At 49.2% G+C, this 57,671-nt stretch carries 48 protein-coding genes, 11 tRNA genes and 2 rRNA genes (2 of these 61 only partly in view); 13 read left to right on the top strand and 48 right to left on the bottom strand.

Annotated features, from left to right (window positions below):
* Together M1D61_RS03940 and def are read right to left on the bottom strand one after the other, a co-directional pair.
* A protein-coding gene (locus M1D61_RS03940; RefSeq protein ID WP_458121253.1) for a cache domain-containing sensor histidine kinase crosses the window boundary here: on the bottom strand, positions 1-1,034 show its 5' portion. It extends 757 nt beyond the left edge of the window; the window shows 1,034 of its 1,791 coding nt (coding positions 1-1,034); it begins with the start codon at positions 1,032-1,034; its stop codon lies off the left edge, out of view.
* A 400-nt stretch (positions 1,035-1,434) separates the two neighbouring features.
* Positions 1,435-1,980, bottom strand: a complete 546-nt coding sequence (def, locus tag M1D61_RS03935; RefSeq protein WP_046216196.1) for a peptide deformylase — start codon at positions 1,978-1,980, stop codon at positions 1,435-1,437.
* Between the two features lie 411 nt (positions 1,981-2,391).
* Here def and M1D61_RS03930 point away from each other — a divergent pair, with 411 nt between their 5' ends.
* Positions 2,392-2,847, top strand: coding sequence for a MarR family winged helix-turn-helix transcriptional regulator (locus tag M1D61_RS03930; protein ID WP_458121252.1), 456 nt, complete (start codon positions 2,392-2,394; stop codon positions 2,845-2,847).
* Positions 2,848-2,975: 128 nt separating this feature from the next.
* On the opposite strand, the gene M1D61_RS03925 is transcribed toward M1D61_RS03930, so the two are convergent.
* The 21 genes from M1D61_RS03925 to M1D61_RS03825 all read right to left on the bottom strand — a co-directional run bounded on the left by M1D61_RS03925 (position 2,976) and on the right by M1D61_RS03825 (position 25,690).
* Complete coding sequence (locus tag M1D61_RS03925; RefSeq protein WP_458121251.1) at positions 2,976-3,293, bottom strand: thioredoxin family protein; 318 nt, start codon at positions 3,291-3,293, stop codon at positions 2,976-2,978.
* A 135-nt stretch (positions 3,294-3,428) separates the two neighbouring features.
* Positions 3,429-4,202 (bottom strand): alpha/beta hydrolase, encoded by a 774-nt coding sequence (locus M1D61_RS03920; RefSeq protein ID WP_458121250.1) that lies wholly within the window; start codon positions 4,200-4,202, stop codon positions 3,429-3,431.
* Between the two features lie 540 nt (positions 4,203-4,742).
* Entirely contained in the window at positions 4,743-5,531 is a 789-nt protein-coding gene (locus M1D61_RS03915; protein WP_458121249.1) for a ZIP family metal transporter, read from the bottom strand.
* A gap of 166 nt (positions 5,532-5,697) precedes the next feature.
* Entirely contained in the window at positions 5,698-6,606 is a 909-nt protein-coding gene (locus tag M1D61_RS03910; RefSeq protein ID WP_458122403.1) for an aldo/keto reductase, read from the bottom strand.
* A gap of 42 nt (positions 6,607-6,648) precedes the next feature.
* Positions 6,649-6,852, bottom strand: a complete 204-nt coding sequence (locus M1D61_RS03905) for a YwbE family protein (protein ID WP_046216149.1) — start codon at positions 6,850-6,852, stop codon at positions 6,649-6,651.
* A gap of 838 nt (positions 6,853-7,690) precedes the next feature.
* Entirely contained in the window at positions 7,691-9,079 is a 1,389-nt protein-coding gene (locus M1D61_RS03900) for an ABC transporter substrate-binding protein (RefSeq protein ID WP_458121248.1), read from the bottom strand.
* 26 nt (positions 9,080-9,105) lie between these two features.
* Positions 9,106-9,990 carry a carbohydrate ABC transporter permease gene (locus M1D61_RS03895; RefSeq protein ID WP_458121247.1) on the bottom strand — a complete coding sequence of 295 codons (885 nt, stop codon included), beginning with the start codon at positions 9,988-9,990 and terminating at the stop codon, positions 9,106-9,108.
* A 12-nt stretch (positions 9,991-10,002) separates the two neighbouring features.
* Positions 10,003-10,944, bottom strand: coding sequence for a carbohydrate ABC transporter permease (locus M1D61_RS03890; protein WP_458121246.1), 942 nt, complete (start codon positions 10,942-10,944; stop codon positions 10,003-10,005).
* 359 nt (positions 10,945-11,303) lie between these two features.
* On the bottom strand, positions 11,304-12,260 hold the full coding sequence (locus tag M1D61_RS03885; protein ID WP_458121245.1) for a siderophore ABC transporter substrate-binding protein: 957 nt from the start codon (positions 12,258-12,260) through the stop codon (positions 11,304-11,306).
* Between the two features lie 139 nt (positions 12,261-12,399).
* Entirely contained in the window at positions 12,400-13,158 is a 759-nt protein-coding gene (locus tag M1D61_RS03880) for an iron ABC transporter ATP-binding protein (RefSeq protein WP_458121244.1), read from the bottom strand.
* Positions 13,159-13,246: 88 nt separating this feature from the next.
* Positions 13,247-14,200 carry an iron chelate uptake ABC transporter family permease subunit gene (locus M1D61_RS03875; protein ID WP_458121243.1) on the bottom strand — a complete coding sequence of 318 codons (954 nt, stop codon included), beginning with the start codon at positions 14,198-14,200 and terminating at the stop codon, positions 13,247-13,249.
* A complete protein-coding gene (locus M1D61_RS03870; RefSeq protein WP_046216154.1) occupies positions 14,184-15,143 on the bottom strand; it encodes an ABC transporter permease in 960 nt (319 codons plus the stop codon). Before M1D61_RS03870 ends, M1D61_RS03875 begins: the two co-directional genes overlap by 17 nt.
* 282 nt (positions 15,144-15,425) lie before the next feature.
* Positions 15,426-15,683, bottom strand: coding sequence for a YqkE family protein (locus M1D61_RS03865; protein ID WP_458121242.1), 258 nt, complete (start codon positions 15,681-15,683; stop codon positions 15,426-15,428).
* Between the two features lie 193 nt (positions 15,684-15,876).
* A complete protein-coding gene (locus tag M1D61_RS03860; RefSeq protein WP_458121241.1) occupies positions 15,877-17,208 on the bottom strand; it encodes a hemolysin family protein in 1,332 nt (443 codons plus the stop codon).
* A gap of 366 nt (positions 17,209-17,574) precedes the next feature.
* Positions 17,575-18,078 carry a hypothetical protein gene (locus tag M1D61_RS03855; protein WP_458121240.1) on the bottom strand — a complete coding sequence of 168 codons (504 nt, stop codon included), beginning with the start codon at positions 18,076-18,078 and terminating at the stop codon, positions 17,575-17,577.
* Positions 18,079-18,362: 284 nt separating this feature from the next.
* On the bottom strand, positions 18,363-20,042 hold the full coding sequence (locus tag M1D61_RS03850) for a glycerol-3-phosphate dehydrogenase/oxidase (protein ID WP_458122402.1): 1,680 nt from the start codon (positions 20,040-20,042) through the stop codon (positions 18,363-18,365).
* 389 nt (positions 20,043-20,431) lie between these two features.
* Complete coding sequence (locus M1D61_RS03845; RefSeq protein WP_458122401.1) at positions 20,432-21,412, bottom strand: ABC transporter substrate-binding protein; 981 nt, start codon at positions 21,410-21,412, stop codon at positions 20,432-20,434.
* Between the two features lie 367 nt (positions 21,413-21,779).
* Positions 21,780-23,273 carry a glycerol kinase GlpK gene (glpK, locus tag M1D61_RS03840; RefSeq protein WP_458121239.1) on the bottom strand — a complete coding sequence of 498 codons (1,494 nt, stop codon included), beginning with the start codon at positions 23,271-23,273 and terminating at the stop codon, positions 21,780-21,782.
* A 92-nt stretch (positions 23,274-23,365) separates the two neighbouring features.
* Positions 23,366-24,187: an MIP/aquaporin family protein gene (locus tag M1D61_RS03835; protein WP_046216159.1), complete on the bottom strand. Its 822-nt coding sequence runs from the start codon at positions 24,185-24,187 to the stop codon at positions 23,366-23,368.
* 250 nt (positions 24,188-24,437) lie between these two features.
* Positions 24,438-25,007 (bottom strand): glycerol-3-phosphate responsive antiterminator, encoded by a 570-nt coding sequence (locus tag M1D61_RS03830; protein ID WP_324292944.1) that lies wholly within the window; start codon positions 25,005-25,007, stop codon positions 24,438-24,440.
* A 77-nt stretch (positions 25,008-25,084) separates the two neighbouring features.
* The gene (locus tag M1D61_RS03825) at positions 25,085-25,690 is read right to left on the bottom strand and encodes a DJ-1/PfpI family protein (RefSeq protein ID WP_458121238.1); all 606 of its coding nucleotides are present in this window, start codon (positions 25,688-25,690) and stop codon (positions 25,085-25,087) included.
* Between the two features lie 177 nt (positions 25,691-25,867).
* Between M1D61_RS03825 and M1D61_RS03820 the strand changes: the two genes are divergently transcribed.
* Entirely contained in the window at positions 25,868-26,839 is a 972-nt protein-coding gene (locus M1D61_RS03820; RefSeq protein ID WP_458121237.1) for a bile acid:sodium symporter family protein, read from the top strand.
* A gap of 125 nt (positions 26,840-26,964) precedes the next feature.
* Here M1D61_RS03820 and M1D61_RS03815 read toward each other — a convergent pair whose 3' ends face one another.
* Positions 26,965-27,429: an RrF2 family transcriptional regulator gene (locus M1D61_RS03815; protein ID WP_458121236.1), complete on the bottom strand. Its 465-nt coding sequence runs from the start codon at positions 27,427-27,429 to the stop codon at positions 26,965-26,967.
* A gap of 247 nt (positions 27,430-27,676) precedes the next feature.
* Between M1D61_RS03815 and M1D61_RS03810 the strand changes: the two genes are divergently transcribed.
* The 3 genes from M1D61_RS03810 to M1D61_RS03800 all read left to right on the top strand — a co-directional run bounded on the left by M1D61_RS03810 (position 27,677) and on the right by M1D61_RS03800 (position 28,989).
* Complete coding sequence (locus tag M1D61_RS03810) at positions 27,677-28,333, top strand: MarR family winged helix-turn-helix transcriptional regulator (RefSeq protein ID WP_458121235.1); 657 nt, start codon at positions 27,677-27,679, stop codon at positions 28,331-28,333.
* 217 nt (positions 28,334-28,550) lie between these two features.
* Positions 28,551-28,745: a hypothetical protein gene (locus M1D61_RS03805; protein ID WP_458121234.1), complete on the top strand. Its 195-nt coding sequence runs from the start codon at positions 28,551-28,553 to the stop codon at positions 28,743-28,745.
* Between the two features lie 70 nt (positions 28,746-28,815).
* A complete protein-coding gene (locus M1D61_RS03800; protein ID WP_458121233.1) occupies positions 28,816-28,989 on the top strand; it encodes a hypothetical protein in 174 nt (57 codons plus the stop codon).
* A gap of 158 nt (positions 28,990-29,147) precedes the next feature.
* Here the strand turns inward: M1D61_RS03800 and M1D61_RS03795 are convergent, their stop codons facing one another.
* Positions 29,148-30,074 (bottom strand): manganese-dependent inorganic pyrophosphatase, encoded by a 927-nt coding sequence (locus M1D61_RS03795; RefSeq protein WP_458121232.1) that lies wholly within the window; start codon positions 30,072-30,074, stop codon positions 29,148-29,150.
* 132 nt (positions 30,075-30,206) lie between these two features.
* Positions 30,207-31,136: a LysR family transcriptional regulator gene (locus M1D61_RS03790; RefSeq protein WP_458121231.1), complete on the bottom strand. Its 930-nt coding sequence runs from the start codon at positions 31,134-31,136 to the stop codon at positions 30,207-30,209.
* Positions 31,137-31,438: 302 nt separating this feature from the next.
* On the opposite strand from M1D61_RS03790, the gene M1D61_RS03785 reads away from it, so the two are divergent.
* On the top strand, positions 31,439-31,894 hold the full coding sequence (locus M1D61_RS03785) for a rhodanese-like domain-containing protein (RefSeq protein ID WP_458121230.1): 456 nt from the start codon (positions 31,439-31,441) through the stop codon (positions 31,892-31,894).
* A gap of 283 nt (positions 31,895-32,177) precedes the next feature.
* On the opposite strand, the gene M1D61_RS03780 is transcribed toward M1D61_RS03785, so the two are convergent.
* Positions 32,178-33,527 carry an MFS transporter gene (locus M1D61_RS03780; protein ID WP_458121229.1) on the bottom strand — a complete coding sequence of 450 codons (1,350 nt, stop codon included), beginning with the start codon at positions 33,525-33,527 and terminating at the stop codon, positions 32,178-32,180.
* A gap of 402 nt (positions 33,528-33,929) precedes the next feature.
* Here M1D61_RS03780 and M1D61_RS03775 point away from each other — a divergent pair, with 402 nt between their 5' ends.
* The 7 genes from M1D61_RS03775 (at position 33,930) to M1D61_RS03745 (ending at position 42,961) form a co-directional block, all read left to right on the top strand.
* Positions 33,930-34,433, top strand: a complete 504-nt coding sequence (locus tag M1D61_RS03775) for a DUF4334 domain-containing protein (protein ID WP_458121228.1) — start codon at positions 33,930-33,932, stop codon at positions 34,431-34,433.
* A 346-nt stretch (positions 34,434-34,779) separates the two neighbouring features.
* Positions 34,780-37,545: a hypothetical protein gene (locus M1D61_RS03770; protein WP_458121227.1), complete on the top strand. Its 2,766-nt coding sequence runs from the start codon at positions 34,780-34,782 to the stop codon at positions 37,543-37,545.
* On the top strand, positions 37,542-38,840 hold the full coding sequence (locus tag M1D61_RS03765; protein WP_458121226.1) for an efflux RND transporter periplasmic adaptor subunit: 1,299 nt from the start codon (positions 37,542-37,544) through the stop codon (positions 38,838-38,840). Before M1D61_RS03770 ends, M1D61_RS03765 begins: the two co-directional genes overlap by 4 nt.
* Positions 38,837-39,532, top strand: coding sequence for an ABC transporter ATP-binding protein (locus tag M1D61_RS03760; protein WP_458121225.1), 696 nt, complete (start codon positions 38,837-38,839; stop codon positions 39,530-39,532). The genes M1D61_RS03765 and M1D61_RS03760 overlap by 4 nt, the downstream gene beginning before the upstream one ends.
* Positions 39,529-40,701 carry an ABC transporter permease gene (locus M1D61_RS03755; RefSeq protein ID WP_458121224.1) on the top strand — a complete coding sequence of 391 codons (1,173 nt, stop codon included), beginning with the start codon at positions 39,529-39,531 and terminating at the stop codon, positions 40,699-40,701. The genes M1D61_RS03760 and M1D61_RS03755 overlap by 4 nt, the downstream gene beginning before the upstream one ends.
* A gap of 105 nt (positions 40,702-40,806) precedes the next feature.
* Positions 40,807-42,252 (top strand): sensor histidine kinase, encoded by a 1,446-nt coding sequence (locus M1D61_RS03750; protein WP_458121223.1) that lies wholly within the window; start codon positions 40,807-40,809, stop codon positions 42,250-42,252.
* A gap of 13 nt (positions 42,253-42,265) precedes the next feature.
* A complete protein-coding gene (locus M1D61_RS03745) occupies positions 42,266-42,961 on the top strand; it encodes a response regulator transcription factor (RefSeq protein WP_046216172.1) in 696 nt (231 codons plus the stop codon).
* A gap of 330 nt (positions 42,962-43,291) precedes the next feature.
* Here M1D61_RS03745 and glmS read toward each other — a convergent pair whose 3' ends face one another.
* The 21 genes from glmS to M1D61_RS03640 form a co-directional block, all read right to left on the bottom strand.
* Complete coding sequence (gene glmS / locus M1D61_RS03740; protein ID WP_046216173.1) at positions 43,292-45,124, bottom strand: glutamine--fructose-6-phosphate transaminase (isomerizing); 1,833 nt, start codon at positions 45,122-45,124, stop codon at positions 43,292-43,294.
* A 787-nt stretch (positions 45,125-45,911) separates the two neighbouring features.
* Positions 45,912-47,252: a phosphoglucosamine mutase gene (gene glmM, locus M1D61_RS03735; RefSeq protein ID WP_458121222.1), complete on the bottom strand. Its 1,341-nt coding sequence runs from the start codon at positions 47,250-47,252 to the stop codon at positions 45,912-45,914.
* Positions 47,253-47,430: 178 nt separating this feature from the next.
* The gene (locus tag M1D61_RS03730; protein ID WP_458121221.1) at positions 47,431-49,020 is read right to left on the bottom strand and encodes a CdaR family protein; all 1,590 of its coding nucleotides are present in this window, start codon (positions 49,018-49,020) and stop codon (positions 47,431-47,433) included.
* A complete protein-coding gene (cdaA, locus tag M1D61_RS03725) occupies positions 48,998-49,843 on the bottom strand; it encodes a diadenylate cyclase CdaA (protein ID WP_458121220.1) in 846 nt (281 codons plus the stop codon). The genes M1D61_RS03730 and cdaA overlap by 23 nt, the downstream gene beginning before the upstream one ends.
* 381 nt (positions 49,844-50,224) lie before the next feature.
* A complete protein-coding gene (locus M1D61_RS03720; RefSeq protein WP_458121219.1) occupies positions 50,225-50,839 on the bottom strand; it encodes a zf-HC2 domain-containing protein in 615 nt (204 codons plus the stop codon).
* 342 nt (positions 50,840-51,181) lie between these two features.
* Positions 51,182-51,751: an RNA polymerase sigma factor SigW gene (gene sigW / locus M1D61_RS03715; RefSeq protein WP_458121218.1), complete on the bottom strand. Its 570-nt coding sequence runs from the start codon at positions 51,749-51,751 to the stop codon at positions 51,182-51,184.
* A gap of 183 nt (positions 51,752-51,934) precedes the next feature.
* A complete protein-coding gene (locus tag M1D61_RS03710) occupies positions 51,935-52,096 on the bottom strand; it encodes a hypothetical protein (protein WP_458121217.1) in 162 nt (53 codons plus the stop codon).
* A 369-nt stretch (positions 52,097-52,465) separates the two neighbouring features.
* Positions 52,466-55,261: a phosphoenolpyruvate carboxylase gene (ppc, locus tag M1D61_RS03705; RefSeq protein WP_458121216.1), complete on the bottom strand. Its 2,796-nt coding sequence runs from the start codon at positions 55,259-55,261 to the stop codon at positions 52,466-52,468.
* 463 nt (positions 55,262-55,724) lie between these two features.
* Positions 55,725-55,798: transfer RNA gene (locus tag M1D61_RS03700), tRNA-Gly, on the bottom strand.
* Between the two features lie 5 nt (positions 55,799-55,803).
* Positions 55,804-55,877, bottom strand: a tRNA-Pro gene (locus M1D61_RS03695).
* 18 nt (positions 55,878-55,895) lie between these two features.
* Positions 55,896-55,972: transfer RNA gene (locus M1D61_RS03690), tRNA-Arg, on the bottom strand.
* Positions 55,973-55,976: 4 nt separating this feature from the next.
* A tRNA-Gly gene (locus tag M1D61_RS03685) sits at positions 55,977-56,051 on the bottom strand.
* 10 nt (positions 56,052-56,061) lie between these two features.
* Positions 56,062-56,143: transfer RNA gene (locus tag M1D61_RS03680), tRNA-Leu, on the bottom strand.
* A 16-nt stretch (positions 56,144-56,159) separates the two neighbouring features.
* A tRNA-Lys gene (locus tag M1D61_RS03675) sits at positions 56,160-56,235 on the bottom strand.
* A gap of 5 nt (positions 56,236-56,240) precedes the next feature.
* Positions 56,241-56,315, bottom strand: a tRNA-Gln gene (locus M1D61_RS03670).
* Positions 56,316-56,330: 15 nt separating this feature from the next.
* Positions 56,331-56,406, bottom strand: a tRNA-Val gene (locus M1D61_RS03665).
* A gap of 8 nt (positions 56,407-56,414) precedes the next feature.
* Positions 56,415-56,486, bottom strand: a tRNA-Glu gene (locus M1D61_RS03660).
* Positions 56,487-56,496: 10 nt separating this feature from the next.
* Positions 56,497-56,569, bottom strand: a tRNA-Thr gene (locus tag M1D61_RS03655).
* Positions 56,570-56,572: 3 nt separating this feature from the next.
* A tRNA-Asn gene (locus M1D61_RS03650) sits at positions 56,573-56,648 on the bottom strand.
* 41 nt (positions 56,649-56,689) lie between these two features.
* Positions 56,690-56,806, bottom strand: a 5S ribosomal RNA gene (rrf, locus tag M1D61_RS03645).
* Positions 56,807-56,877: 71 nt separating this feature from the next.
* Positions 56,878-57,671 (bottom strand): 23S ribosomal RNA (locus tag M1D61_RS03640) (it continues 2,130 nt past the right edge of the window).

Here is a 57,671-nt window from a genome sequence, read left to right as displayed (position 1 = left end):
AGATCCCCGGTTCCCACCTTGTTCATCTGACGGCTGAGTCCCGACAGACGCTGGGTAATCAGCAGTGAGATCAGCCGCAGGAACAGCAGCCCGCTCAGCAGGATCAGCACGAGCACACCGGTTCCGATCAGAATGATCATATTGGAATCCCGGACGATCGTATTATTGGAGAAGACCGAGACAATTTTAAGTCCATTGGCGCTGCTCTCGGGTACCAGTTCATCGACGACAATATTGGACTGCTGGCCGTTCACTTCACGTTCATAGGTGCCTTTGCCGGCAGGGTCGATATCGATATCAATAATGGGATCATCCAACCGCTTGCCGATCAGCGATATATCCTTGGCTGCCACAATATTGCCGTCCGCATCCAGAATCATCGTCTCAAACGGCTCGGCACTGATCAGTGAATTCAGATAGGACTGACTCAGCTCAATGACGAGCACCCCACTTGTCGTGTAATCGGTAAATTTGATATCACGCACGAGACTGAGTTTTTTGATGGGACTGATCTGGTCGTCACTGCGGTAGAACCAGTTGATTTTGCGGCTGTTGATCGCTTTTTGATACCATTCGCTGCTGCGGGTATCCGAATTGATTTTCATAAATTCCAGGTTGTTCTGAATGGTCTCGTTGCTTGTATAGAAGCGTATGGCTGATATTTCGGAGTACAAGCGCAGGTATTCATCGAATTCTTGATAGTTCTGATAGGCTGCTACCAGATCATACACCTTTTCATAGCGTGTATTGACGACCTGACTGAGCCGGGTGTCAAACAACAGTTCATTGGAGATGTTAATGGGGATGCGCAGCATGGTGGTCATCTGGTTTTTGATACGCTCCACATTGTTAGTCGTCTGTTCAATCGCATTGTTGAGCGCTTCCTGCCGCAAATAATCGACGACAAATCCGCCAATGCAGAGTACCGGCAGCACCACGACAAAAATATACGCAAAAATGAGTTTGTTTTTAATTTTGATATCATTGATACGCTCAATGAGCAGCTGCAGCATGGATCCTCTCGCTTTCTTCATATCTCCTCATCGCTCCGCTTGATCATGATTGGTAGTAACCCGCTGACTTCCGGCTCCCAAATCCGAACTGCTCATTTCCGCATTCGTGATCTGGATTATTATGCAGTATCTATATTAAAACGCTTACAATTTTCCGGAAATATAATGTATCATATCACAACCAGACGAAAAAGACCGTCTTTCATCGACGGTCTTCCCGGGTCGCTCTGTTCGGATGGGCAGCAGCAGGTTTTGATTTCATGCTCATGGACTATAGTGAAATGGATGTTATGGGTCAATTGCTGCAGCCCCGTTACTGCTGTATGCTGCCCTGTCCTATTTCCAAAGTTTTAAAAAAGTGTGAAATTGATCATGAGAAAAATTTATAAAAAATGAATAATTGTCCGATATACTATTTAGATTACAGCGGACGTATATATTCGACATCAGGCAGACGGAACGGATCCTTCTTATTGATATGATCATAAAACATTACACCGTTCAGATGATCATACTCATGCTGGAAGACGATAGCTGCAAAGCCTTTCAGCTTGAGTTTGAAAAGCTGTCCCTCCGGCGTATATGCGTGCACTGTCACTTTCTCATACCTTGGTACATAACCGTCCACCGGACGATCTACAGACAGACACCCTTCACCGCTCTCCAGATAGATCATCGCAGCCGAATGACTGACCAGCTTCGGATTACAGAATACATACTCCAGCTGACGGTCCTGATCATCGGTAAAATAGACCACAAAGACGCGTTTGTTCCAGCCAATCTGATTGGCAGAAAGACCTATGCCCGCCCGCAGTCCATATTGCTCAGCCGCTTTTTCGTCCTGGGATTTTTTCAGGAATTCCATCATGCGACTGACTGTCGTGCGGTCCTCCTCGGATAAGGGGAGTGTCACCGGTTCAGTCACCTCACGGAGAATCGGCTCACCTTCACGTACAATTTCGTCCATGGTAACAAAGGGAAGTGATGAATGGTTCAATGGAATTGGGCCACCTTTTAATTGATATAATTCGCCTGCCGGACAATACGGCAAACGCTGCATAGTTTAATATTTTAAAAAATGATAGCTAAATTGGCGATATTTATATTTAATTATAAAAAAAGTTTAAATTTACGTCAATGACAGCGGTTTTTTGTCTCAATCTGTCGAATTTGCATTGACGTAATACTGGTAACAAATTACTATATTGTTAAGGAAGTTTTAAGAATCTTGCATTTCTTATCTGCATTTTTGCAATTTCTGTTGTAGACAACCTGATGTTACATAATGGAATTCTGATAGTTAATCATTTTTCACACTTTTCATTATACTGATAATTAACTAACAGTTTTACCTATATTATTGAGGAGGATTTAACAATTGGAAACGTCTGGTGAACTTCTTAAAAGTTATTTACTGCTTGTAGACCGCATGCCGCGGATCATGGAACTGCCCACATTAATGCGTCAACTCAAATCTAACACAACCGAGATCTTTATTCTTCACTTCCTGCTGAATAATGGCAGTCAGTATGGTACGGATATCGTCAAAGCAACAGGCCTGACGACAAGTGCCGTAACGCAGATTTGTGACAAGCTGGAACAGGAAGAGCTGATCGAACGCACTCGTTCCGATCAGGATCGTCGTTATGTGAGCATCTCCATCACCCGCAAAGGCGGAAGAGCACTTGATAAAATCTTTAGCACTATGGCCGGCAAACTTGTCGAGAATATCCGTGAGCTGAGTGAGGAAGATGCAGACGAACTGCTGCTGCATCTGCGCAGTGTGGAACATCTTATTCTTAAACGCAAAGAGCTGGTCGCGAAGCAAAGATAATAATGTAATAGTGTAATAATGTTACTCTACATTTTTATATCCCTCAAACGGTTAACATATACATTACTACAAAAAAAGCCCGGCAGGATTATCATCCTGTACCGGGCTTCTGGCTGTTGTACAGCTGCTTATTTGACTTCTGCGAGATATTCGGACACCTGTGCAGGCGTTTTGGCAAATTTGCTGTGCAGGTGGGCGATTTTCTCACCGTTGCGGAATACGAGCAGGCTTGGAATTCCTCTTACTTCATTTTGCTCCGCCAGATCCTGGAACTTCTCTGCATCCATGGCATAAAAACGCTTATCTGCGTTCTGTTCGATAATGCCGCCCATAAAGCGGTCCAGCGTACGGCAGTCCGGGCACCAATTGGTATCAAACTTGATCACCGTATATTCCTGTTCACCAATCAGCTGCTGGTATTGTTCTGCAGATTCTATTCTTTCCATTAGAGAATCGCTCCTTCCCATCGATGTATTCATCTGTCGGATCAGCACAGGTTACTGCTGCTGTCCTTCAGCTATCTTAATTTAAAGAATTCTCTGTCCTTATTATCTGCTTTTTACTTAAATTTGGCAAGGTCTCTATTGCAGCAGCCGAACCGTATGGCGGGCATATAACCACTCCATCATCTCCGGAAAGCGCCTATAGAAAGCTTCTTCGTTATGGTCCTCGCCCTCGATGCGCCGGAAATGCCACTGTTCCTCAGGCAGCTCGCTGCGCGCCAGGATGGCAGCCGCTTCGTCAGTGAGCGATTGCAGCAGCCGCTGGCGGTTGGTATTGGTGGTACCTTCCAGGGAGCCGATATCCATGTATATGCGCAGATCGGGATTCAGCTGACGCTCCTCCATGAATTCCACAAAGCCTTCGTACCAGAGCGAAGCCGACATCGCGCCGATGCGGCCGAATACCTCGGGATACACATATGCCGCAAACAGAGCTACCAGACCGCCGAGCGATTTGCCGACGATGCCGGTACTCTCCGGTCGCGGATCGGTATAGAAATTGCGGTCAACCCACGGCTTGAGCTCGTGTACGATCATATACAGATACTGGCTGGCCCTGCCGCCAAAATGATCATATCGTCGCCCTGGCTGCAGCTTCTGGGCCGACCATGGTGTATATTCATGAATCCGGTCATACGGCATAATGCCGACCAGGATACATTCAGACAGTGTACCGGCGGCAAAGCGCAGCTCCAGATGGTACAGATTCGCATTGAGCACCGGGTCATACAGATCCCCGCTGTCCTGCACATACACCACAGGCAGCGGATAATCCGCTTGATCATAAGAAGGAGGTAAATAAATCAGCAGTTCACGACCGGCATGTCTTTCGGTAAACAGTGTTCCTTTCATGACGACTCTCCTTTTTGCAGTTCCTGATTGAATGAAGTAGATATCACTTCATCCTGTTTCGTGGAATCATCCAATTTCAGATCCGCTTCGCCGACAGGATCCAGATCATTCCCAGTTCTGCCCTGATTTCGTCTGCCAGTTCGAGTACCTCGCGCCAAGCAGATGGATGTCTGAATGCAGCAACATTCCAGGTATCATGTTGCTGCAGTTCCAGAACCATATCTCTGAATATGCAGATTTTATGCATTATTTCATCTTGGATAAGTTCTGCCTTAACCAGCCTTTGCAGACTGTCAGCATGTAAAAATGAAATCACTCCAGATCGCTAATTCACCATGAATATTTATCAGCAAAATATTCACATCATAATAGAGGGTGCGACTTACCAAGTATATATAAGTTTAACCCTTTTTCATGTGTATGTAATTCTCGATTCGGCAAAATTTATTCTTTATATGGAAATAAATCAGCTAACTCCATGCTCAGGAAATCAGCTGATTTATTTACTCCATGCATTTTATTCATAGCCCTATGCAAAATTCAAATACTCAGCATCAGTGCAACCAGCAGACCCAGCGAAGCGATCAAGCCGACCATGGGACCGCCTTCCTCGTAGGCTTCCGGTGCCATCGTTGAGCACAGCATGGCGATAATTCCGCCGCCGGCAAAAGCGCCGATGCCTGCTTTGATCTCATTGGGCAGGGTCTCCAGGAACAGATAGCCGAGCATCGAAGCGAGCGATGATACGATCAATACGGCGATCCACATGCCCCATATTTTACTGCGGGAAAAATTGCTCTGCTGCATCCCTACGGTACTGGAGAGTCCCTCCGGAATATTACTCACAAAGATCGACACGACCAGTACGGCGCTAACCCCCTGACCGGTCAGCAGGCTGGCACCGATCATAATCGACTCGGGGATCGCATCCATCACGGTACCGGCGAATATCCCGAGCCCGCTGCCGCCTTTGGATTTGCCTTTATCCTTGGAAGAAGAGTTCTGTCCGCTGCTGTCCTGTTCGTCTCCCTCTTCTGCCCGGTTGTAATACGAACGCTTGCGGTGGGCTCCACCCCGGGAAGAGATGAACAGATCGAATACCGTATACACTACCGCACCGACCAGAAAGCCGATCGCCGTAGCAAACAGTCCGCCGTCCTCGATCGCATCACCCAGCAGTTCAAACGAAGCTGCCCCGATCAGCGTACCGGTACCGAATGCCATGATCCAGCCGATAATCTTTTTGGGAATTTTAAAATAAATCGCTACCAGCGCGCCCAGCAGCACGGCCGAACCGGCAATTGCTCCCCACATGAGTGCATTCCACATCTTATCCGACTCCTCCATTCAACAAGCTAGTCTGCCCTCTTATTAACCAGAAATGAAGTGAATATGAACACCTATGTATCTCACAATATACATATCGACTATGAATCCATAAAAAAAGCATCCCATGATCATCATGAGATGCTTTGAATAGATGTTGATATCGTGCTTAACGATGCTGGGCATACGTATTGGCCGGGCGCAGCGCACGGATCGCATTCAGTTCACTTTCGGTCAGCAGCGGCGCCGAAGCGGCCCCCACGTTATGACGCAGCTGCTCCGACGAGCTGGCTCCCGGAATAACGGCTCCCACCGCCGAATGGGCAAGGGAATAGCGGATCGCCAGCTGGGTCAGACTGCGATCCGGGCCACACAGTTCTTCCAGATGACGGCGCAGCTTCACAATCTCGCCGCCGTCGATGTCCAGATAGCCCTTTTGTGCTTTGTCCTCCCGGCCATGGGCCAATGCGCCGCTGGCTACCGGACCGCGCACGATGGCGCTGACACCGTTCTCGGCGAGAAGCGGCAGTACTTCTTCTTCCGGACGGCGATCCAGGATGCTGTACTGGCTCATCACGCTGACCAGATGCGAACGTTTCACATATTCGCGGATCACATTTGGTCGAATGGAGGAGATGCCGTACTGACGGATCAATCCTTCTTTTTTCAGCTGTTCAAAGGCTTCAATGACTTCGTCGATATTGTCGTCCAATGTGCCGCCATGCAGCTGATACAGATCGATATAATCGGTTTGCAGCCGGCGCAGGCTCTCTTTGACCGCCTGTAAAATATATTCCTTGGACGCATCCCATACCCAGCCCTCTTTGCCAGGAATACGACGATTGCCCACTTTGGTGGCGAGTACGACTTCGCTGCGGCGGCCTTTGATCGCTTTACCGACAATCTCCTCGTTACGTCCTTCATCGTACAGATCAGCCGTATCCAGCAGCGTTACGCCAAGATCCAGCGCTTCGTGCAGCAGCGTGATCGCCTTGTTCTCATCCGTGCCGAGCGACATGCAGCCCAGCCCGATTTCACCGACGACCAGATCGGAAGCTCCCAGTTTGTTCTGTTTCATCATGCAGTACCCCTTTCATTATGTGTTTGTTTGCCGCGTGCTTCAGTTGGAAGCCGCAATAATATGTTTTACCCGTCCTACCTGTCCTGACGCCAAGCGCACTTTGATGCCGTGCGGATGATTCGGCGAGTTGGTCAGAATATCCTTGACCACCCCGCGGGTCAGTTTACCGGTGCGCTGATCCTGCTTGAGCACAATATCCACTTCCAGGCCCGGCTTGATGTTGGCACGTGTTTGTCCGTTCATGATTTGAGTTCCTTTCCTCCTGAGCGATAGCATTGCCATCTATGTCAGGTGTGGGCTGTCTGTTCTGTTGATGGTGCTACAACATATTTTATAATACTTGGCTGAAATCCACAAAGTGGTGCGTATTCTATGCTGGGCAATGGTGTGTATGGTCTGGCGGCCTATGTGGTGGTTCGGATGTTCTGACAGCATATACGGTGGTTCGGATGTTCTGACAGCATCTGCTCCGGAAAGGGAATAGAGCACGTCCTCCGGTTAAGCCTGGAGATCATGGTTGACCGCCTGCAGCAGTCGTTCTCCAGGCTTAAATGTCGTCCTTAGCTCTATTCCCTTTCCTGCGCTCCTTGCAGTGAGCAGCTTTTGCCGCATCTGCTTACAGAGCTTGCAAGACTTACGAGAAGAAGTCTGTAGAGCAGTTGCATTTCATTGGATTTCCCTGGTTATTAGATGGATTACGATTTGTTAATGTATTTGTGATCTGATCCATTTGTTAATTTGCCAAACTGATTCGTATCCGCACCCGGCATGGAGTGAAAGCATCCATCAGAATAATTTCACATCAAATATGTACTTACCCGGAATTATATGCTCTCGAATAAAAAAGGAACTGACTATAGCAGTAGTGATTACCGCAACAGTCAGTTCCTTTTAATTTAATTTTGGCTGGTTTGCTGGTTTGCTATTTTACTGTGTTGCCATAGATGTGTAAGTTCTTCATTCTAGAATCAACCAAAATATAAAGCCAGGGAATCTACATTTTCTCCTAATTCGTAGATTCCCCGGCTCCACCGGAGGACGTGTCCTTATTCCTTTCTGGAATGCATGGAGCCGTCTCACCTTACTTTTGATTGGCCGACCATTCTTCCGCTCGTGACTGCAGTCGTTCCAGCAGCGCTTTGGTATCCGGCGTCTTGCCGTTGGCCGATTCGCTCAGGTAGCCGTTGATCGCCGGGACGATTTCGCTGTTGTAGAAAGGGTTCGCTTCGTCCATCAGCGTCGGCTTGGTGATGTCCGCCATCTTCATGGCGTTTTGGACGAATCCGTTATTTTCCTCCACAAAGTCTGCCTTTTTCAGTGTCGGCGTGTAGTCAAAGTTTAGGTATGCCCACTTCTGCGTATCGTAGCTTGCCAGGAACTTCATGACTTCCCAGGAAGCTTCCGGGTTTTCGACTTTTTTGGCCATGATGATCGGATCGACGGCGACCCAGCCGGTGCCGTCTTTACCGATATTCATAACCGGTACGTAGCGGTCCAGCAGTTCCTTGTCGCCATTGGCACGGAATTCACTCATGATGGTAGTTCCGCTGTTGTCCAGTACCATCGCGACATTGTTATTTTCCAGGCCAAAGTTCTCTTCACCGCTGCCATTGACGAATGCCGGTGGTGCCAGCTTGGAGGCTTCGCCCATCCATTCCAGTGCCTTGACCATACCCGGTGTATTCAGCGACCATTTGATATCGCCCGGTTTGTCGAGTGTGCCTTCGCCGCCTTTTTCACCAAAATAGTAGCTCAACGCGACAAAAGTGGACTGGTTGATCGAGTTGCCGGAGAACCACAGTCCGTACGTCTGCTCGCCGGTTTTTGGATCGGTACCGGTCATTTTTTTGGCTTTTTCCAGAATTTCTTCCGGAGTTGGTACTTCAGACAGCGGCTCTACGCCCCAGTCTGCGAAGATCTGCTTGTCATAGATGGTCACGCGCTTGCCGAGAATGGCCGGGATGCCGTACTGATGCTGTCCATCCGGCGAACGTGTGCTGTAGGAGCTGTTCCAGATCCCTTCCAGATAGATGCCCGGATCAAAAGCGGTATCCTTGTCGATCAGATCATCCAGATCGCGCAGCAATCCTTCATTATAATACTGGGCGGCAAAGGCTCCGCCGGTGTAGATTACATCGACATCACCGGACATCAGCTGGGCACGCTGCTTGGCCTGGGCATTTTCCCATGGAACCTGGGTCACTTCCAGCGTGATGTTCGGATACATTTTTTTGAACGTATCCTCGACATACTGGTTAAATCCGGTCGTCTCCTGCCCGGTCACCGGATCAATGCCGTTCTCCAGCTGCCAGCCGGCCAGTGAGAGACGTACAGTGCCCGATACATCAGATACCTTCTGTACTTCCGAGTTGTACGTCTGTGAGCCCGCCTCGCCCTCTGCCGAAGAGCTGCATGCCGTCAGAATCATTACCAGCAGTACAATACACACCGATTGCCATCTTCGTCTCATAGCGTTACCACCTTTGTCTAATTTGGTTACTGCTTGATGCCTGTTGTCGCGATGCTTTCCACGATGTACTTTTGCAGGAACATATACAATACCAGCACAGGAATCAGGCTGATACAGGTTGCTGCCATGATGATCGAGGGCATCTGGCGGGAGCCGTTGTTGTAGTTGAACATGGCCAGACCGAGCTGAATGGTGTACTTGTCCGGGTTGTTGAGCGCCAGCAGCGGCCAGATCAGCTCATTCCATACCCCGAGGAACTGCAGAATGACCATCGTGGCAAAGATCGGCATGCACAGCGGCAAATAGATACGCGGGAAGATGCCATATTCACTCGCTCCGTCGATCAGTGCCGCTTCCCTAAGCTCACCCGGCAGTCCGTCAATAAACTGCTTGCACAGGAACGTACCGAAGGCATAATTCAGTGCCGGCAAAAAGAAAACCCAATATGTATCCAGGAGATGGATCTGGTTGAACAGCATGTACTGCGGAATCATCGTCATTTCAAAAGGAATCATCATTGTACTGAGCGCCAGCACGAGTACCACTCCCGCTCCCCTGAACCGGATCTTAGACAGCGCATACCCCGACAGCAGCGCCGAGAACAGGCTGATCACAATCACACCGATCGCCACGATAAAGGAGTTCAGAATATAGCGGATCAGGTCCACATTCGTCAGAGCGGCCCGGTAGGTGCGCAGTGACGGATCTTCCGGCCAGAAGCTCGGCGGGAACGGAATATTCAGTCGTGCCCCCCAGTCAAAGCTGGTCATGACCATCCAGATAAAAGGCAGTACCATCGTCACGGAGGCTACGCACAGGATGAACATAATCGCAAAGCGGGTGAACTTCCGGCTTGTTTTGTGGCCCATTTGCATAGGCGCTGTCGGGAGCGTGGGTGCGGTTTTATCCATATCGTCAGCCTCCTAGTTCAATTGGTTGCGGGAATTGATCCGCAGGATGACCAGCGTCAGCAGCAGAATGAACACAAACAGCAGATACGACGCTGCCGTAGCGATCCCCAGCTGGGAAGACAAAAAGGCATTACGGTAAATGTACAGTACCGATGTCATCAGCGCGCCCGACGGATTGCCTGCACTGCCGCCGATCAGCCATACATTGGTAAACTGCTTCATGCCGTTGATCACGCCCATGACGATCATGAACAGGAAAATCGGGCGCAGCGATGGAATTGTAATATAGCGCCATTTGCCCAGCGCACTCGCTCCATCGATATCGGCTGCTTCATACTGCTCGCGCGGTACGCTCTGCAGGGCAGCCAGGAAAATGATCGTATTGTATCCAAGCGCACTCCATAGAATCATGAACACGACGCTCAGACGTGCAATCGAAGGATCGGTAAACCAGCCAACCGGATCGATACCGAACCAGTTCAGTGCATAGTTGATCAGACCTTCTTTGCCGGGATGAAATAACAGACTGAAGAGAAGACTGGTGGCTACGGCCGAGACCACATTGGGAAGGAAGAAAATCGCTTTGAACACATTGCGTGTACGCTGCCAGGGCAGATGATGGACCAGACTGGCCAGGATAAAGGAGAACACAATACCGAGAATGGCCGACAGCCCGCCAATATAGATTGTGTTGTAGAGAGCACCCCAGAACAAATCGTCCTGCAGCACCCTGGAATAGTTAGTCAGCCCCACCCACTGCGCAGAGGCAGCTCCGTTACCATGGAAGCTCGTCAGCAGAGCGGAGACCATCGGGTACAGGGAGAAGCCCAGTACTCCAACCAGCAGTGGCAGGACAAAGCACCAGCCGGCGATATCGGTGGAACTCAGCCACTTTCTGCGGACGGCTGTGGTTTGTTGACCTGCGATCGTTTGTGCATTTTCAGACACCATCATCCACCTTCTTTCCTTGGAAGTTTTGTGAGCAGCACCTGTTGTTATAATCATTATAATGAAATAATGATTAATTTCTAGAGTATAGTTCTCCTTTTGTGTAATATAGTTATTAAAATAGTTAATTGGTATGATCAATATAATTGATTTTCATACATAAAAATCGAATTTTAACTGATATCCAACATTCTATTGACTTGTATATGTCACTTTATATAACAAAAAGGAAGCTGCGATGTAACTTACAGCTTCCTTTGGACTATAGATGAAATTAGGAATAGAGCGAGATAACCAGGTTGGCAGGACTGTTAGCGTATTTTTACGCATTTTCCTGTTTTCATGATCAATCGATGTACAGAAAATTATCCCTGTACCGCGTCGCCCACTTCTTTGACCATTTCGGATACGGATTGCAGACCACCACCGGACAGGTACCAGTAGTACGGGTTCAGGTAGATGATATGTCCGTTTTTGTAGGCATTGGTGTTTTTGACGAGTGCATTTTCAACTGTAGCTTTTCCGGAGGAATCTTCACCCACTGCACTGCCGCGGTCAACGACAAACAGATAATCCGGATTTTTCTCTGCTACATATTCAGGCGATACGCTCTGTCCGTGAGTGGATGCTTCGATATTTGGATCAGCCGGTTTGAAGCCCAGCACGTCATGGATCAGACCGAAGCGGGAACCTGCTCCGTATGCGCTCAGGCTTCCTTCGTTCGCCAGTACGATCAGTGCGTTCTGATCGGCTTTTTTCACTTTATCCTGGGTGGCTTTGATTTCGTCGTTGATGGCTGTCAGGGCCTGTTTGATCTGATCCTGCTTGCCGAAGATTTCACCGATAATATTCATGTTTTGGGTAAAGGAATTCATGTAATCATTCGTGTCCACACTCAGATTGATCGTGGTGGCAATCTTGCTGAACTCTTCATAGGAATCCGCCTGACGTCCGGAGATGATGATCAGATCCGGTGCCGCTTCGCTGATTTTCTCAAAATCCGGCTCTTTCAGGCCGCCGGCATTGATATAATCGCTGGCTGCATATTTTTTCAGGTAAGGCGGCAGATTGTCCTGGGGTACAGCAACAGGCTTGATGCCCAGCTGATCCATCGTATCGAGGATGCCCATATCAAATACAACAACGCGCTGCGGATTTTGCGGTACTTCGACATCACCTGTCGTCTGGGCAACCTTGACGGTAGCCGTTTCTGCTGCACTGCTTCCTGCTGCCGCTCCTGTTGTTGAACCTGTATCTTTGCCACAGGCGGCCAGTACCAGAATAGCCAGAATAAGTGTAAGACCGAGTGTCCATTTTTTCATTATAAATTCTCCTTTGATAAGTGTATTGGATACTGCATGAATATTCGATTTCAATCCAAGTGCTGCCTGTGACGGTTCTATAGAGAACAGGATTTCGGTACCGTGCAGCACTGATGCCATGCTCTTTCCCATACAGGCATTATGCGTAAAATGTACAAATCCGCTGGCCTGCAATCTCCTGAATGCCAATCTCCAGATCATAGATGCCGCGCAGCACATCCGTGTCGATGATCTGCTCCACATTGCCTTCCTGCACGATCCGTCCATCCTTGAGGGCCACGATTCGGTCCGAATAACAGGAGGCAAAATTAATATCGTGAATGACGAGCACAATCGTCTTGCCCAGCTCCTGTACCATCCGGCGCAGGGTCTGCATAATCTGAACCGAATGCTTCATATCCAGATTATTGAGCGGCTCATCGAGCAGGATATATTCCGTATCCTGGGCGAGCACCATCGCGATGTAAGCACGCTGCTTCTGGCCGCCGCTCAGCTCGTCGAGGTACTTGTGCTGCATGTCGGTGAGTCCCATATAGGCAATCGCCTCATCCACATGACGCTCATCTTCCCGGTTCAGCCGTCCCTGCGAATATGGAAACCGGCCAAAGGATACCAGCTCGCGGATCGTCAGCCGCAGCTCAATATGATTGGCCTGCTTGAGAATCGCCAGTGTACGCGCCAGTTCCTTGCTGTCACAGCTGCCGATCTCGCGGCCTTCGAGCCATACTTCGCCCTGATCTCTCGTAATCAGCCGGCTGATCATCGAGAGCAGTGTACTTTTGCCGGCACCGTTCGGTCCGATGAATGAAGTGATCTGACCTTTGCGGATCGTCAGCGAGACATCATCGACCACTTTTTTGCCGTTATACGTTTTGGACAGGTTTTTGACTTCCAGCATGGTCCTTCTTCCTTTCATGACAGAGCAGGCTCATGAATCACCCTGTTCTGTGCGGATTCGTGATATGATCCTCTGTCCTGCTATCCCTCTATCTCGCGATATTTCCCCGCAGCAGCAAATACAGGAAGTAGCTGCCGCCAAAAAAGTTCACGATGACACTGAGCGGTGTCGAGAAAGCAAACAGTCTCTCTACGACCAACTGCCCACCGACCAGCGTAATGATGCTGATCAGGATCGAGCCGCCGATCAGATAGCTGTGCCGGTACGTCGGCAGGAACTCCCGTGCCAGATTGACGACGAGCAGTCCGAGGAACAATATCGGTCCGACCAGCGCTGTCGAGATCGACACGAGCACGGCTACGGCCAGCAGCAGCCTTTTGACGACCAGATCGTAATTGATGCCCAGATTGACCGCATGATCCTTGCCCAGTGCGAGTACATTAAAGTATTTGATATACGGATACACATAGACGCCGACCGCTGCCGTACCGATCAGGGCAAGCCAGAGCAGATCGGTGTTGACCTTGTTGAAGCTGGCAAACAGCTTGTTCTGCAAAATCAGAAATTCATTCGGATCAATCAGCACCTGCATGAAGGTCGAGAGACTGGAAAAGAAACTTCCCAGAATCATCCCGATCAGCAGCAGGAAATAAATATTCTGATTCTCCCGCCGGAACATCAGCCGGTACAGCACTCCGGAAAAGGCGATCATCCCAACCACACAGAGCAGGAAGTTCACATTCGCATTCTGCATAAACAGACTGGATGTCCCGAACAGGAAAGCAATCACCGACTGGATAAACACATACAGCGAATCCAGTCCCATCACACTCGGCGTCAGTATCCGGTTATTCGTAATCGTCTGGAAAATAACCGAAGCAAACGCGATCGTCGTACCGGTCAGCACGATCGCCGTAATCTTCGCTGCGCGCCGTGGCAGCACATAATCGAGATTGACGGGATTCAGCTTGACGAACAGAAACATCGCAATCAGCACGAATGAAGCACCGATCATCCATCCTATTTTAGCTTGCAGCCGCATATGCATCTCTCCTTAACAACAGATACAGGAAAATGCCGCTGCCGATGACACCCACCATGACTCCGATCGGAATTTCGTAAGGGTAAATAAGGATTCGTCCGAGCACATCACATAGCAGAACAAAGCTCGCACCAAGCAGTGCCGTATGCATCAGACTTTTCTTGAGATGATCACCCCGGTAGATGCTGACGATATTAGGGATGATTAATCCCAGATAAGGAATCGAGCCGACAGTCAGCACGACCGAAGCCGAGATCAGCGAGACGATGATCAGTCCGATCGTAACGACCCTTTTATAATTCAGTCCCAGGTTGGTCGCAAAATCCTCACCCATCCCCGCCAGTGTAAACCGGTTCGCATAGATATAGGCGATAATGGCCAGCGGTACGCTGATGTACAGCAGTTCGTACCGCCCCTGCAGCACGAGCGAGAAGTTGCCCTGCAGCCAGGAGGAGATATTCTGCACCAGATCATATCGGTAGGCAAAGTAGGTAGCGATCGAGCTGACCACATTACCTAGCATCAACCCGACCAGCGGGATAAATATCGTATCCTTAAACTTGATCCGGTTCAGCACTTGCATGAACAAGAAAGTACCACCCAGTGCGAACACAAACGCAATGCCCATTTTGACCAGCGGTGCGGCCGCGGCGAACAGCATCATCGAGACGAGTATGCCGAGCCGGGTCCATTCAATTGTCCCCGCCGTCGTTGGCGAGACAAATTTGTTACGGCTGAGCTGCTGCATGATCAGTCCGGCAATACTCATGCAGGCTCCCGCAATAATAATACTAATCAGTCTCGGTACCCTGCTGATCCAGAACACCTGCTGCTGTTCGGCCGTCCAGCTGAACATTTCCCAGGGACGCAGATCCTTGACTCCCACGAACAGGGAGGTGATCGCCAGAACCGTAAATAGTATAATAAGCGTTCTTAATTTCATACCTGTTCATTCCCGTAAAAAGGCGGCATGACTGCCTGTGTTCTCCTCTTTAAGGTAATCCTCCCTCCCGATGACTGACCTTGTATGTAATATAAAAAAATACATTCGATAATGATATTCATTATCAATAGGTTACAAAGTATTATTGTAGCCATTTACCAAACAATGATCAACCCTTTTTTGGATAATCTTTATCAATAAAGATACAAAGGAAGCCCTCCGGCGGCGGCAGAGCCTACTCTGCCGCCGCCGGAGGGCTTCCTGTTCTGCACGCTGGCAGACTTATTTATATTTTTTCCAGTCCTGATTACTATTCTCCAGCAAATACTCAAAATCGTTGTCCTTGCGTTTTTGCTCGGCTTTGCGGGCTTCTTCCGCCTGCTGACGCTGCTTCTCCTGCTGCTGCTGCTCCGCTTCACGCAGTTCATTCGCCTGGGATTTGAGCTTGTCGAGCACATCGGTACTCAGCAGATCCTTGAGTGTAGCCGGTTTATCCTGTGTGGCTGCCGGTCGGGCCGGCGCTTTGTTTTTCTTGGCCATGGTCTGTTCCCCCGTTATCCAGAGTTGGGATGTCAGCCAAAATGGATCATTTACAAATAGGATTTCATCAAGGCTGGCATTCATTTCATTATATCATTCTCACAGGATCGCAGTGAAGAGCATGCCGGCTTTTTTGTACCGGTTTTGCATTTGCTCTCTTGTATCCCCACTTCCTCACTGTCCATACTATGGCTTAAGCATCATTTTCCTGCGGTTCTTCCGGCTCATATGGCTGCACTTCGATCTCGCGAATATGATGCTGCTCCATCCGTGTAACCGTAAATTCATAATGATCCTCGATCACCGATTGTCCTTCGCGGATATTGAACTTGCGTGACAGCATCCAGCCGCCGATCGTATAGGCTTCACCAGCTTCGATATCCGTACCGAGGCGGCGGTTCACTTCATGGATCAACGCCTGCGGCTGCAATTTGTAATGCCGGTCGCCCAGCTTGCTGATCGCCGGCGTGGACAGCGGTTCGGTATCCGATTTGGATGGAATATCACCGACGATCTCTTCCAGAACATCTTCCAGGGTGACCATACCGGCTGTTCCGCCGTACTCGTCCAGCAGCACGGCCATATGAATATTTTCCTTTTGCATCTGACCGAGCAGCTCGCGGGCAGGTACCGTCTCGATCAGCTGCAGCACCGGACGAATAAAGGGCGCAATCGGATCGGTCGGTGCATGCTGGCGGTTAACCGCATCACGCAGCACCTCCTTGACGTTGAGCAATCCGATAATCCGGTCCTTGTCCCCGCCGAGAGCAACCGGGATCAGGCTGTATGGTTCCTCGCGGATAATATCATAGAACCGCTCCAGCGAGGCGTCCTGGGCAATATAGACGATTTCCGTGCGCGGCACCATAATCTCGCTGCCGACCAATTCATCAAAATCAAATACATTGTTCAGATAGCGGTACTCGGTCGGTGTGATACTGCCACTCTTGTATCCTTCAGACAGGGCAAAGCGCAGCTCCGCCTCACTCTGCGCCACTTCCTGCTCGGATAACGGCTTAACGCCGAACAATCCGGTAATAAAGCGGGCCGACCGGCTCAGTACCCAGTTGAACGGATAGGTGAATTTGTAGAAAATAATCATCGGCCGGGCAAAAAACAGCGCCATCGGCTCGGCGACCTGAAGCGCGAACGACTTGGGTACCAGCTCTCCGATCACCACTTCAAAATAGGTCATCAGCAGAAACGCGATCAGGAAGGACAGCACAGACGTCATGGAGCCCGGAATATGCAGCCAGACGAACAGTGGGTGCAGCAGCTCCTCAATCGTCGATTCCCCCAGCCAGCCGAGTGCCAGTGAGGTGAGCGTCGTTCCCAGCTGGCAGGCAGACAGGAACTCATCCAGCTTGGAAATGATATACTGTACGGCTTTGGCATTTTTGTTGCCTTCTTCCGCCAGCTGATTAATCCGCGATACCCGGACACGAATAATGGAATATTCCGATGCAACAAAAAATGAAGTAAGCAGAATCAACAAAATTACGATAATGACATTGAGCGTTTCCATAGGCGGGCTCACTCCTCCTTTTCGATTGAATCCAGCAGATATTTATACATAAATAGTATGTATGCTTTGGCATGCACTGTTTACCATTACCCAAAATAAACCGCTCTGTTTTTGTTCATGCCCTGCTTGACCAGGGAACGACCAAAAAAGCTGCCGAATTGGCAGCTTTTCCCGATAGCCGATTGATGTGGTTAGATGCAACAGTGCCTGCAATTGTAACAGGATCATCGGCATATTATATGCAGTATACGGCATGCAATAGATGTTATGAAAAGAGAATATGTACAGTGTCGTGTGCTGCCTCTTTTGGCTTGCCGGGATTCGATAGTCTGCGATGTTCGAATCACCGATACGAAGCCATACTCCTTACCACTCTTTTTTGCGTTCTACCAGCATCCAGGCACCACCGAGTACAAGCGCGATCGCTACCAGCGGTTGTACGAAGATGAGCCGGGATAGCACCGAATTGATCGAGAATACGGCGAAAAACAGCAGTGACAGCACGGCCAGAATATGGATTGGAATAAGCAGCCATTTGTTACGTGAACCAAACCAGTACAGTTGGAACAGCCCTACTGCTATTGCCAGGATAAAGCCCGGCCACATGTAACTCCAGATCCCGAACACTTGAGCCAGCTGGCTCACGATTCCGGCAGTCAGCAGAATGCCTCCCGGGATGAGCAGCCCGATCCCTTTCGGTCCGACCAGTGAAAAATACATCCATTGAAAAAGCAGTCCCAGCGGTATGACGAACAGCGTCGGCCAGAATGTCGCAAAAATCTCGCCCGCTCCCTCCGATCCACCGGGATTCAAAAACAAATACACTCCCAGCAGCAGCAGGACCGGTGCAATAATTGCCCGTTTCATCATCTGATTTCTCCCCTTATCCTTAGGTTATACCTGAGTATATCCAGCATACCACGCTGCATTATGGGTTGGCCTCAGCCTGTGGATGATTTTGCCCCTGGACTTTGGTCGGGGATTGTTCTTCTGCACATTCCTTTCGACCAAAATAAAACGGCTCTCTATGGAAGAGAGCCGTTGATCCAGCTTTGTCATTCGGTAATCCAATCATTCAACAATATAATAACTCAGTTATTCGATATGCTCGTTCTTATGCAATTATGCATTATTTAGATTATCTATTTGATACATCACACCGCAAACTCACTGCTTGCTTCCGCATCGGAAGGCACTACCGCATCATGCAGCTGGGTCTCCAGCTCGTCGGTGTAACGGCGCTTCTGGTCGGCGCTCCAGTTCAGGCGTCTCGCCATGTACTCGATGACCGGCTGTTTCCACTGCTGCACCCAGGCGATATCGAAGAACAATGCTCCGGTACGGCGGATAAAGAAATCGACCGGTTTGGCTGTCATTTCTTCTTCCATCGCGTATACGAGACGTACACGTACATCCGCTGGCAATCCCAGTTCTTCGGCAATGGCATCCGGCTGGTTCACACGGGCGAACAGCTGGGTCACATTGGAGCCGTAGAATCCGGATAGCTTCTCCGCCTGTTCCCGGCTCAGCCCTACATTTGCTCCTGCATCGGCATGCTGACGGATAAAGGCCGGCAAGCCTGCCGAACCGCCTACATCTCCACCGGAAATCGCCATATGCTTGGTCTGGGAAGGTTTGAACGTCTGGCCGGTTTCTTTTTGCAGCAGCTCGGCGGCCAGATCGACGACCATCTCGGCCATTTTGCGGTAGCCGGTCAGCTTGCCGCCGGCGATAGTGATCAGACCGCTGTCGGACTGCCAGATTTCATCCTTGCGGGAAATCTCGGATGGCGATTTGCCGTCTTCGTGAATGAGCGGACGTATGCCAGCCCAGCTGGATTCCACATCATCCGCAGTGACTTTAACGGTCGGGAACATGTAGTTGATCGCTTTGATAACATAATCGCGGTCCGCTGTAGTCATACGCGGATGGATCGGGTCTGCTTTGTAGACCGTATCGGTTGTACCAACATATGTTTTGCCGTCTCTTGGAATAGCGAATACCATCCGTCCGTCCGGTGTATCAAAGTAAACCGCCTGCTCCAGCGGGAAGCGCTCATGGTCGATAACGAGATGAATCCCTTTGGTCATCTGCAGGGTTTTACCTTTTTTGGAGTTATCGATTTTGCGCAGTGTATCTACCCATGGACCGGCAGCATTGATCACTTTGCGGGCGAAGATTTTATATTCTTTGCCGCTAATCGTATCTTTGACTTTGACGCCTTTCAGTTTGCCGTCTTCATAGATGAAATCTACCGCTTTGGTATAGTTGGATGCCAGTGCGCCGCGTTTGACCGCTTCCTTGATCACTTCGATCGTCAGACGCGCGTCGTCGGTGCGGTACTCGACATAGTAGCCGCCGCCTTTGAGTCCGTCCTGCTTCACAAGCGGTTCCTTGTTCAGCGTCTCCTGCGCACTCAGCATTTTGCGGCGTTCGCTGCTTTTCACGCCAGCGAGGAAATCATATACCCGCAGACCGATCGATGTGCTGAAACTGCCGAATGTTCCGCCCTGGTGGAAAGGAAGCAGCATCCACTCCGGTGTGGTGACATGTGGTCCATTTTCATAGACAATCGCGCGTTCCTTGCCGACTTCGGCAACCATTTTCACTTCAAACTGCTTCAGATAGCGCAGTCCGCCATGGACCAGCTTGGTCGAACGGCTGGACGTGCCGGCTGCAAAGTCCTGCATCTCCACCAGTCCGATTTTCATACCGCGTGTGACTGCATCCAGTGCGATCCCCGATCCGGTAATCCCGCCGCCAATAACGAGTACATCCAGCGTCTCCTGGGTCATTTTCTGTAAAATCGCTGCTCGGTCCTGTGCTGAAAACATCGTGTTCATTATTATTTCCTCCCTGTGATATGAATTCCTATGTGGCTGTTCAGCCGATTGATTTGCAAGAATATTCCAGTTCAAACCGCAAAAAAGAGACCACGAACATTACACATAAACGGCTGCTGCCGCGTGTATTCGTGGTCTCTCCAAAGTCTAATGACGAATTTATTAACTTGTTAGCTCCAGTATAACATACCCTGCTGTACTCAGGCAAAGAAATCGCTTAAATTTTACGATTATTTTTGATTACTGCAATTTAGGGAAGAATGGTCGGAAAAAATACGTTCTTTTTGCCCCCAGGCTGAGCGGTTCCGAATGTATCTCACTTTCTCTACCAAACTGACGAACTCCGGACCTCCCTTTTCCTTTGCGGGCCTGTTCCGAATTTACTTTCCGGTCAGGCTTTGAACAATAAAGTCGAGCTGGGCGTTCATCGAGATTGGATCGTTAAAGTAGTACGCAATCGGATCAATATTGAACACATGGTTGTTCTTCACTGCAGGCAGCTGCTTCCACAGACTGCTGTTGTACAGCGTCGTACCTTCCTTGTCACTGTCGCCGCCCCATGGAGCGGTAAAGATATAGTCACCGGCAAAGTCAGGTACATTCTCCAGAGAGATGCTGACATAACCCGGGCCTTGATCGATCGCTTCTTTTTGCGTCATTTCGGTGCCTTTGAGTCCCAGCTCCTGATAGATGATCTCGCCGCCGCGTCCAAAGCTGTCTCCCATAACGTAGACCCCTTTGGCGTACGGCTGGATGATGGAGACGGTTTTGTCACCCACTGCTGCCTGTACCTGTGGTTTCACTTCATTGATCTTGGCTTCCCAGGCTGCTGCCACCTCTTTGGCTTTATCTTCGGTGCCTGTCATTTTGCCAAATTCCTGCAGCTGTTCCTTGTAGGTGTATTCCCCGTACTTGATCGCTACAGTTGGTGCCACTTTCGTGAATTTATCCAGATTGGTGTCGCCGTCCCAGACGATGATCAGATCAGGATTGAGCGCCAGTACTTTCTCTACCTCGGGTGTCTCGCCCAGATTGGTTACACCCTCCAGGGTGTCTTTCAGATAGATACTGTCAAATGGCTTGTTGGTCGTAGCTATCGGCTTGATGCCCAGCGCATACAGGTAGCCGTAATAGCTGTCGGCCAGCACAACGACACGCTGCGGATGACGCGGCACTTCCACGTCGCCATTGGCTGCCTTGTAGGTGATCGTCTTGCTTTCTTCCGCTGCCGGAGCAGCAGTGGTACCGTCACCTGCTGCGGGAGCTGTGCTACCGCTGGTACCGGATTGCCCACACGCTGCCAAAATGCCGATCAGTAGAACTGCCATCAGGATCATGATGAAGCTTTTTTTCTTGTGCATATTTTGCATATAATGAGACCCACCTTCATCTGTATTGGTTGGATTTGAACGAATGATAAAGATTATCATTTTCAACTGCCATCTTAGCATAAATGATTGTACCCAGCCACTATTTTTTGGACGGTTATGTAAACGGATGCATACTCTGCCTGTTTGCTGCCATGTCTGCAGTTATTACGCTTCTTTGTGCCTTTTAAATGAAGCAGAGCCTACACGAGCAGCTACATTTAAAAAGCCTTTTTGAACCGGAGTTTGCCAGGGAGATATGATCCCCGGAACGTCCGGCCAAAAAGGCTTTTATATGATATATGAGTCCAATCAGGCTAAATCGAGTTGTACAGGCTGTATGAGTCCTGCCTGCACCGTATTATTTAAATGCCATCGCTGCATGAACCGCTTTTTGCCAGCCGCCGTACAGTTCTTCACGCTGTTTTTCTTCCATTTTCGGCTCGAAGTTGTCGATCAGTTCGCTGTGCGTGGACGCGATCTCGTCCAGGCTCTCCCAGTAGCCGACAGCAAGACCCGCCAGATAGGCGGCTCCCAGTGCCGTCGTCTCGTTAACAGCCGGACGCTCAACCGTTACGCCGAGGATATCGCTCTGGAACTGCATCAGGAAGCCGTTTTTGACTGCGCCGCCATCGACTTTGAGGGAACCTACGGTCACGCCGCTGTCGCTCTCCATCGCGGTCAGTACATCTTTGGTCTGATAAGCCAGCGATTCCAGGGTCGCCCGGATAAAGTGCTCTTTGCTCGTGCCGCGTGTCAGGCCAAAGGCTGCACCGCGCACATCGCTATCCCAGTACGGACTGCCCAATCCGACAAAGGCCGGAACGATATAGACGCCTTCGGTAGATTCCACGCGGGATGCATAGGTTTCACTTTCAGCCGCATCGCGGAACATGCGCAGTCCATCACGCAGCCACTGAATCGCGGAGCCAGCTACGAAAATACTGCCTTCCAGCGCGTAGTTGATTTTCTCGCCTACGCCGCAGGCGATCGTTGTGATCAGTCCATGCTCAGAGCGGATCGGCTCTTCGCCGGTGTTCATCAGCATGAAGCAGCCTGTGCCGTATGTGTTTTTAACCGAACCTCTTTCATAACAGGCTTGTCCGAACAAGGCAGCCTGCTGGTCACCGGCCGCTCCGGCAATCGGAACACTCTGGCCGAAGAAATGGTAATCGATCGTATGGGCATATACTTCGGAGGAAGGACGCACTTCTGGCAGCAGGGATGCCGGTACACCGAGAATATCCAGCAGCTCCTGATCCCATTTCAGATCGTAGATATTATACATCAGTGTACGGGATGCATTGGAATAATCGGTCACATGGGCTTTGCCGCCGGACAGTTTCCAGATCAGCCATGTATCAATCGTACCGAACATCAGCTCACCGCGTTCAGCACGCTCACGTACACCATCCACGTTATCGAGGATCCATTTCACCTTGGTACCGGAGAAATAAGGATCGATCAGCAGACCTGTCTTGTCGCGGAACGTCTGTTCCAGACCTTTGGATTTGAGCTCTTCGCAGATATAAGCGCTCTGACGGGACTGCCATACGAGTACATTGTAGACCGGATCGCCGGTTTTACGGTCCCAGATCACGGTAGTCTCGCGCTGGTTGGTAATGCCGATTCCGGCAATCTGGTTCGGCTTTACATGGGATTCGGACAGACAGGAAGCGATAACAGCCAGAATGGAGCTCCAGATCTCATCGGCATTTTGCTCGACATGACCCGGCTTCGGGAAATACTGCGGAAATTCACGCTGTGCCATATAGTGAATCTCACCTTTTTTGTTAAACAAAATTGCGCGGGAGCTCGTCGTTCCCTGATCCAATGCCATAATATACTGTTCCATATGTTAGTTCCTCCTCGGGATTATCACTATCGAATTTGCAATATCATAATTTGTAATATCAGCTATAAGAAATGACCGATACGAGAGGCTGCTTACGCAGCAGCCTGTCCGGAAGCGGTACGCTGGATTCGGCGTCCAGCCAGATGAGCGAGGAACAGGCAGACGATCGTAACCGCCAGCAGTATCCACAGCATCGGCGTGCTCTGTCCCAGAAATACATTTTTGTAGAATAATCCGCCCAGAGACCCGCCCAGCAGCGGTCCAACGACCGGTACCCAGGCATATTTCCAGTTGGAAGGTCCTTTGCCCGGAATCGGCAGCAGGAAGTGCATCAGACGCGGACCAAAGTCACGTGCAGGGTTGATCGCATATCCGGTCGTACCGCCGAGCGACAATCCGATACTCACTACCAGCAGACCGACGATCAGCGGATGAATGCCCTGTGTAAATTCGTTGGCACCCATAGATAACAATACCATGACAAAGATAAATGTACCGATAATTTCACTCAGCATATTGCCGACCGGATGCTGGATCGCAGGTGAAGTGGAGAATACGCCCAGTTTGGCAGCGGGGTCCGGCGTTTCTTTCCAGTGGGGCAGATACTGGAAGTATACCAGCAGTGCACCCAGCATGGCTCCGATAATCTGGGCCAGGATATAAGAAGGAACCTGACTCCAGGCAAAATCGCCATTAAATGCGAGCGCCAGTGTGACTGCCGGATTCAAGTGAGCGCCACTGACGCTGCCTACGGCGTAGACTGCCATGGCTACAGCGAGTCCCCATCCTGCTCCGATTACCATCCAGCCTGAATTCTCAGCAAATGTCTTGCGAAGGGATACCCCTGCACAGACACCGCCACCCAGGGCAATCAGGATCATGGTTCCGACCAGTTCAGCTATAAACGGTGACATCATATAACCTCCATTCGATTTGAAAAATCTCTGACTTGTCTGTTCTGACTTGTCCGTATGTGTAATTATGGTAATAAACGTGAACAGACGCAAAAGAGCCATCGCAAATCTCCCTCATAATAGCAAGGGCTTTTGCGTGGCTCTCCGGTTCTCCGTCACATGTATTAACTTATGTTCATCATATCGTAACATGTAAGCGGTGTCAACATCATTTTTTTCATTTGTTCTTCATGTAATTATGTGATCTTCATCATCGCTGATATCGGTTAAACAGGTACCCGTTGGAGGTCGTGACTGCTGTCGCTCCGGCTGCAAGGGCACTCTCCACATCTTCCACCGTACGGATCAGTCCGCCGGCAAAGACAGGAATGCCGGCACGTTCGACGACTTCGCGGATCATATGGGGTACGACGCCGGGCAGTACTTCGATATAATCAGGCTGTGTCTTCTCCAGCAGCGCATAACTTTTCTCCAGTGCAATCGTATCGAGCATAAAGATACGCTGGATCGCCAGCACGCCTTTTTGCTTGGCTTTCATAATGACATTCCCCCGGGTAGAGATAATGCCAAACGGCTTGATTTCCTGGCAAAGGTATTCTGCCGCATATTCATCATTTTTGAGCCCATGTACCAGATCGGCATGCAAAAACATCTGCTTGTTGCGGCTGCCTGCCATTCTATAGATGCTTTTCAGCTGGGCTACATGGGTATCGAGAAATACGCCATACTGGTAAGAGCTGTCCAGCAGCTGTTCGAACTGCTTCATATTTTTGGCTGCCGGTAAAATGGCTTGTCCTTCATACATACTGTAATCACTCATTTCTTCAAATTCATTAGATCCCTGTAATTAGATTGGAGAGCGGCCGCCGGATCATGTACAGGATTTAACTGTAATCCTTATTCTGCCCAGTCATACTCCATCCGCCTTGCAGTCATGCGTGCAGTCTCCATACCCAGATAACTGCTCACAATATGCAGCGATAAATGGATACCTGCGGAGATTCCGCCGGAAGTCATGATCTGGCCTTCATCTATATACTTCACGCCGGAGCGTACATCGACCAGCGGATAATCGCGGGCAAGCCGTTCCAGATCCATCCAGTGTGTGGTCGCTGAACGACCATCCAGCAGACCGGCCTCTGCCAGCAGCAAGGCACCTGTACAGATCGAGGCTACCAGACGTTCCTGACTGGCATGACTGCGAATCCACTCGATCACTTCAGGCTTATGAATCTCGATCTCTTCCGCTCCGTAACCTCCGGGAATAATCAGTATATCAATAGGCGGCAATGTAGCAAAGCTGCATTCCGGCTGCACCTGCAGACCATTGCGGGCAGTGATCATCTGCCCATCCGCCGATACGGTATGTACGCGAAAAGCCTTGGTTTGGTCACTGCGCACCGTGATTGAGAATACCTCGAACGGTCCGGCAAAGTCCAGCACTTCCACTTCATTGAAGAGGAATAGTCCCACATGATAGATAGGCTGCTCTGCATGATTCATTGTTTTCCTCTTTTCTATGGGATAGATTTTGTGCATCACGAACAAATAGAGACGCAAATAGCAGTATTTTTCTTGGATGCAGGACAATAGTTATGTAAGGTTTTTTATAGTAAAATTTGAACACTGTTATTTGGAACAGCCTATTACCTACATAAAAGACAGAATGGAGAATGAATAATGCATGCAGTTGCACGCGTCAGTAAAGTGATCGGTAATACATTTTCAATCTGGGTGATTTTGTTTGCCCTGCTCGGCTTTTTCCTGCCCTCCTGGTTTATTGGGCTCAAAGGACAAATCTCTCTGCTGCTCGGTATCGTGATGTTCGGGATGGGACTGACATTATCGTCGGCAGATTTTCGTGAAGTGTTCCGGCGTCCGCTGGATGTGGCGCTCGGCGTGGTCGGCCATTACCTGATCATGCCGCTGCTCGCCTATGGACTGGCTATAGCGCTGCATCTGCCGCCGGACATTGCGGTAGGAGTCATTTTGGTCGGCTGCTGTCCGAGTGGCACAGCCTCCAATGTGATGACATTTCTCGCCCGCGGGGATGTGGCACTCGGGGTATCCATTGCATCGGTATCTACACTGATTGCACCGCTGGCGACACCGGCAATGATCTCGCTGCTTGCGGGACAATGGATGCATGTCAGCGCAGGCAGTCTGATCCTTGATATCCTCAAAGTCGTCATCGTACCGATTGTGCTCGGCGTTATCGTCAAGGCGCTGTTCCGCAGACAAGCGGAAGCTGCCACCGTAGCGCTGCCTGCCGTATCGACACTGGCGATTGTTCTTATCGTAGCGATTGTCGTCGGATTAAACAAGCCCCATATTGTAGAGTCCGGTCTGCTGATTTTTGCTGTCGTTATTCTGCATAATGGTCTTGGTTATCTGCTTGGTTATCTGTTCGCCCGGTTGATCCGCATGAATCCGGCTCAGCGCCGTGCGATTGTATTTGAGACCGGTATGCAGAACTCCGGACTCGGTGCCAGCCTGGCTGCTGCCCATTTCAATCCACTGGCGGCTGTACCAAGCGCCATTTTCAGTGTATGGCATAATATTTCCGGTTCCCTGCTCGCCACCTGGTTTGCCCGCCGGGCAGCGCAGGAAGAACAGAAGGCTGCGGTTACTGCTGCTTCTGCCGGAGAATAAACAGGCGACTTTTCTCAGGCTGTTCCAGGTTATATACAATAAGCCCGGCCAACGATGTGCCATCATCGTCGGCCGGGCTTTCAGCTGTTGGTCTGCTATTGGTAGTGCTTTCCCCTGATTACATTTTAATTCTTCAGCAGTCCGGCAATATCCGTTAGTTTCCTCTGATTGGCTTCGCGCAGCAGATCGGACAGCGTGTACTGCTTGAGATATTCGATCGCCTGCCGCTCGGCATCCATCATTACATTTTTGAGAATGCCTCCGATTTCGGTGCTGCTGTGTTCCATGCAGCCATCGGATGCAGACTGTTCTGCTTCTTCATTGCGAATCGCCTGATAAATATCGGCCAGTGTCAGTGTATCCGCCGATATTTTCAAGGAATAACCTCCGTCTCTGCCTTCACGCGTATCCACAATTCCATGGCTTGCCAGTGTAGCCAGAATCCTGCGCAGAAAAGTCGCATGCGACTGAACCTGTGCAGCAATGACTGAACTCGATACGGTTCCCCCGTTGCAGGCCAAACCTGCCAGTGCCTGAACTGCCGTATTGAAGCGGGCCGGTCCAATCGATCTGGTTCTGGATGTAGTCATAACCTTCCCCCCTGTCTTAACTTCAAATTTTAGCTCAGTCAATAAGGCAAAGCAATGTGAATTTGTACATTCCTCTCATTTATGTACACAAAAATTTGAATTGCCAAAAAATAAAATTTGGACTATCATAAGCAAGCTAGTAAACTGGACCTGTAAATATGGATGAATGAATGTAGTTCTTCTATATTGTTAGCCAGCTAACAAGTTTAAAATTTATATTTCTATATTTGGAAAAGAGGAAATCAAGTTGCATCCTGACAATTGGCAGTCGCCCGAGACACACGGAGAACTTTCACTGTATAATCATAGAACACGCGACGATGCCGCCATGGAGATTATCCATCTGTACATGCGGATGACTGCGAATCTTTTTGAAGAGGAAGAATTAGCTATGGATTTTGATATGCGTGATCTGCCTACCCGTGAGATGCTTCAGAAATTCTCAGAGCGTATTCCTGAAATTGATATTACCGCAACAGAAGCGATGCTGCTGTTTATGCGCACGTCATCCAATATGTTTAGAGTCAGCACACAACGATACGAACAATTCGGTATTTCGAGCGGCAAGTTTGCCTTGCTTATTTTGTTGTACCGCTACCAGGATACCGGACTGCTGGCGACCGAGCTGGCCGAGCGGGCAGGCATTACCAAAGCTACGGTTACCGGTCTGATCGAACGCATGGAGCGTGACGGACTTGTTACCCGCCAGAACCACCCTTCCGATCGCCGTATGAGCATTATTCATCTTACCGATGAAGGAACATCGTTAATGAATGATCTGCTGCCTGTTCATTTTACGAGTACATCTCGTATTATGAGCCATCTATCCGAAGCAGAACGCGAAGTGCTGCTGGAGCTGATACAGAAAATACAGCTGGGTATTTCGGAAGCGGAAAAAATTTAAATCACCATTCCTCCGGGCATATTAATGCCCATTACCCGTTATTTTGTTAGCTGGCTTACTTTATGATTTAAAGGTGAAATTCGGATGTCCCACTACCGCTGCTTGTATACGGAATCGACAGAACTGCGGCGGCAGCCAAATCCATCAGTCATAGTAATGATCTGCAGAATGTATTCACCCATTTATCCATCCCAAGTATCAAGGAGAGTTATTATTCATGAATCGCAATCAAATCGCAAGTTTGGTTATCCCCGTGATTTCTATCGCCTGCCTGCTGGGCGGTGGATTCCTGCTGCAGGCCAAAGGCCATGATCAGGTGACCCTGTCCCAATCTTCCCGCAGCACTACGCTCAGCTCCAGATCAGTGACTTTTTCCCGTTTGTATGGATGTTCAAATTCCTGCGCAGTCTAGGACTTCGCAGCGCACCGTTTCGGGGCTCGTCATTGCCCGCGGACTATAGGAAAAGCAAAAGCTGGCCAAAATGGCCGTCTCCGCACCAGCCGGTGGTCCGTCTCCGGAAGCAGGAGGTCCACCCGGAGTGGGCGGCCCTCCATCCGGCGCACCGGGCAGTCTGCCTGATGCTTCCGGTTCTCCCGGTCCTAACGTGCTGCCTATCCTCTATATCGGCATAATAAAAAAGGCTGTTCCACAGTGAAATTGATCGAACTGTCCCCTGTTGACTTTAACAAGGACAGTTCCCACTTTTTCGCTTGCGGAACAGCTTTTTCTTTGGGCATGTATGACCAGCTGCGTCATCTTATGTATTCACTGACGGATCAAGCCGGCATTATAAATATCCAATCGCCAAAACGATTATTGGGCAAATGTATCGGTCAGAACCGGAACGACCTGGGATTTACGGGATACGACACCTTTCAGCATAGCTGTGTGGTTATCCAGGGAGACGTTGTATGCTTTTTCCACAACATCTGTACGTTTACCCAGTGCCAGACCGACAGAGTCATTGTTCAGAATGTCGGTTACGACGAACAGGAACAGATCCAGACCTTTTTTCTCGATAACAGCGTTGATCGCTGTCTCAAGAGCAGCCTGCTGGGACAGTACGTCGTTTACGTCTACTGTATTTACCTGTGCGATTTCCACTTTGGCATCACCCATCTGGAATTCTTTGGCATCCAGGGAGATCAATTGTTCGACGGATTTGCCGCTCAGATCTGCACCTGCTTTGAGCATGTCCAGTCCGTATTTCTCGGCATCGACACCAGCGATTTCAGCCAGTTCGCGTGCCGCAGCTACATCCTGCTCGGTGCATGTAGGAGATTTGAACAGCAGGGAATCGGAGATGATCGCGGACAGCATCAGACCGGCGATTTCCTTGGAGATGGTTACACCGTTCTCCTTGTACAATTTGTTCAGAATCGTTGCTGTGCAGCCTACAGGCTCAGCGCGATAGTACAGCGGTGCGCTTGTCTCAAAGTTGGCAATACGATGGTGGTCGATAACTTCGGTTACGGTGACCTGATCGATATCGTCCGCACTTTGCTGACGCTCGTTATGGTCGACGAGGATAACTTCTTTCACTTCGCTTACTTTGTCTACCAGACGCGGAGCAGCTACTTTGAAGTAGTCCAGTGCGTACTGGGTCTCGCCATTCACTTCACCCAGGCGTACTGCTTCTGCATCGACACCCAGTTCTTTTTTCAGTGCTGCATAGACGATTGCAGATGTGATTGTATCCGTGTCCGGATTTTTATGACCAAAAACCAATACTTGTGGCATAATGACACTCCTTTAGTAATATAGGTTTGCGGGAAAAGTATATCTCACCTTGCCCGTTTTCTTCAATAGTATACCTTGTTTCCAAATTAAAATGAAGTTAATCCAGACTAAGTTTATAGGAATAAATGTTCATTAATTACTATACTCGTTGAGGATGGAACGATCTGCACCCATTACAGAATTCATAAGATCCATCTGATCCAATTGCAGAAAGGACTGTGCACCTGCCGACAGCTGAACCGGATGAATGAGTTGGCCGTACAGACGACGGCTCTGCTCGGCCCATGGAACCGCACATATTCCCCGCTTCCGGTCTTCCTCCAGCATTGTAAAAGACGGTAAAAATCCGATCCCCCACTGCTTCTGTACCCCCTGCTTGATCGCTTCGATACTGCCCAGTTCCCAGCGTACATCGGCATCAAGCGATGCCTGAGCCATCGTCTCCAGCAGCCCTGCCCGGTAGGTGCATCCTTCTTCCGTGAGGATCAGCGGCTGGTCCGTCAGTGCTGCAGCCGACAGGGAAGCCGCACCGGCGAGCGGATGCTGCTGATGCAGGATGATCATCATCTGCGCTTCGAACAATATCCTGCACTCGATACCGGTACTCTGATAAGGCTGGTCCAGAATCAGTGCCAGATCCAGCTTGCCCTCTCTCACCTGCCGGATCAGCTCCGATTCCTGGCCGAGTACGATTTTAATTTTATATCCGGGATATTGATTGCGGAAGATTTCGAGCAATCCCGGCAGATAGTAGAGCGACAGTGATTCGATCGTACCGATCGTGAGTACCGGCGCTTCGGGCTGCTGATGAATCACGGCCTCTTTTGCCTGCTGCTGCAGTTCCAACAGCTGCCGGGCATAGGGCAGCAATCGCTCTCCCGCCGATGTAGGCACAACCTGATTGCCACTGCGCTGCAGCAGACGCTGACCGCCATACAGCTGCTCCAGCCGCTGGATATGGTTGGTAATGCTGGACTGAGCATAATCCAGTTCCAGGGCGGTACGTGTATAATTGCCCCATTTTATCAGCTCGCAAAATGTTTTTAGATAGAGCAGTTCCATCGCTATGTCCCTCCCCCTGTATCTATGTATTCTATAGCGTCCAGCTTACGACAAATCGTGATTTTATTGTAGCAAAATTGTTATTCACAGTGGATGGATCGATAGGTTGTCCGAATACGGATGCGTTATCGATCATACCGATCACTGCTATTCATAACTTCATCCTACTTGCCGCCTTGCCGTCCTGTACAATTCGTAGAGAAGACAGCATGACGCCGGTATGGCCTCAACCAGCATCTGGTAGAGGAGCTGCCTGACAGCATTTTGGATCAATGATTTCTATATTAAAGGAGCTGACTGCAATGAACACACGACCACGCTTTTCATCGGTTACCGAGATTCCTGCTGCATCCCCGGAAGAAGCCTACCGTCACTTCTCCCAACGTCTGGCCTACGAGACAGATGTCGCTGATGTGGCGGCAGATCTGGGCAAAGGCATTACCTCTTTTATCCTGCTCGATGTTCGGGATGAACAAGCATATACGGAATGCCATATTCCCGGCGCCCTCTCCCTGCCCGGCCGCCGAATTACAGCGGAGAATACAGCTTCCTGGGATCGGGAACAGATGATTATTACCTACTGCTGGGGACCCGCCTGCAATGGGGCCACCCGTGCAGCTGCCAAGCTGGCCCAGCTGGGATTTCCGGTCAAGGAAATGATCGGCGGGATGGAGTACTGGCGTCAGGAAGGTGGCTCTGTAGAGGGCACACTTGGGAAAGAGGCTCCAATGTACTGGCAGGCACCTGGCAGTTGCTGAGGAATCGCATATTCTGGTTTCTACTACTCATCTTCCCATGTTAAATTAAATCCCCGGTAATCTGTATATGTACAGATTACCGGGGATGTTTTTTATCCACAGTGGATAACTGGTTTTCGGGCTGTGGAACCGTGGATAGCGGGGATAATTTGTTAATAATTCCCTTGGCAGGTGGAGGGTGGTCTGAATATAGTGAGTACATCCGCTGTGAAACGAGATTCCACTACTTCTTCCGGCTAAGAAGGGATATCTGGAATGACCTCCCAGCGGTCGATCTTCCTTTTTAAATATCGGGCGCTGGCAGAATTCTCTTGGCTTCACTCTGTACAGGGAGATATCGGATGCTGATGCAATAAAGCATTATCGCTACCAGCAGCATGAGTACGGCACCTGTCTGTACAGCGCCGGATATGGACCAGAGCTGGGCGGCGGCTCCAATCAGGAAGACGCAGACGATCTGCTGTACGGCCATGACCAGACTATATACACTGCTGATCCGGCCCATCATGCTGGCAGGCACATGATTCTGATAAAACGTAGTAAATCCTGTATTGGCAAAGGCCAGACTGAAAGCCAGCAGGAAGAAACCTGTTCCAGCCATCATCAGTGAACCTCCAAAAGCATAGATTATATAACCGATCCCTGTTCCGATCGCTCCGGCACCCAGCAGCCAGGCCACCGACAGTCGCTTGATCACCAGCATATTCACCAGTGCACCCACACCCAGACCTGCACCTGCAATACTGACCAGATAGCTGTATTCGCTATCGGTTACATGCAGCACTTCTTTGGTTAGCGCCACTTCCTGGGAATCCAGACCGGCAGCCAGCACCATAATCAGATAGAACAGCAGGTAAATCGTTGTAGCCATTTTGTGCTGACTGCTAAAGATGGCGACTTCGGTCCAGTCTTTTTTCAACAGTGCCCATGACATTGCCGAAGACGCGCTGTCCCCGCTGTGCTGCCCTTCTTCATTCAGCTTTAGCCAGCTGCGTAATTTGCGGGCGGCATGCTTTTGAGCTATTACCGCAGAAGTACCCGCAGAACGCTCCAGATCAGGCAGCAGCATCGTTATCAGTCCGGAGCATAAGAAACCTGCTGCCGTCAGAATGATCGCTGATTGCGGGCTCATGATTAGGAACAGCAGACCCGCTATCGCCGGTCCGATCAGAAATGCTCCTGAACTGATCAGGCTCTGCACCGCATTAAACCGTTTGCGGTGATCACTTGGAACGAGCTGAACAATATAAGCCATCGAAGACGGGCGAAATACTGCGCTGGCCATATAAATAAACCAGACCACCCCGTAAATGGGCCAGATCCGATCAAAAAACGGCAGTGTAAACAACAGCACAGCTCGCATTAGATCCAGCATTACCATCAGATTACGCTTATTCATCCGATCGATCAGACTGCCGGCCCAGCCATTCGTACATAATGCAGCAAATGGCTGAAGCATATACAGCCCGGCGATAGCCAGCGCCGAGCCCGACATGTCCAGCATCGTTAGATTCAAGGCAATCAGGAAGATCCAATCTCCTGTATAGGCAATTCCGATACCTGTCAGCAGAATCGCTGGATATTTCCAGGAAGACAGCATCTCTTGCCCTTTGGATGAACTTATGTATTTCATTACTAATATCCCCTCTCTTGGTCAGGGACAGATCCATAAGGAAACCATCCCTGGTTTAAGTCATCTGGTTCGCTGCTACAGCGTACCTGTCGATCTTCGGATGGTTCCTGTATGTATTTCATTGCGCCTCCTCCTTTCTATTCTGAATTGTTTTCCAGTTTATAATAGACAATCTAAATTTACAATCAAAAGAGCGACTGACATTTCCATATGATGCATCAGGCAGCGATTTTTGCTGCTGTATCCAATTGGTTTATATCTTTTTATGGAACTGGCGATTAAAGACCACAGAACCAGTATAAGTATTAAATAAGACCTATTTATCTTCAACAAATGGATGTCTTCCTCTGCTATGGAACTATCGATACAGCCAGCAAGAATCTCATTAAGGGAGGAACTCGTATGATCGAGACGATGGAACCGCAATTCTGGAGTATGACCTATCAAGACCAGATTTCAAGGGAAGAAGCACTGGACTTCTATGATGAATTGGATGTCGTAGAACTGGAAGAGATGATCGGAACCTGGCGTGGATTCGAGCTGCGCACCGGTCATCCGATGGAGGGAACACTGGAAAAGCTGCACTGGTACGGCAAGGCTTTTCATTCCATCGATAACGTTGATCCTTTGCTTTTTTATAAAAAAAATGGCAGCATCTTCGCTGCCGATCCAGGCCGTCTGATGGACAAGATGAAGCTGGTACCGAGCGATGGCGGAGAAGCCCGGCTGCGCATGATCGAACACCGTGGACGCATTACAGCAACGATGATTTACGATCATCTGCCGATTATGGATCATTTCCGCAAAGTCAGCGTAGATGTGGTCATGGGCATGATGGATATGAAGAATAATCCGCTGCCGTATTTCTTTTATCTCAAAAAGCTCGGTGCACCGGCGATTCGCTAACAGTTGTTATGTTAATAGCTGTTATATAATGTGGATTCCTTTTCGCATCTATTATGTCGAAGTCCCTGTGTGGTCATGATGACTGCACAGGGATTTTTTATGAGGTATGCCCACAAATAATACAGTAATGCAGTGCGTAGTCTTATTATACGTTTTGTGAGCAACACTGTTTGGCTGCTGCTGTCCGGGCGGCCAGTTTAAGAAAAGTTTAACTTTATTTTAGATTCCGTACATAATTGATGTTCTTTTATTTATGGACATGTTAGAACCTTCTTCTATGATAAGTCAGTAGCTTCATACATGAGGATCGGCTCAGAGAGAGCTCTGAATATCAGGAGGGAAATCGATGAAGAATTATCCGACTTATTTGTTACTGCTGGCTGGAATTGTGACAGCCAGTCAGAGTATGACCACCCCCGCACTGGGTGCGCCAGTCAGCATTTCCGCTAATCCTATCCATCTGCAGCGTACAAGTTCGCTGGGTACCCTGTCTGCGGTGAGTTTGCAGTCCGGCGTAAGCGCCAAGCTGAGCAATATCCAGATGGCCCGCAAAAACACCGGCAGTATCCTTATCTATACCCTCACCTACACCAATAATACGTCCAGTCCATACAAGCTTATCAACGCCTTTTCCAAAGTTACGACCACAGAGGGAATCACTGTCAAAGGCACCATCCTGCCCGAGAACAAAACCAAAACGATCGTGCCCGCCCACAATCAGTTATCCGTCACCTATTATATCAATTCCGGTACAGCAGCCAGTCTCAAAGGAACCCGGGTCACCATGTTCGGTTGGGACTTTAACAGCTCCAACTATGAGAAAAAGCTGGGCAGCTTCAAGCTTCCTGCCGCCTATTCTTCTGCCATTTCCCAGGGACAGAGCAAAAAAGTCGTTATCAATAACCTGGCGATGATCCTGAAGGCAGAGAAACTGCAGACTATCCGATTTAACGATAAATCCTATGCTGTCGTCATGCTGAATATTACCAACAAGGGCTCCGAGACGCTCAGCTCACCGAGCTACAAGACGTATCTCGAATCGGCTGGCGGCTCTTCGTTTGAGCTGCAGCTGGACCATGCAGGCCGCGAATACAGCATTCAGCCGGGAAGCAGCCGAACCGTCACCTATCTGACCGAGATTCCGGCGGCTTTAAATATGAAAAAGATGTCACTGCTCATTACCCGCAATGAACCGACACTGCAGCTGGAACTGCCTGTCGCCTCTTTCCAACTGCCTGGTACCACCACTTCCAGTCTGGTCGTCCCTGCCAACAAGGTCAAAAAGCTGACGATCGGCAGCAGCACCGTAGAGACGCAGCTCAAGCAGGCCAGCATGTCAACGAACGGCGACAAAGCCGCCTGGGTTATGCAGTTCCGCATCAAAAACACCAGCAGCCAGGCCGTCACGCTGCCCGTCTATGAACTCGCGATCAAATCGTCCGAAGGCTATGCTTTCCCGATCTCTACCAAAGCGCTCAGCGGCGTTACGCTGAAACCGCTGGAAGACAAAGTGATCCAGCTGGCTGTCGACATACCGCTCAAGCTCAAGCAAAGTGCACTGCAGCTGCAGCTGGTTGAGCCTTCTGCACCTACAAGCAGCAGTACGGACAGCACAGATACCAAAGAAGCAGCTCCCGCTCCGGCTGCGGATACGTTTACCCTGCCAACCGCCTTTTATAAAATTCCTTATGCCCAGGAACAGATGCAGTCCCAGCAGACGGAATATACGGTGGATAACAGCTATGGCAGCTTCGGCGTCACACTCGATTCGATCCAGCGGATGCCATGGTCCACGGAAGATATGGTCGTTGCCAAGATCCGTCTGCGCAATGCCGGCTCCTCTTCAGTGACGATTCCGGACCTGAACGGACAGATGAAAGCCGAGAACAACCGGACGAGCAGCCCGGTGCAGCTGGTAGCGGAAAATACCGATACCTCTTCCCTGGCTGCAGGAGACAGCGCCGTCTATTACGTCATCGGCCGCTTCCCGTATGACCATAACCTGAACCAACTCAAAATCGAACTGAACACTGTACCGGCCAAAGCCGATACTTCCGCTGTTGCCGAGCCTTTCCTGACACTGAATACAGGGCAAATCAGTTCTGCTGTATCCAAGATCGCCGGCGGCGCTTCGTTCCATATCCCGACAGCCGGTAAGCGAGCCGAAGTCAAGGAGCGACGCACCATTACTTATCAGGGTACAGGCCAGAATATCGCCTATACCGAGCTGGAAATGAGCAGCGAAGAGACACGTACATCCAATCCATCCCGACTGGTCGCCTATTACAAAACAGCGGATAACGAATATTATGAAGCTTCCGTTATCCAATCGAACAAAGCGATCCGGCCAAAAGGTAAAAATCTGATCACTATCTGGAGTCAGCTTCCGACCAATGTGAATACGTCCCAGCTGACACTGTATATCGGAGAAGGCGTCAAGGAAGGCCAGCTGGCTCAAGCGGACGACACACCTACCGCTTACATCAATACGGTAGAGCTTGCATTGAAAAAGCAGACTCCGGCTCCGGTCGCAACACTCAGCAGCGAGATGGAACTGTTCCCGTATACCTTTGCCATGACACGGGCTGTCGGTACGCTGGTGGAAGGTCAGGATACAGTCTCCTTTAACATGACTTATAATCTGACCAAAAACAGCAATTACGAGACAGGTGACACCGGTCATCGCCTGATTATGCAGTGGGTGGACCCATCCGGTCAGATCCAGGAGAAAGCCATGATTCCGGGTACCGATCTGGCTGCAGGCCAATCGCTCGCCTACTCCACATCCCTGACGAGCAGTGCCTACAAAACAACCAAAACCAGAAAATTCACCATCAATGTGTATGACGAATTCCAGGGTGAACGCATTCAGCTGGGAAGCCAGAGCTACAATCTGGATATGGTGCTCACAACAGTGGACAACTCTTCCAACACCGGCAGTTCTGCACCTGCACCCGTTACTCCGGACACGCCGGATACTCCCGATACATCGGCGAATCCCGACAAACCTGGGACACCCGACAGTGCCGAAAAGACAGGCAGCACCAGCAAGAACAGCAGTACGGACAATAGCAAAAATAGCCCATCGAACACTAATGGAGGAAAAGCATGAGAAGCAGAAAAGCAATCTGGATCACCGCTGCGACCGTTGTCGTCGCAGCAGCGGCAGCCGTATCCATCTACCATTTCTGGCCAAAACCCGAGCCGGAACCCGTCATCCCGCCCAATCTGATTACTGTACAAAAAGATAATATTTCTGTTCAGATCAAAGGCTCCGGAGCCACCAAAGCCACCAAGCAGACAATCGTCTATGCTGCTGACCAGGGCAATGTGAATCAGGTGCTCGGCACACTGAATATGAATGTCAAAAAAGGACAGGTGCTGATGACTTACAAAGGCGCCGATGTCTCCAAAGATATGCGGCAGCGTGTAACTACACTCAAGCAGCAGCAGACTGACCTGCACGACAAGCAGGAACAATACAAACAGCTCGTTATGGACAGCACTGTTCAGACCGATATAGATAGTGCCAAGCTGGCAATTGAAAAAGCCAAAACCGATATTGCCAGCACCGAGGAAGAGATCGCTCTGCTGCAAAAAGACCAGATTCCCCATAATCCGCTGGTTGCTCCGGTCAGCGGGACAATTACCAAAGTCAACATCGTACCCGGCGGAGCAGTCAGCAATGGCGCAGAAGTGTTCACTATCGTAGATTATCAGGACCTGAGCGCCACGATTCAGGTCGATGAGATGAATATTCCCAAAATTCATATGGGCATGAAAGCTTCGATACAGCTGGATGCCTTACCTGACAAGACTTACACGGGTCAGGTGTCAGCCATTGCCAATGAAGGAGCGATCAAAAACGGTGTGTCCACCTTTGCCGTTACGATTCATATGGACAAGGCCCCCAATGCCAAAGCAGGTATGTCGGCCCAGGCCACTATTTTTGTGGAAGAGAAAAAAAATATTCTCGTTCTCCCGATCGAGACCGTTATCCAGCGGGATGGAAAATACTTTGTCCAGCTGCAGGGCAAGCCTGATCCGCAGGCTCCGGCAGGCACTCCACCTGCTACTATAGAGAAAGAAATCGAGGTCGGGATTCATAATGAAAGCTTGATCGAAGTAAAAAGCGGTCTCAAAGAAGGCTCCCAGGTCGTTGGACCGGAAGCGGATATGTTTGGCGGAGCCGGATTATCCATGGACGGTACCGATGCCGCAATGGATAGCTCTGCCACCGATACAGGAGAGGGGGCTGTCGACAGTACCACTTCAGCGGAGGGTGACACTGCGGCGAACACTGATTCCGGCTTTTCGGCAGATGGCAGTTCAACCGACAGCAGCTCTTCCACCGGTACCAGTACGTCAACCGACAGTAGTTCTTCCACTGGAGGCGGCAGCCAATGAGCACAGAACTGCTGATCCAGATGGAGAATCTGCAGCATGGCTACACGATGGCAGGACAGCGTACGCTGATTCTGCAGGGCATCTCCTTTACTATCGACCATGGCGAATTCGTAGCGATTATCGGCCCTTCCGGATCAGGCAAGTCGACATTGATGAATATGATCGGCTGCCTGGATTTACCGAATGAAGGTAACTATCTGCTGGATGGACAAAATGTACGCAAACTGTCGGATAACCGTCTGGCCCGAATCCGCAACGAGAAAATCGGCTTTATTTTTCAAAATTTCAATCTGCTGCCCAAGCTGTCGGCTATTGAAAATGTAGAACTTCCCCTGATCTATCGTGGCGTCTCCTACCGGGAACGAAAAAGAAACGCCGAGGAAGCATTGATCAAGGTCGGTCTGCAGGAACGAATGCATCACCGTCCCAATCAGCTGTCCGGGGGCCAGCAGCAGCGCGTAGCAATTGCCCGTGCACTGGCCGGTCAGCCTCCACTGCTGCTGGCGGATGAACCGACAGGTGCCCTGGACCCCAAGACAGGCAAAGAAGTAATGAGTATGCTGCAGTCGCTGAATGCACAGGGACATACCATCATTCTGATCACCCATGATCTGGAGATCGCCGAGCAGGCCAAACGGGTCATCCGTATTCATGATGGCCAGGTCGCTGAAGATCGGAGGATTGAATTATGATCTTCTTTCAAAGTATACGGATGGCCATGACAAGTGTGATTGGTAACAAAATACGTTCCTTTCTGACCATGCTTGGTATTATTATTGGTGTATCCTCCGTTATTCTGGTCGTATCGGTCGGACGGAATTTTACCAATCAGATCACCGGGCAATTTGACGGCCTGGGTACCAACCAGCTGATGGTATCCATTATGGGAATGGGAGTAACCAGTTCACTCACCTATGAAGAGGTAGATGCCTTCAGTCAGCTTCAGGGCGTCGATCTGGTCTCTCCCACCATCTCCGGCAGTGCTACCGCCAAATCCGGCAATCGTCATACGGATGCCTCACTGGAAGGCGTAACACCCAATTACCGCCCTCTCAAAAATTATCAGCTCCGGGCCGGCCGTTTCCTGCTGGATATCGACAGCCAGTATCGCCAGGCAGTCGCTGTACTGGGCTCCGAGGTTGCCAGCAAGCTGTATGGTGCCGGCAATCCGATCGGCCAGGATGTACGGCTAAATGGAATACCCTTTAAAGTAGTGGGCGTACTCCAGCCCAAAGGCTCTGACCTGAGCGGCTCGAACGATGACAAAGTACTGATTCCCATCGCTACAGCCGAGCGCTTTTTGCAGACCAAAGGCATTCAGTCCTTTGTCGTCAAAGCAGTGAATCGGCAGGATGTTCCGGCAGTCAAAGCCCAGCTGGAAGCCGGTCTGAACCATAAATTCAAAAATCATCCGGAAGCCTACAATGTATTTGATGCGCAGGAGATGATTGAGAGTTCGGAGAAAACCTCGGCGATGATGTCTACCGCCCTCGCCAGTATTGCAGGTATCTCCCTCATTGTCGGCGGTATCGGGATTATGAATATCATGATTATGTCCGTTAATGAACGTACCCGGGAAATCGGCATCCGCAAAGCACTGGGTGCCAAGAAAAGCAATATTCTGATGCAGTTTATGTTCGAGTCCATCGTGCTGAGCAGCTTTGGCGGATTGATCGGTATAGGGGCAGGCATCGGGCTGACTTCTCTGGCTAGCAAGCTCCTCGGCAATCCTATCGATTACGCCTGGGATATCGTGCTGATCTCGTTTTTGTTTTCCTTTTTTATCGGTCTCGTATTTGGTATCAGTCCGGCCTACAAAGCTTCCCGGCTGCGGCCGATCCATGCACTCCGCACCGATTGATGACATACCGGAGCATGCCGGTCACAGCTTCATTTACCGAAGTCATGGCCAGATCGCGTCAGCATAAATAGATTCCCTCATAATGATTACAGAAAGGATAAAGGTATGACAATTAAACAGCGCCTCGTGATCTCCAACATTCTTATGGTTGTAATACCTGTATTTATTTCTGTCATCATTATTCTGGCAGGCATCTTCCTGTCCAATCAGTACTGGAAAAGTATCGATGAAAGTGAAAACAGCATCTATGAAGATCCGGATATGCTGCTTAACGCCACGCGGGAACTTATCCATAACCAGCAAAGCCCGGACCCGCAGAAAATCCGGAAGCTGAATCAATATCTGAAAAAGAACACGATGAAGCTGAGCATCTATTCGGCCAGACAGCCAATCTATACCTTTGGCATAACGGATATCGACCGCGACAACAAAATGATGAAGGCAATTCAAATGCTGCCTGGTGATGCCAGTCTGACCATGGATCAGGAAAGTGTCTATGTGCAGAATATAGATGTAGATGGCAAAACGTATACGGTAGCGATTTTCAGCAAATTTGCCAAATACAATTCCAGCGACGGCAGCTATGAACTGTACCGCTTTTTGAGCAATGCTTTTCTGGTACTGCTCGGGATCGGAACTATTATTACCGTCATCTTTACCAATCGCTTTCTGACCCACTTTGTTTTCAGGCATATCCGGCAGCCGCTGGATAATCTGGTGCATGCCGTGCACGAGATCCGCGACGGTAATCTGGATGCGCATATCCATTATCCGAACAACGATGAATTTGCTTCGGTCTGCCGGGATTTTAACGATATGGCTGTACAGCTCAAGCAATCGCTGCATCTGATCCAGAGACAGGAGGAGAATCGCAAAGAACTGCTCGCCAGCATCTCCCATGATCTTCGCTCTCCCCTGACCTCAATCCGTGCCTATTCCGAAGGTCTGCTGGATGGCGTAGCCAGCACCCCGGAATCCCGTCACAACTATATCTCGATGATCAAGACCAAGGCCGAAGATATCGATCGTATGGTATCCAAAATTTTCCTATTTTCCAAAATGGATATGGGTGATTATCCATACGATCCCGAGCGGCTGGATGTGAATCAGGAGCTGCTTTCCCTGATCCGGGCGACTGCGGAAGAATACCGGTCCAGAGGTCTGGATATCGAGCTGGATGTTTCCAATGAACCGGCCCTAATTATCGCTGATCAGGTACAGTTTGACAGCATATTTACGAATATTCTGGAAAATAGTCTGAATTACAAAGACAAGGAGCGCTGTCATATCCGTATCAGCACCCGGCTGGAGGATCAGCAGCTGCTCATTCGGCTGACCGATAATGGTCCCGGCGTTCCGGAAGAATCGCTGGGCAAATTATTTGATGCGTTCTATCGTAGTGATCCATCCCGTAATCTTCCTCACAAAGGCAGCGGACTCGGACTCGCGATTACAGCCAAAGCCGTCGAACGCATGGGCGGCCATATTGAAGCCAAACTATCGCCGGCAGGCGGTCTCTGTATCGAGATTCATCTGCCGGTGATCCGGTAGGAGGTGCACTACAGTGAAAAAGATACTTATTATTGAAGACGATGAGGCTATTGCCGCGATCGAGCGGGACTATCTGGAGATTAACCAGTTTGCCGTGGAGATCGCGGACAATGGAATTACCGGTGTAGACAGAGCGTTATCCGGACAATTTCAGCTGATTCTGCTCGATCTGATGCTGCCCGGACAGGATGGATTTGCCGTATGTCGTCAGCTGAGAGAAAAGCTGGATATCCCTATCCTGATGGTCACCGCCAAGCAAGAGGATATCGACAAGATCCGCGGGCTTGGACTGGGTGCCGATGATTATATCGTCAAACCCTTTTCTCCCAATGAACTGGTCGCCAGGGTCAAATCCAATCTGGCACAGTACGCTCGTCTCAAAGGCGGCAATCGAGCTGCCCAGCAGAGCGGTACGATCGAGATCGGTTCCTTTGTTATCAATACCGATGCCCACCGTGCCTATCTCCAGGGCCGTGAATTGGAACTCAAGAAAAAGGAATTTGACCTGCTTCATTTTCTGGTGGTGAATTCCAATATTGTGTTCAGCAAAGATACGCTGTACGAACGTATATGGGGATTTGATTCGGTAGGCGATAATGCGACAGTAGCCGTGCACATCAACCGGCTGCGCGAGAAGATTGAAGAAGACCCGGGTAATCCGAGGTATATCCAGACCGTCTGGGGAGCCGGCTACCGCTTCCAACCATAAAGATAATAGTTGGTTCAGACCCTTTGTTATTTTGGTGGTCTCGTACTCCGGTATTTTGGTGCCCTCATATTCTCATGCTCTCGTGTTCTCATGTTCTCGTATTCCGGTATTTTAGTGCTCTAGTCTTGTAGTGTCCAATATTCCGGTACACTGAAATAATAGGTTCCCATCTAATCATTTTGCCCATAAAAAATGCACCCTCTCCTGTTCACCGGGTTACCCACATTGGGTTCCGGTATTCAGTAAAAGGGTGCATTTTCTGTATATTATTTTACGCAGGAATGAATGAGATCATCCGTGCATGACATTGTTCAAGCGGTTTGATGAATACTACTCAACGGTTACGCTCTTCGCCAGATTACGTGGTTTATCCACATCATGCTCCAGTGCAAGGGAAGCGTAGTAAGCCAGCAGCTGCAGTACAACGACCGACAGAGCCGGGCTCAGGATTGGCAGTGTTCTTGGGATAGTCATCACGGTATCTACCGATTTCAGCAGATCCTCGCGGTTCTCTTCATAAGATACAACCATCACTTCGCCGCCGCGAGCTTTGACTTCCTTGATATTGCTGACGGTTTTCTCGAGTACATCTTCCTGAGTCGCCAGAGCGATAACCGGGATGCCTTCTTCAATCAGAGCCAGAGTACCGTGTTTCAGTTCGCCTGCTGCATATGCTTCGGAGTGGATGTAGGAGATCTCTTTCAGTTTCAGAGAGCCTTCCTGTACCACTGCATAATCCACACCGCGTCCGATAAAGAAGAGGTGTTTGTGCTGAGCGATATGCTCGGCATAGGTTTTGATTTCCGGTGCCATTTCCAGTACTTTCTCTACCTGCTCCGGCAGGGAATCCATCGCTGCCAGTGTACGTGTAATCTCTTCAGTTGTCTGTGTGCCGCGGATCTCAGCCATGTACAGACCGAACAGATAGAACGCGATCAGCTGGGAAGTGTATGCTTTGGTGGATGCTACGGCAATTTCCGGTCCTGCCAGTGTAGCGATCACATCATCAGCATCACGGGCGATCGAGCTGCCTACCACGTTGGTGATAGCAATAACATGAGCACCATTGGCCTGTGCTTCACGCAGTGCTGCCAGTGTATCTGCCGTTTCACCGGATTGGCTGACAACGATCACGAGTGTATCTTTGTTGATGATTGGGGAACGGTAACGGTATTCGGAAGCTACATCCGTTTCTACCGGAATATGAGCCAGCTTCTCGATAATATTACGTCCTACCAGACCTGCATGGTAAGCTGTACCACAAGCAATGATTTGTACATTGCGGATATTGCGGATTTGCTCAGGTGTCAGTTTCAGATCGCTGAAATGAACGCCTTTGCCGTCATCATTTACACGACCCAGCATCGTATCACGATAAGCTTTTGGCTGCTCGTGAATTTCTTTCAGCATGAAATGGTCAAAACCGCCTTTTTCTGCAGTAACTGCATCCCAATCCACATGAATCATTTCTCGGGAAATAAAGTTGCCTTCAATCGTCATCAGCTCAACAGCATCCTTGGTCAGAACAGCCATTTCCCCATCATTCAGAATGTAGACATTACGTGTATATTTCAGAATCGCCGGGATATCGGAACCGATAAAGTTCTCGCCTTCACCTACGCCGATAACGAGCGGGCTTGCCTGGCGAACAGCTACCAGTTTGTCCGGCTCATGCTCTGTCAGAACGCCAAGTGCGAATGCACCGCGCATGTAAGTAACTGCTTTTTGAACAGCTTTGACGATATCGCCTTCGTATTCACGAGCAACCAGGTGTGCAATAACCTCGGTATCGGTCTCGGATACAAAATGAATACCGGAACGGATCAGTTCATCTTTCAGTTCCAGATAGTTCTCGATAATGCCGTTGTGTACAACAGAGAATTTTTGCTTCTCGTCTGTGTGTGGATGGGAGTTAACATCCGATGGTTTACCGTGAGTCGCCCAGCGCGTGTGTCCGATACCCGCTCTGCCGATCAGTGGATGCTGCTCCAGTCTTGCTTCCAGGTTAGCCATACGGCCCTGTGCCTTAACAACCTGCAGACCACTGTCTGTAAATACGGAGATACCTGCGGAATCGTACCCGCGATATTCCAGTTTGCGAAGCCCGTCCACCAAAATTTCCTGCGTATTTTTATCTCCAATATATCCAACAATACCACACATGTTTATATTCCTCCGTTCGATAATACGTCCGTTGACGTTAGGTAGTACATGAGGAATAGAAATCAGGATTATGCAATTATAGATTCATAGCGAATGCACATTTGATAATTCTATATTTCTATTCATGTCACATGTACATTCTTATAATGATTTAGCTGGCATCGAATGGATCTTTGTGGCAGAGATCACTCTCTGCATTTGGATTCCAATTTGCGGTCTGATGCGTCACCGGAAGGTCCCCGCCGAATGTTTCGAACACCTTCACCTCGTCAGCTCGATTTTTACTTTCTCCGTCTCTTCGAGCTCTGGCGCTTGGTCCTGCTTATTAACATCACGATCCTCACTTTCTGTCTGAAGTCATGCTGCTGTTGTAATGTTACAGTTATATTACAAATAGCAACTTTTTCATTATATTCATGTTTGAGGGATAAGGCAATGATAAAAATGTGACATCGTTATCATGAGCAAAATAAGCACTGTTTATGTGACATTATATGCATGTATCCACTGTTCACATGAATCATTTAACACAATCAGCAGCAGATTAACCGAAAACATCTGATCAATTTACATTTATATCCATTTACAGCGCTTTGTTATTCATCCAGCAGAGACACAGAACCGTAGTAGACCCTTTGACCGTCTTCCTGTACTAACTTTGATATAAAAAAGACAACGAACCTTGTAGCTCTGTTCGTTGTCTTTACCTTGCTATATGCTAGCCGGAAAGACTGCTGTCTTCCGGACGGCCCTCTGCTTGATCATTTTGCTGGCCTTATTCGCTTTATTAAACGAGTTCTTTTTTCACCACGTCTGCGATCTGGGCAACATACTGCTCCAGCTCTTCTTTATCCGGGCCTTCCGCCATTACACGGATCAGGGATTCCGTACCGGATGGACGCACCAGTACGCGGCCGTTACTGCCCAGCTGATCTTCGACTGCTTTTACCGCAGCTGCGATCGCCGTATTGCCTTCATAGCGCGCTTTGCTCTCTACGCGTACGTTGACGAGCACCTGTGGATACTTGTTCATCATGGACTTCAGTTCACTGAGCGATTTGCCGGAACCTACGAGCGTATCGACCAGCTGTACAGCGGTCAGGATACCATCACCGGTTGTAATGTAATCGAGGAAAATAACATGACCGGACTGCTCGCCACCAAGCGTATAACCACCGCGTCTCATTTCTTCCATAACATAACGGTCACCGACTGCCGTCTGTGCAGTACGCAGCGACAGGGCTTCAGTCGCTTTGTAGAATCCGATATTGCTCATTACGGTAGAGACGATTGTGCTGTCTTTCAGCTTGCCGGCACGGTTCATCGCGTCTCCACAGATACAGAGAATGTAATCGCCATCCACTTCTTCGCCTTTTTCATCAATAGCGATCAGACGATCGGCATCTCCATCAAAAGCCAGACCGATCTGCGCACCGTGACGCAGAACTTCCTCTTTCAGCTTCTCGGGATGAGTGGAGCCGCAGTGGTCGTTAATATTGAGACCGTTTGGTTCTGCACCGATAGCGATTACTTCCGCACCCAGTTCTTTGAAGAAAGCAGGAGCCAGTTCATAAGCAGCACCGTTCGCGCAGTCCATTACAATTTTCACACCTTCAAAAGAATGGGTAATCGTAGATTTCAGATGTTCCAGGTATTTGTATTTGGATGTATCATCATTAACAATCGTTCCCAGCTCTGCGCCTACCGGACGTGGCAGCTTGTCTTCTGCAGCATCCATCAGTGCTTCGATCTGCAGTTCCGTTTCATCGGACAGTTTGAATCCATCGCCGCCAAAAAATTTGATACCGTTATCCTGTACCGGGTTGTGTGAAGCGGAGATCATTACACCAGCATCCGCCTTGAGTAAACGGGTAATGTAAGCTACCGCAGGTGTGCTCACGACACCGAGACGAATAATGTGCGCGCCAATGGACAGCATACCTGCGATCAGCGCGGATTCCAGCATCAGGCCGGATATACGGGTGTCCATTCCGATGACTACAGTCGGCTTCTCTGCGCCATGTGTCAGTACATAGCCCCCACAGCGGCCGATCTGATAAGCCATCTCAGCTGTTAATTCTTTATTTGCTACCCCACGTACACCGTCTGTTCCGAAATATTTCCCCATAGTTGTGCTCCCTTATAATATTAATAGTAAATTCAATTGTTGTTTGAACAGTCTAAAAGCAGCCTGGCAGCAGCGACTCTGTTATCTCTGTCGCCGGCCGGACTGCATCAGACAACCACTTCTTTATACGTCTTCCCTACCTTGCTGTCAATAGCGATTCTGTTCATATCTGAATAATTTAGTGATAGGTTGTGGTGAAAACTGCTTTGGCACTTGTTGTAGTTTCCCCATTCTGGTTGACAGAACCCTGCTTCTGCTGGGTACCCTCCTCAGGAGCGACCGGTTGTGCCGGCTCCGTGCTGGACAAGGGCGGTGCACTGCTTTCCGGCTGAGTTCCCTCTGCTGAAGGCGTTTCCGGCTGCTGTTCGCTGCCTGTGCCGGTACTGCTTCCTGGCTGCTCCGGGTTGGAGCTATCCGGTACAGGATTACCCGTACCAGATTGAGCCTCTCCTTCTTCTGCAGCACTGGAGCCGTTACTTTGTCCATTATCCGTCTCGGTCCCACTGTCTGATCCGGTACTGCCCGCCTTCTCGGTAATCGTAACTGTTGCGTTCAGCTTGATCCCCGGATCAGTCAGACTAACCGTCTCCGGCAGTACAATCTGAACCGGAATCGTATAGGTACCCGGACCACGTCCGCTGATATTGGCGGTGGCCTTGATATCTTCCGGCTTCACGGCCTGTAGTGCTTCCGGAGAACCTTTAATATTCAGGCTGACCTGTTTGCTTTGAGGCTTGGTGATTATGGCTTCCACATTGGAACCTGTTCCTACCAGACCTATCGGCACATTCTGGATCACCCGCTCGGAGAATTCTTCCGTCGTAATTTTCACCTGTACGGAAGAAGGCGAGACTCGTTCTGTCCCTTCGGGAAGATCCAGCTTGGCTGTCAATGTGACAGTCCCTGCCTGCTCAATGGAGCTCAGATCGACAGATGCGGTAATCGAATCGCCCAGCGCAGCCAGTGCGGATTCCGATCCATATACTGTAATCTCATCTGCGCTGACCTCTGTACCAGCCAGTACCAGGCTGTTTGGTAGCTGTCCGGTATAACTGAGATTGAGCGGCAGCGTTCTTGTGGCAGCGCCTATAGGCACTTCGACTTTTACAGCAGCCGGTGAGATGATTGCATCCTTCATGACATTGCCGGACTTGTCATAGACCGCCAGTGCAACAGTTTTGGATACCGTATCGGTGGCGCCAGCTACACTAATCACGCCCTGTACCTTTTGTACGTCTTCCAAGCGGCTCTGTGGCAGCGTAACGCTCACCTTGTCTGTTCCATCTGTAACGACCGGAGCACCCTTCTGATAGCCTTCTGCAGGTTCTCCTTGCGCTATAATCTCCGGCACAAATACATTGGACGTTTTCTCTTCAATCGTTACTTTTACTACACTGGGTGTAGAGGATACATACTGCACACTCGCAGGCGTATCCGTGATCAGCGGCAGACTGATCGTACCCGGCCCTTTGATCTGGCTTAAATCTACTTTGGCCTTGTAGCTGTCCGAAGGCAGCAGATCCGGGCGTGTTCCCCTTACTTCGATACTAACTGTCGAAGGCTCGATCGATTTTAATACATATTTATCCTCGTCAAATCCATAAGGCTGTACCTGCACATCATTAATCACACTGGTGCCTACCTGGGAAGCTGAAGATTGCATGGGAAGAGTATTGTTATCCATATGGACCATAATCCACAGCAGTATGCTTACTACCAGTGCCAGTACTTTAGCTACCGTGTTATTACTGATCCATTTGTCCATCATCCTTGTTATCCCCCTTTCGCTTCCAGAACAGGCTCTTTTTCTCCTTTGTCGTTACGTTGGGCTTGAGTGCTTCATGGAGTTTGGAGATGAGAGACTCTTCGTTAATATCACGAATTACCTGTCCATTCATTGCAAGAGAGACCTGCCCGGTTTCCTCGGATACAATTAGAGACATCGCATCACCGACTTCACTGATCCCGATCGCTGCCCGGTGACGTGTGCCCAGTTCCTTGCTGATAAAAGGATTCTCGGACAGCGGCAGATAACAGGCTGCAGCAGAAATCTGCTGACCCTGTATAATGACGGCGCCATCATGCAGCGGCGTATTGGGTATAAAAATATTAATAAGCAGTTCCGAACTGACGACCGACTGCATTTTAATACCCGATTCCGTGTATTCGTTCAGTCCGGTCGTTCGTTCAAATACGATCAATGCACCAATTTTCCGTCTGGACAGATAGTTAACAGACTTGATTACCTCATTAATCATTCGGGTAATCTCTTCATCCTCCGCTATCGTACGTCCAAAGATTTTACCGCGCCCGAGCTGCTCCAGACCTCTGCGCAGTTCCGGCTGGAAAATGATAAATACAGCCAGCACGCCAAAGGTAAATGCCTGGTTCATCAGCCATTTCAGTGTATACAGATCAAACCAGGTGCTAAGCGCCCAGATGACGACAAGCACGAGAATACCTTTTAGCAGTTGCACTGCCCGGGTACCTCGTACCAGAAGAATGAGCTGATAAATGATGTACGTTACAATCAATATATCGATTATATCTTTAATGGAATCTTTCCAAGTCAAGTCCGCAAAATACTCCATACTGCAACCCCCGTTATGTTCTATCTGGTGGACCTTTAACCTGGTATATCCGCCGCCTGCGTATTTTACTCCATGCAGGCTCGGTTCAGGCTGTTAGTGTACTTTATATATTATATTGCACCGTCGGCCAGAACTACTCGCACCTTTAATCATAACCCCGTTACCGTGCTTATTAGCAGTATAATATATAATATTACCCTAACCTGCCGTTAACTTTACTACCTTTTTCATAAATTCCCTATAACTTTTCATTTGACAGCAGTAAACTGCTGCTTGTGCATTATAAGTCTATCCAGCGTTCTCTGCTTCATTTTACACGTTTTATCCGTGAACATGCAAAAAAGACGCCATCTGAATAAGAGGCGCCTTACGAAAAGTCATTTAATTAGTAGAGGCGACTTCTGAGAATGCAGTTGAAATTTTGTACCAAAGCCAGCCTACCGCTTGATCTACAGTCTGAACCTGTCCCGAGATATGGGCTGTACTTGCTTGAAATATGCTGCCATCAATGACAGTTACATTGCCTTCGACATCACCATATATCCGGGCTTGCCCTTTTTCTATAGTTAAATTACCGGCAATGGTTTTGCCTTCCGGTACGATCACCGTATTTCCTTCAATCACAACCTGATCCAGATTTTGTCCTTTGACGATCATTTCAGGACCTTCATTCCATAATGGAAGTGTACCAAGCAGAATCACGAAAAATGCTGCTGCTGCCGTTAACGCCGGATGTCTCTTTAACCAGGTCGTCCAGGCATGGGGCTTCTTCTTCTTGGGAAGGGCCTGCATAATCCGGTCGGTGAGCTCATCAGATACTGGCGGCTTGCGGTGATTGACGGCAAACAGAAGCAATTCAGTCTGCTCCAATTCTTTAAAAACTGCACGGCACTCTGAGCATTCAGCCATATGCTGCTTGAGCTCATTCGCCTGTTCATCAGGTAAGTCGCCGTCCAGGTACTCATGTATAAATGAGACGGCCAGTTTGCAATCCATATGAGCCATTCCTTTCTTTTGTATAATTATTCCAGCATCCTATCACAGCCGAACCATGTCTGGAACTGCGAATACTCTGTTAAATACGCTGCAGATTTCAAACCGTTTCATAAACCTGAAGCTTTTCTATGATTTTGTAACAATCTTTTAAAATAATGGTACATCCCGCACAAAAAGAAAAACCGGTCGTTCCAGCCATTCAGCTGGTCCCCTTGCTGCAGGCACAAATCCTACAATCCGTAACGTTCCTGCAGTCCACTGCTGTATCCATACATGTGAACAGCCCGAAATACCGGCCTTCGCCAGTACACGGACCTCAAATAAAATACAGCAGCCAGTTTGTTACAGCTTGGATTCCAGCTTTTTGCGCAGAAATTCCCGTCCGCGGTGAACACGGGTTTTGATCGTCGTTACCGGCATATCCATGACATCGCTAATTTCCTGCAGAGACAATTCCTGCAAGTAACGCAGAATCATGACCGTTTTGTATTTATCCGGAAGGGAATCGATCGCTTGGTGAATCAGCTGCTGTGTCTCTGTAAGCAGGTATTCACTCTCCGGCGTACGTTCATCACCCGGAATCAATGCATAACCGTCTGTATTGTCCTGATCATTCAACTCTGCATCAAGCGAGAAGCTCGGTTTGCGCTTACGCAGCCGGTCGATACACAGATTCGTAGCAATCCGGTAGATCCAGGTAGAAAACTTTTGCTTCGGATCATAACGATCCAGACTTTTATAGACACGCAAGAAGGTTTCCTGTACTATATCTTCCGCTTCATGACGATTGCTGAGCATCCGATAACCCAAATGAAATATCTTATCTTTGTATAAATCAACGATTTCAGCAAATGCACGCTGATCACCTTTTAGCGCCAATTTGACTAATCTCGTATCCAGATTATCCACCATCACTCCCCCAGACTCAGTTCCCGGTATGTATATTGTTCGGTAAAGCCATTTTACAATCCAATTAAAATCGTAATGGATGATACCTTAAATTGCAATCTTAATCCTCTGTTTCTTTCAAACTTCTTTGATTTATCAGGAAATAAAGGTCTTTTTTTAAGTGAAATGGACATAAATAACGATAATTTATATCATCCAATCCCCATTCAGCTGTAAAACCGGGCTTCTTCTCAGCTGTATTTCTTTTGTTTTTTTAATTTCATTTCTTCTTATGTCTTCTCTTCTTTTTTTGTTGCTTCTCACTTCTTTACATTTCTTTTCCGGACAACTCTTTTGCTCATATTTCATCTTTTTGTCTCCAAGATACTTATAATGATGGACACTCAATAATAAAAGGCAGACATTATGATTTGCACAATGTCTGCCTTTTATTTATTGCATAACGGGTTTATTGAACATCCGTTTACTGCATACTTCAGTTTATTTACATCGGTGACTATTATCCATCAGTTTATTGCACATCTATTTGTTATATACCTCAGTTTAAATGTACAAATATTCATCTAAAGTGGTTGGACATCTGATGAAGTTATTTTACGTCTGAGCGAACTGCCTACCTTGCAGCAAAAGTCTTTCTCCCCAGCCAGCGTATTTCATTTCAGCTTGTTTGATTAAACGAGTCGAATCAGCCGACCAAGGTAAGATGTCTCTCCTGCATCAGCCCGTATTTCTCAATCCTGCCGCAATACCATTGATCGTCAACAGCACTTCGCGCAGCAGTTCCGGATCATCTGAACCCTCTTCACGAATCTGACGCAGCTCACTGAGCAGCTGAACCTGCAAATAACTGAGCGGATCGACATACGGATTACGCAGACGAACCGATTCCTGGATAACAGGTACATTATCGAGAATATCCTGCTGGCCTGTAATTTGCAGTACCAGATCACGAGTAAGATTGAACTCAGATTCGATCATTCCGAAGATGCGTGTACGAGATTGATCATCCTGACACATGCCTGCATATTCGCGGGCAATCGTCAGATCTGCTTTGGCAATCGCCATCTGCAGGGTGTCGATCAGTGTAGTGAAGAATGGGAACTCTTTGTACATTTTTTGCAGTACAGCCATATTTTCAGGTTGATCCTGGTAGAAATGCTGCAGTCCTGTTCCGGCAGCATACCATGCCGGCAGCAGATAACGGCTCTGGGTCCAGGCAAATACCCATGGAATTGCCCGTAGATCTTCGAACCGGTCGCTGTTTTTGCGTTTGGAAGGACGAGAACCAATATTGAGTTCACCCACCTCCGGCAGCGGCGTCGACTGTTTGAAGAAACTCATAAAGTCCGGATCACGGAAAATCAGTTCCTGGTACTTATCCAGAGACACTTCCGAGATACCACGAATGATCTCATCCCATTCTTGATTGTCTTCGCCTGCAGGTTGCCCTATTTTGGCGATTGTAGCTGAACGAATCAGCGCCGAGATGGCCTGTTCCAGGCTGCGGTAAGCGATCCCCTGCAGCGAATAACGGGAAGACAGTACCTCACCCTGTTCGGTGATTTTGATGCCTCCACCGATCGTATGCGGCGGCTGGGCGAGAATACTGCGGTCCAGCGACATACCACCACGACCGAGTGCACCTCCGCGACCGTGGAAGAATTTCAGCTTAATGCCGTATTCCTGTCCCATCGCCGTAATATCGTTCAACGCCAGACGAAGTTCCCAGTTGGCTGTAACTACGCCGCCGTCCTTGTTGCTGTCCGAATAACCGAGCATAATCTCATGCAGATCATTCATCGCTGCTACTGCTTTGCGGTAAGCTGGCAAATCAAGCACCTGGCGCATAATTCGTGGCGCTTCGTGCAGATCATCAATCGTCTCAAATAACGGAACCGCCTGCAATGTACACTGTACACTGCCATCTGCCATTTGACGGAACAGTCCCATCTCTTTGGCGAATACCATGACTTCCAGGATATCACTTGCTCCCTGCGTCATACTGATCAGATAGCTGGATATACAGTTGGTTCCGAATTCCTGCTGTGCCTTATGAATTGTACGATAGACAGCCAGACATTCTTCCGTAGTCTCACTGTATTTGAAATAAGGAGAAGTGATTGGTCTCGGATCGCTTAACAGCTTGCCGAGCAGCTCAATTTTCTCTTCTTCCTGCAGTTTGGAGTAGTCCTCCACAATCTCCATACTGGCGAGGATTTCTTTGAGCGAATTCTCATGTTCCTGGCTATGCTGACGCACATCCAGTGTAGCCGTATGGAATCCGAACAGCTCTACTTGGCGGATCATTTTTTTCACGTATGTATCCGCCACATAATCTGCATAATGATGACGCAGACTCTTATCGATCACCTTGAGGTCTTCGAGCAGTTCAGAGACATCGTTGTAACGTTCTGTAGTGCCCTGCTTGGAGTCATCACCGATATTGCTCAGCTTGCGCAGCATATAGGCTATTTTGATCCGATAAGGCTCATTTTCATTATTCCAGCTGTAGATCTTGTCGATCGTTACATGCAGGCGGTCCTTTTGAATGGAAGATAACAGATCTTCAGACACGTCAATAATCGTCGTGCTAAAGCTCAGTGATTGCATCATCTCACGCAGGATGCGCTGGTACTCGCGGATAGCCAGCTTACGCTGCATCTGCAAGGTTTTCCAGGTTACATCCGCCGTGACGGATGGATTGCCATCACGGTCCCCGCCAATCCAGGAACCAAAGCGTAAAAATCCCGGTACATGCCAATCATGATCAGGATAATGCTTGGACAGTGAACGCTCCAACTCCTGATACAGCTCAGGCAGTACATCGAACAACGTCTCATGGAAATAGTACATCCCGTTACGCACTTCATCAAGTACGGTTGGCTTGCGATCACGAAGTTCATCCGTCTGCCAGAGGGTGATTACCTCGTTCAGCAGTTTTTCACGAAGCTGCTCCCGTTCCCGCAAAGTCAGCGTTGGATTATCCAGCAGCTTCACATCTTCCGAGATGCGCTTATGAATATCGAGAATAGCGCGGCGCATCGCTTCCGTCGGATGGGCAGTCATCACCAGTTCCAGCGAAAGGTCCGCAAAGATCGCTTCTACCTCTTCAGCGGTAAAGTTATTGTTTTTCAATTCCTGAACGGCATTTTCCATCGTTCCGGATTGCACATTCTCACCGGCTGAACGTTCGTAGTCCCGTTTCCGGCGGATACGATGATTTTGCTCTGCGATATTAACGAGTTGAAAGTACACAGCAAAAGCACGTATAACTTGGTGTCTGTTGTCAGAATCCAGGTTTTGAATTAATGTTTTGAATTCCTCAAATACTTCTGGCAAAGAAACTGCCCGTAAAGATTTGCTCAGCTCACGAATTTTTTCGACGATATCCAGCAGCTCCTGGCCACCCTGGTGTACCAGTACCTCTCCCAGGATATTGCCCAAAAAACGTACATCACGCCGAAGCAAATTATTAGAATGATTTTTACTCACATTGACTGTCAACTCAGACATGCTCTTCCTCCTATCTTTCCCGGTGGTTCATTCTATTTAAAGGTTCACATCTTCTTAACATCATACAACAAAGCCAGAATGATTACTTTAATTAATTTGAGTAATATGATTAATTATGCAAACATTCTATCATTCATTCATAATGCTTCACAGCGTTATTGCGTAAAAATATTATACTATACTTCTTTCCTATGTGCTGTATCAAGTCACACAGCACATATTCTGCTCTCACAACAGCACATCTTAAACTTCAATTCTGTGTAAGAGACAAGGTATTAAAGCAGATAAAATATTAAGTATTAGATGAGAGAACAGTATTAGACGATAAAAAGATAAAAATAAAACTAAAGTAAATATAAAGAAGACAAAAATTGGCAGAATATACAAACCTCATGAAAGAAAAAGTTATTAATAAATCCTGTATATAGCAAAAAAAGACCGTTTCCGGTCTTCATCTACATATTGGAGCGGGTGATGGGAATCGAACCCACGCTATCAGCTTGGAAGGCTGAAGTTCTACCATTGAACTACACCCGCATCAATCGGGATGACACGATTTGAACATGCGACCCCCTGGTCCCAAACCAGGTGCTCTACCAAGCTGAGCTACATCCCGATATACAGTAATAAAAAATGGCGCGCCCTAAGAGATTCGAACTCCTGACCTTTTGATTCGTAGTCAAACGCTCTATCCAGCTGAGCTAAGGGCGCGTATTGGAGCGGACGACGGGAATCGAACCCGCGACCCTCGCCTTGGCAAGGCGATGCTCTACCGCTGAGCCACGTCCGCATAATAAGGATGCGCGTGGAGGGACTTGAACCCCCACGTCGTAAGACGCTAGATCCTAAGTCTAGTGCGTCTGCCAATTCCGCCACACGCGCATAATTAAAAAATAAATGGTGAGCCATGAAGGACTCGAACCTTCGACACCCTGATTAAAAGTCAGGTGCTCTACCAACTGAGCTAATGGCTCTCAAATGGCTGGGGATATAGGATTCGAACCTATGCGTGACGGAGTCAAAGTCCGTTGCCTTACCGCTTGGCTAATCCCCAACAATTAAGAATATATGGTGGAGACTGAGGGGATCGAACCCCCGACCCTCTGCTTGTAAGGCAGATGCTCTCCCAGCTGAGCTAAGTCTCCATACGATATGACCCGTAGGGGATTCGAACCCCTGTTACCTCCGTGAAAGGGAGGTGTCTTAACCCCTTGACCAACGGGCCTTACTTAATAAGCTCTCAACCGGATTCGAACCGGTGACCTCATCCTTACCATGGATGCACTCTACCTACTGAGCTATGAGAGCATGTGGCTCCCCGAACAGGACTCGAACCTGTGACAACTCGATTAACAGTCGAGTGCTCTACCAACTGAGCTATCAGGGAATAATACCCGCTCTCTTCGAGCGGAAGTCTTGCTTGTTTTCGCTTGGCAACGTCCTACTCTCCCAGGACCCTGCGGTCCAAGTACCATCGGCGCTGGAGGGCTTAACGGTCGTGTTCGGGATGGGTACGTGTGGAACCCCTCCGCCATCATCACCAAACGTCTTACCTTGCAGGTGTTGATCACCTGAAAACTGAATCCGAAACGAAACCTCGCTGCTTTAGAAGCTTTTTGGATAAGCCCTCGACCGATTAGTATTGGTCAGCTCCATGCATTGCTGCACTTCCACCCCCAACCTATCTACCTCGTCGTCTTCAAGGGGTCTTACTAATTGGGAAATCTCATCTTGAGGGGGGCTTCACGCTTAGATGCTTTCAGCGCTTATCCCTTCCGCACGTAGCTACCCAGCGATGCTCCTGGCGGAACAACTGGTACACCAGCGGTGCGTCCATCCCGGTCCTCTCGTACTAAGGACAGCTCCTCTCAAATCTCCTACGCCCACGACAGATAGGGACCGAACTGTCTCACGACGTTCTGAACCCAGCTCGCGTACCGCTTTAATGGGCGAACAGCCCAACCCTTGGGACCTACTTCAGCCCCAGGATGCGATGAGCCGACATCGAGGTGCCAAACCTCCCCGTCGATGTGGACTCTTGGGGGAGATAAGCCTGTTATCCCCAGGGTAGCTTTTATCCGTTGAGCGATGGCCCTTCCATGCGGTACCACCGGATCACTAAGCCCGACTTTCGTCCCTGCTCGACTTGTAGGTCTCGCAGTCAAGCTCCCTTATGCCTTTACACTCTTCGAATGATTTCCAACCATTCTGAGGGAACCTTAGGGCGCCTCCGTTACATTTTAGGAGGCGACCGCCCCAGTCAAACTGCCCACCTGACACGGTCCCTGTACCGGATTACGGTACCAGGTTAGAACTCAGATGCGATCAGGGTGGTATCCCAACGGCGCCTCCAAGGAAGCTTGCGCTCCCTCTTCGTAGGCTCCCACCTATCCTGTACAAATCGCACCCC

Source organism: Paenibacillus sp. Z6-24, from assembly GCF_054161335.1.
Note: the sequence above shows the minus strand (reverse complement) of the source record. Positions and strands in the feature narration are given on the sequence as shown.

Coding starts and splice junctions, on each gene's coding strand:
- M1D61_RS03925 (WP_458121251.1), bottom strand. CDS start 3,293: ATGGAAAGAATAGAATCTGCAGAACAATACCAGCAGCTGATTGGTGAA.
- M1D61_RS03870 (WP_046216154.1), bottom strand. CDS start 15,143: ATGAAATTAAGAACGCTTATTATACTATTTACGGTTCTGGCGATCACC.
- M1D61_RS03795 (WP_458121232.1), bottom strand. CDS start 30,074: ATGCCACAAGTATTGGTTTTTGGTCATAAAAATCCGGACACGGATACA.
- M1D61_RS03825 (WP_458121238.1), bottom strand. CDS start 25,690: ATGAATCATGCAGAGCAGCCTATCTATCATGTGGGACTATTCCTCTTC.
- M1D61_RS03760 (WP_458121225.1), top strand. CDS start 38,837: ATGAGCACAGAACTGCTGATCCAGATGGAGAATCTGCAGCATGGCTAC.
- M1D61_RS03755 (WP_458121224.1), top strand. CDS start 39,529: ATGATCTTCTTTCAAAGTATACGGATGGCCATGACAAGTGTGATTGGT.
- ppc (WP_458121216.1), bottom strand. CDS start 55,261: ATGTCTGAGTTGACAGTCAATGTGAGTAAAAATCATTCTAATAATTTG.
- glpK (WP_458121239.1), bottom strand. CDS start 23,273: ATGGAACAGTATATTATGGCATTGGATCAGGGAACGACGAGCTCCCGC.
- glmS (WP_046216173.1), bottom strand. CDS start 45,124: ATGTGTGGTATTGTTGGATATATTGGAGATAAAAATACGCAGGAAATT.
- M1D61_RS03770 (WP_458121227.1), top strand. CDS start 34,780: ATGAAGAATTATCCGACTTATTTGTTACTGCTGGCTGGAATTGTGACA.
- M1D61_RS03860 (WP_458121241.1), bottom strand. CDS start 17,208: ATGGAAACGCTCAATGTCATTATCGTAATTTTGTTGATTCTGCTTACT.
- M1D61_RS03900 (WP_458121248.1), bottom strand. CDS start 9,079: ATGAGACGAAGATGGCAATCGGTGTGTATTGTACTGCTGGTAATGATT.
- M1D61_RS03885 (WP_458121245.1), bottom strand. CDS start 12,260: ATGAAAAAATGGACACTCGGTCTTACACTTATTCTGGCTATTCTGGTA.
- M1D61_RS03720 (WP_458121219.1), bottom strand. CDS start 50,839: ATGGATTGCAAACTGGCCGTCTCATTTATACATGAGTACCTGGACGGC.
- glmM (WP_458121222.1), bottom strand. CDS start 47,252: ATGGGGAAATATTTCGGAACAGACGGTGTACGTGGGGTAGCAAATAAA.
- M1D61_RS03855 (WP_458121240.1), bottom strand. CDS start 18,078: ATGATGAAACGGGCAATTATTGCACCGGTCCTGCTGCTGCTGGGAGTG.
- M1D61_RS03775 (WP_458121228.1), top strand. CDS start 33,930: ATGATCGAGACGATGGAACCGCAATTCTGGAGTATGACCTATCAAGAC.
- M1D61_RS03830 (WP_324292944.1), bottom strand. CDS start 25,007: ATGAGTGATTACAGTATGTATGAAGGACAAGCCATTTTACCGGCAGCC.
- M1D61_RS03920 (WP_458121250.1), bottom strand. CDS start 4,202: ATGAAAGGAACACTGTTTACCGAAAGACATGCCGGTCGTGAACTGCTG.
- M1D61_RS03875 (WP_458121243.1), bottom strand. CDS start 14,200: ATGCGGCTGCAAGCTAAAATAGGATGGATGATCGGTGCTTCATTCGTG.
- M1D61_RS03805 (WP_458121234.1), top strand. CDS start 28,551: ATGAATCGCAATCAAATCGCAAGTTTGGTTATCCCCGTGATTTCTATC.
- M1D61_RS03710 (WP_458121217.1), bottom strand. CDS start 52,096: ATGAAATATGAGCAAAAGAGTTGTCCGGAAAAGAAATGTAAAGAAGTG.
- M1D61_RS03865 (WP_458121242.1), bottom strand. CDS start 15,683: ATGGCCAAGAAAAACAAAGCGCCGGCCCGACCGGCAGCCACACAGGAT.
- M1D61_RS03880 (WP_458121244.1), bottom strand. CDS start 13,158: ATGCTGGAAGTCAAAAACCTGTCCAAAACGTATAACGGCAAAAAAGTG.
- M1D61_RS03780 (WP_458121229.1), bottom strand. CDS start 33,527: ATGAAATACATAAGTTCATCCAAAGGGCAAGAGATGCTGTCTTCCTGG.
- M1D61_RS03730 (WP_458121221.1), bottom strand. CDS start 49,020: ATGATGGACAAATGGATCAGTAATAACACGGTAGCTAAAGTACTGGCA.
- M1D61_RS03895 (WP_458121247.1), bottom strand. CDS start 9,990: ATGGATAAAACCGCACCCACGCTCCCGACAGCGCCTATGCAAATGGGC.
- sigW (WP_458121218.1), bottom strand. CDS start 51,751: ATGGTGGATAATCTGGATACGAGATTAGTCAAATTGGCGCTAAAAGGT.
- M1D61_RS03820 (WP_458121237.1), top strand. CDS start 25,868: ATGCATGCAGTTGCACGCGTCAGTAAAGTGATCGGTAATACATTTTCA.
- M1D61_RS03785 (WP_458121230.1), top strand. CDS start 31,439: ATGAACACACGACCACGCTTTTCATCGGTTACCGAGATTCCTGCTGCA.
- M1D61_RS03915 (WP_458121249.1), bottom strand. CDS start 5,531: ATGTGGAATGCACTCATGTGGGGAGCAATTGCCGGTTCGGCCGTGCTG.
- M1D61_RS03850 (WP_458122402.1), bottom strand. CDS start 20,042: ATGTTTTCAGCACAGGACCGAGCAGCGATTTTACAGAAAATGACCCAG.
- M1D61_RS03890 (WP_458121246.1), bottom strand. CDS start 10,944: ATGATGGTGTCTGAAAATGCACAAACGATCGCAGGTCAACAAACCACA.
- def (WP_046216196.1), bottom strand. CDS start 1,980: ATGGACGAAATTGTACGTGAAGGTGAGCCGATTCTCCGTGAGGTGACT.
- M1D61_RS03910 (WP_458122403.1), bottom strand. CDS start 6,606: ATGAAACAGAACAAACTGGGAGCTTCCGATCTGGTCGTCGGTGAAATC.
- M1D61_RS03765 (WP_458121226.1), top strand. CDS start 37,542: ATGAGAAGCAGAAAAGCAATCTGGATCACCGCTGCGACCGTTGTCGTC.
- M1D61_RS03835 (WP_046216159.1), bottom strand. CDS start 24,187: ATGTCACCGTTTATAGCTGAACTGGTCGGAACCATGATCCTGATTGCC.
- M1D61_RS03905 (WP_046216149.1), bottom strand. CDS start 6,852: ATGAACGGACAAACACGTGCCAACATCAAGCCGGGCCTGGAAGTGGAT.
- M1D61_RS03790 (WP_458121231.1), bottom strand. CDS start 31,136: ATGGAACTGCTCTATCTAAAAACATTTTGCGAGCTGATAAAATGGGGC.
- M1D61_RS03845 (WP_458122401.1), bottom strand. CDS start 21,412: ATGCACAAGAAAAAAAGCTTCATCATGATCCTGATGGCAGTTCTACTG.
- cdaA (WP_458121220.1), bottom strand. CDS start 49,843: ATGGAGTATTTTGCGGACTTGACTTGGAAAGATTCCATTAAAGATATA.
- M1D61_RS03800 (WP_458121233.1), top strand. CDS start 28,816: ATGGCCGTCTCCGCACCAGCCGGTGGTCCGTCTCCGGAAGCAGGAGGT.
- M1D61_RS03750 (WP_458121223.1), top strand. CDS start 40,807: ATGACAATTAAACAGCGCCTCGTGATCTCCAACATTCTTATGGTTGTA.
- M1D61_RS03815 (WP_458121236.1), bottom strand. CDS start 27,429: ATGACTACATCCAGAACCAGATCGATTGGACCGGCCCGCTTCAATACG.